Origin of the sequence: Caulobacter radicis (assembly GCF_003094615.1) — a bacterium.
GTDB lineage: Bacteria > Pseudomonadota > Alphaproteobacteria > Caulobacterales > Caulobacteraceae > Caulobacter > Caulobacter radicis.
In genome coordinates this window covers 1-51,900 of the sequence record NZ_QDKO01000006.1, presented here as the reverse complement: position 1 = coordinate 51,900, position 51,900 = coordinate 1, and the positions used below count along the sequence as shown (strand labels likewise).

General features: G+C 69.8%; 59 protein-coding genes and 1 pseudogene (1 of these 60 only partly in view). 20 read left to right on the top strand and 40 right to left on the bottom strand.

Going from position 1 to position 51,900, the window contains the following annotated elements:
* Positions 1–661: the 5' portion of a M23 family metallopeptidase gene (locus tag DDF62_RS01385; RefSeq protein ID WP_116487445.1), read on the bottom strand. Its footprint begins 89 nt before the window's first position; the window shows 661 of its 750 coding nt (coding positions 1–661); the start codon lies at positions 659–661; its stop codon lies off the left edge, out of view.
* Between the two features lie 420 nt (positions 662–1,081).
* Here DDF62_RS01385 and DDF62_RS01380 point away from each other — a divergent pair, with 420 nt between their 5' ends.
* A complete protein-coding gene (locus DDF62_RS01380) occupies positions 1,082–1,432 on the top strand; it encodes a UrcA family protein (RefSeq protein WP_116487444.1) in 351 nt (116 codons plus the stop codon).
* A 206-nt stretch (positions 1,433–1,638) separates the two neighbouring features.
* Here the strand turns inward: DDF62_RS01380 and DDF62_RS01375 are convergent, their stop codons facing one another.
* The 12 genes from DDF62_RS01375 to DDF62_RS01320 all read right to left on the bottom strand — a co-directional run bounded on the left by DDF62_RS01375 (position 1,639) and on the right by DDF62_RS01320 (position 12,677).
* Positions 1,639–3,057: an NAD(P)(+) transhydrogenase (Re/Si-specific) subunit beta gene (locus DDF62_RS01375; protein ID WP_116487443.1), complete on the bottom strand. Its 1,419-nt coding sequence runs from the start codon at positions 3,055–3,057 to the stop codon at positions 1,639–1,641.
* 60 nt (positions 3,058–3,117) lie between these two features.
* Complete coding sequence (locus DDF62_RS01370; protein ID WP_116487442.1) at positions 3,118–3,429, bottom strand: hypothetical protein; 312 nt, start codon at positions 3,427–3,429, stop codon at positions 3,118–3,120.
* On the bottom strand, positions 3,426–3,752 hold the full coding sequence (locus DDF62_RS01365) for a proton-translocating transhydrogenase family protein (protein ID WP_116487441.1): 327 nt from the start codon (positions 3,750–3,752) through the stop codon (positions 3,426–3,428). The genes DDF62_RS01370 and DDF62_RS01365 overlap by 4 nt, the downstream gene beginning before the upstream one ends.
* Before the next feature lie 23 nt (positions 3,753–3,775).
* A complete protein-coding gene (locus tag DDF62_RS01360) occupies positions 3,776–4,918 on the bottom strand; it encodes a Re/Si-specific NAD(P)(+) transhydrogenase subunit alpha (protein WP_165832146.1) in 1,143 nt (380 codons plus the stop codon).
* A 206-nt stretch (positions 4,919–5,124) separates the two neighbouring features.
* Complete coding sequence (locus DDF62_RS01355) at positions 5,125–5,364, bottom strand: aa3-type cytochrome c oxidase subunit IV (protein ID WP_116487440.1); 240 nt, start codon at positions 5,362–5,364, stop codon at positions 5,125–5,127.
* A gap of 102 nt (positions 5,365–5,466) precedes the next feature.
* Positions 5,467–6,465, bottom strand: a complete 999-nt coding sequence (locus DDF62_RS01350) for a glycosyltransferase family 9 protein (protein WP_116487439.1) — start codon at positions 6,463–6,465, stop codon at positions 5,467–5,469.
* Entirely contained in the window at positions 6,462–7,385 is a 924-nt protein-coding gene (locus DDF62_RS01345) for an alpha/beta fold hydrolase (protein WP_116487438.1), read from the bottom strand. Before DDF62_RS01345 ends, DDF62_RS01350 begins: the two co-directional genes overlap by 4 nt.
* A gap of 2 nt (positions 7,386–7,387) precedes the next feature.
* Positions 7,388–7,861 (bottom strand): PaaI family thioesterase, encoded by a 474-nt coding sequence (locus tag DDF62_RS01340; protein WP_116487437.1) that lies wholly within the window; start codon positions 7,859–7,861, stop codon positions 7,388–7,390.
* 91 nt (positions 7,862–7,952) lie between these two features.
* Positions 7,953–8,801: a pirin family protein gene (locus DDF62_RS01335; protein WP_116487436.1), complete on the bottom strand. Its 849-nt coding sequence runs from the start codon at positions 8,799–8,801 to the stop codon at positions 7,953–7,955.
* Positions 8,802–8,923: 122 nt separating this feature from the next.
* Positions 8,924–10,270, bottom strand: coding sequence for an ABC1 kinase family protein (locus DDF62_RS01330; protein ID WP_116487435.1), 1,347 nt, complete (start codon positions 10,268–10,270; stop codon positions 8,924–8,926).
* A 138-nt stretch (positions 10,271–10,408) separates the two neighbouring features.
* Entirely contained in the window at positions 10,409–12,199 is a 1,791-nt protein-coding gene (locus tag DDF62_RS01325; RefSeq protein ID WP_116487434.1) for a M3 family oligoendopeptidase, read from the bottom strand.
* 61 nt (positions 12,200–12,260) lie between these two features.
* Complete coding sequence (locus DDF62_RS01320; protein WP_116487433.1) at positions 12,261–12,677, bottom strand: MerR family transcriptional regulator; 417 nt, start codon at positions 12,675–12,677, stop codon at positions 12,261–12,263.
* A 68-nt stretch (positions 12,678–12,745) separates the two neighbouring features.
* On the opposite strand from DDF62_RS01320, the gene DDF62_RS01315 reads away from it, so the two are divergent.
* A complete protein-coding gene (locus DDF62_RS01315) occupies positions 12,746–13,504 on the top strand; it encodes a glutaredoxin (protein ID WP_244286665.1) in 759 nt (252 codons plus the stop codon).
* A gap of 147 nt (positions 13,505–13,651) precedes the next feature.
* On the opposite strand, the gene DDF62_RS01310 is transcribed toward DDF62_RS01315, so the two are convergent.
* On the bottom strand, positions 13,652–15,400 hold the full coding sequence (locus tag DDF62_RS01310) for an acyl-CoA dehydrogenase family protein (RefSeq protein ID WP_116487432.1): 1,749 nt from the start codon (positions 15,398–15,400) through the stop codon (positions 13,652–13,654).
* A gap of 196 nt (positions 15,401–15,596) precedes the next feature.
* On the opposite strand from DDF62_RS01310, the gene DDF62_RS01305 reads away from it, so the two are divergent.
* The 5 genes from DDF62_RS01305 to DDF62_RS01285 all read left to right on the top strand — a co-directional run bounded on the left by DDF62_RS01305 (position 15,597) and on the right by DDF62_RS01285 (position 19,773).
* Entirely contained in the window at positions 15,597–16,220 is a 624-nt protein-coding gene (locus DDF62_RS01305) for a YceI family protein (RefSeq protein WP_116487431.1), read from the top strand.
* Between the two features lie 23 nt (positions 16,221–16,243).
* The gene (locus DDF62_RS01300; RefSeq protein WP_116487430.1) at positions 16,244–17,599 is read left to right on the top strand and encodes a YceI family protein; all 1,356 of its coding nucleotides are present in this window, start codon (positions 16,244–16,246) and stop codon (positions 17,597–17,599) included.
* Positions 17,518–18,507, top strand: a complete 990-nt coding sequence (locus DDF62_RS01295; RefSeq protein ID WP_116487429.1) for an L-threonylcarbamoyladenylate synthase — start codon at positions 17,518–17,520, stop codon at positions 18,505–18,507. The genes DDF62_RS01300 and DDF62_RS01295 overlap by 82 nt, the downstream gene beginning before the upstream one ends.
* A gap of 63 nt (positions 18,508–18,570) precedes the next feature.
* Positions 18,571–19,083 carry a hypothetical protein gene (locus DDF62_RS01290; protein WP_116487428.1) on the top strand — a complete coding sequence of 171 codons (513 nt, stop codon included), beginning with the start codon at positions 18,571–18,573 and terminating at the stop codon, positions 19,081–19,083.
* Positions 19,084–19,194: 111 nt separating this feature from the next.
* Entirely contained in the window at positions 19,195–19,773 is a 579-nt protein-coding gene (locus DDF62_RS01285) for a TetR/AcrR family transcriptional regulator (protein WP_116487427.1), read from the top strand.
* Between the two features lie 3 nt (positions 19,774–19,776).
* Here the strand turns inward: DDF62_RS01285 and DDF62_RS01280 are convergent, their stop codons facing one another.
* The 7 genes from DDF62_RS01280 to DDF62_RS01250 form a co-directional block, all read right to left on the bottom strand.
* A complete protein-coding gene (locus DDF62_RS01280) occupies positions 19,777–20,538 on the bottom strand; it encodes an ABC transporter permease (RefSeq protein ID WP_101717188.1) in 762 nt (253 codons plus the stop codon).
* Positions 20,535–21,461: an ABC transporter ATP-binding protein gene (locus DDF62_RS01275; protein ID WP_116487426.1), complete on the bottom strand. Its 927-nt coding sequence runs from the start codon at positions 21,459–21,461 to the stop codon at positions 20,535–20,537. Before DDF62_RS01275 ends, DDF62_RS01280 begins: the two co-directional genes overlap by 4 nt.
* Before the next feature lie 79 nt (positions 21,462–21,540).
* Complete coding sequence (locus DDF62_RS01270) at positions 21,541–21,900, bottom strand: hypothetical protein (RefSeq protein ID WP_116487425.1); 360 nt, start codon at positions 21,898–21,900, stop codon at positions 21,541–21,543.
* Between the two features lie 73 nt (positions 21,901–21,973).
* On the bottom strand, positions 21,974–23,830 hold the full coding sequence (locus DDF62_RS01265) for an ATP-binding protein (protein WP_116487424.1): 1,857 nt from the start codon (positions 23,828–23,830) through the stop codon (positions 21,974–21,976).
* A gap of 153 nt (positions 23,831–23,983) precedes the next feature.
* Positions 23,984–24,448: an NfeD family protein gene (locus DDF62_RS01260; RefSeq protein WP_116487423.1), complete on the bottom strand. Its 465-nt coding sequence runs from the start codon at positions 24,446–24,448 to the stop codon at positions 23,984–23,986.
* A gap of 4 nt (positions 24,449–24,452) precedes the next feature.
* Positions 24,453–25,412: an SPFH domain-containing protein gene (locus DDF62_RS01255; protein ID WP_165828982.1), complete on the bottom strand. Its 960-nt coding sequence runs from the start codon at positions 25,410–25,412 to the stop codon at positions 24,453–24,455.
* 80 nt (positions 25,413–25,492) lie between these two features.
* Complete coding sequence (locus DDF62_RS01250; RefSeq protein ID WP_116487422.1) at positions 25,493–25,939, bottom strand: TIGR02301 family protein; 447 nt, start codon at positions 25,937–25,939, stop codon at positions 25,493–25,495.
* Between the two features lie 211 nt (positions 25,940–26,150).
* On the opposite strand from DDF62_RS01250, the gene DDF62_RS01245 reads away from it, so the two are divergent.
* The 5 genes from DDF62_RS01245 to DDF62_RS01225 all read left to right on the top strand — a co-directional run bounded on the left by DDF62_RS01245 (position 26,151) and on the right by DDF62_RS01225 (position 30,143).
* Positions 26,151–26,360, top strand: coding sequence for a hypothetical protein (locus DDF62_RS01245; protein ID WP_116487421.1), 210 nt, complete (start codon positions 26,151–26,153; stop codon positions 26,358–26,360).
* A 70-nt stretch (positions 26,361–26,430) separates the two neighbouring features.
* On the top strand, positions 26,431–27,192 hold the full coding sequence (locus DDF62_RS01240; protein WP_116487462.1) for a Crp/Fnr family transcriptional regulator: 762 nt from the start codon (positions 26,431–26,433) through the stop codon (positions 27,190–27,192).
* Positions 27,193–27,270: 78 nt separating this feature from the next.
* Complete coding sequence (locus tag DDF62_RS01235; RefSeq protein WP_116487420.1) at positions 27,271–28,407, top strand: helix-turn-helix domain-containing protein; 1,137 nt, start codon at positions 27,271–27,273, stop codon at positions 28,405–28,407.
* 129 nt (positions 28,408–28,536) lie between these two features.
* Positions 28,537–29,337, top strand: coding sequence for a MipA/OmpV family protein (locus DDF62_RS01230; RefSeq protein WP_116487419.1), 801 nt, complete (start codon positions 28,537–28,539; stop codon positions 29,335–29,337).
* 2 nt (positions 29,338–29,339) lie between these two features.
* Positions 29,340–30,143, top strand: coding sequence for a CPBP family intramembrane glutamic endopeptidase (locus DDF62_RS01225; RefSeq protein WP_165832144.1), 804 nt, complete (start codon positions 29,340–29,342; stop codon positions 30,141–30,143).
* A 65-nt stretch (positions 30,144–30,208) separates the two neighbouring features.
* Here DDF62_RS01225 and DDF62_RS01220 read toward each other — a convergent pair whose 3' ends face one another.
* The 5 genes from DDF62_RS01220 to DDF62_RS01200 form a co-directional block, all read right to left on the bottom strand.
* Positions 30,209–30,736: a hypothetical protein gene (locus DDF62_RS01220; protein WP_116487418.1), complete on the bottom strand. Its 528-nt coding sequence runs from the start codon at positions 30,734–30,736 to the stop codon at positions 30,209–30,211.
* A gap of 18 nt (positions 30,737–30,754) precedes the next feature.
* Positions 30,755–31,285: a hypothetical protein gene (locus tag DDF62_RS01215; protein WP_116487417.1), complete on the bottom strand. Its 531-nt coding sequence runs from the start codon at positions 31,283–31,285 to the stop codon at positions 30,755–30,757.
* A gap of 23 nt (positions 31,286–31,308) precedes the next feature.
* Entirely contained in the window at positions 31,309–31,971 is a 663-nt protein-coding gene (locus DDF62_RS25920; protein ID WP_116487416.1) for an RcnB family protein, read from the bottom strand.
* 152 nt (positions 31,972–32,123) lie between these two features.
* Positions 32,124–32,933, bottom strand: a complete 810-nt coding sequence (locus DDF62_RS01205; RefSeq protein WP_116487415.1) for a bestrophin-like domain — start codon at positions 32,931–32,933, stop codon at positions 32,124–32,126.
* A 6-nt stretch (positions 32,934–32,939) separates the two neighbouring features.
* Positions 32,940–33,956, bottom strand: a complete 1,017-nt coding sequence (locus DDF62_RS01200; RefSeq protein WP_116487414.1) for a 2-hydroxyacid dehydrogenase — start codon at positions 33,954–33,956, stop codon at positions 32,940–32,942.
* A 112-nt stretch (positions 33,957–34,068) separates the two neighbouring features.
* Between DDF62_RS01200 and DDF62_RS01195 the strand changes: the two genes are divergently transcribed.
* Together DDF62_RS01195 and DDF62_RS01190 are read left to right on the top strand one after the other, a co-directional pair.
* Entirely contained in the window at positions 34,069–34,464 is a 396-nt protein-coding gene (locus tag DDF62_RS01195; protein ID WP_116487460.1) for a DNA breaking-rejoining protein, read from the top strand.
* On the top strand, positions 34,461–35,465 hold the full coding sequence (locus tag DDF62_RS01190; RefSeq protein ID WP_116487413.1) for a L,D-transpeptidase: 1,005 nt from the start codon (positions 34,461–34,463) through the stop codon (positions 35,463–35,465). The genes DDF62_RS01195 and DDF62_RS01190 overlap by 4 nt, the downstream gene beginning before the upstream one ends.
* 211 nt (positions 35,466–35,676) lie before the next feature.
* Here DDF62_RS01190 and DDF62_RS01185 read toward each other — a convergent pair whose 3' ends face one another.
* Entirely contained in the window at positions 35,677–36,642 is a 966-nt protein-coding gene (locus DDF62_RS01185; protein ID WP_116487412.1) for an NAD(P)H-dependent flavin oxidoreductase, read from the bottom strand.
* A 184-nt stretch (positions 36,643–36,826) separates the two neighbouring features.
* Between DDF62_RS01185 and DDF62_RS01180 the strand changes: the two genes are divergently transcribed.
* Positions 36,827–37,900: a hypothetical protein gene (locus tag DDF62_RS01180; protein ID WP_133244864.1), complete on the top strand. Its 1,074-nt coding sequence runs from the start codon at positions 36,827–36,829 to the stop codon at positions 37,898–37,900.
* Positions 37,901–37,905: 5 nt separating this feature from the next.
* On the opposite strand, the gene DDF62_RS25460 is transcribed toward DDF62_RS01180, so the two are convergent.
* From DDF62_RS25460 to DDF62_RS01140, 10 genes and pseudogenes are all read right to left on the bottom strand, one after another.
* On the bottom strand, positions 37,906–38,046 hold the full coding sequence (locus tag DDF62_RS25460; RefSeq protein WP_165832142.1) for a hypothetical protein: 141 nt from the start codon (positions 38,044–38,046) through the stop codon (positions 37,906–37,908).
* Positions 38,047–38,156: 110 nt separating this feature from the next.
* A complete protein-coding gene (locus tag DDF62_RS01175) occupies positions 38,157–40,130 on the bottom strand; it encodes an alkaline phosphatase family protein (protein WP_208866801.1) in 1,974 nt (657 codons plus the stop codon).
* 136 nt (positions 40,131–40,266) lie between these two features.
* On the bottom strand, positions 40,267–40,698 hold the full coding sequence (locus DDF62_RS01170) for an NUDIX hydrolase (RefSeq protein WP_101717207.1): 432 nt from the start codon (positions 40,696–40,698) through the stop codon (positions 40,267–40,269).
* Positions 40,695–41,756 carry a patatin-like phospholipase family protein gene (locus DDF62_RS01165; RefSeq protein WP_116487410.1) on the bottom strand — a complete coding sequence of 354 codons (1,062 nt, stop codon included), beginning with the start codon at positions 41,754–41,756 and terminating at the stop codon, positions 40,695–40,697. Before DDF62_RS01165 ends, DDF62_RS01170 begins: the two co-directional genes overlap by 4 nt.
* Positions 41,757–41,776: 20 nt before the next feature.
* Positions 41,777–41,874, bottom strand: a pseudogene (locus DDF62_RS26560) (hypothetical protein); the annotation flags it as partial.
* 45 nt (positions 41,875–41,919) lie between these two features.
* Entirely contained in the window at positions 41,920–42,717 is a 798-nt protein-coding gene (locus DDF62_RS01160; RefSeq protein WP_116487409.1) for a 3-hydroxybutyrate dehydrogenase, read from the bottom strand.
* A 96-nt stretch (positions 42,718–42,813) separates the two neighbouring features.
* Entirely contained in the window at positions 42,814–43,581 is a 768-nt protein-coding gene (yaaA, locus tag DDF62_RS01155) for a peroxide stress protein YaaA (RefSeq protein ID WP_116487408.1), read from the bottom strand.
* A 229-nt stretch (positions 43,582–43,810) separates the two neighbouring features.
* The gene (map, locus tag DDF62_RS01150; protein WP_116487407.1) at positions 43,811–44,557 is read right to left on the bottom strand and encodes a type I methionyl aminopeptidase; all 747 of its coding nucleotides are present in this window, start codon (positions 44,555–44,557) and stop codon (positions 43,811–43,813) included.
* Positions 44,554–44,769 carry a ParD-like family protein gene (locus DDF62_RS01145; protein WP_116487406.1) on the bottom strand — a complete coding sequence of 72 codons (216 nt, stop codon included), beginning with the start codon at positions 44,767–44,769 and terminating at the stop codon, positions 44,554–44,556. The genes map and DDF62_RS01145 overlap by 4 nt, the downstream gene beginning before the upstream one ends.
* 68 nt (positions 44,770–44,837) lie before the next feature.
* Positions 44,838–45,995 (bottom strand): lipase family protein, encoded by a 1,158-nt coding sequence (locus DDF62_RS01140; protein WP_116487405.1) that lies wholly within the window; start codon positions 45,993–45,995, stop codon positions 44,838–44,840.
* A gap of 189 nt (positions 45,996–46,184) precedes the next feature.
* Between DDF62_RS01140 and DDF62_RS01135 the strand changes: the two genes are divergently transcribed.
* Genes DDF62_RS01135 through DDF62_RS01120 form a run of 4 tightly spaced genes read left to right on the top strand, consistent with a single transcriptional unit; the run spans position 46,185 to position 47,859 of the window.
* Positions 46,185–46,652 (top strand): hypothetical protein, encoded by a 468-nt coding sequence (locus tag DDF62_RS01135; protein ID WP_244286664.1) that lies wholly within the window; start codon positions 46,185–46,187, stop codon positions 46,650–46,652.
* Entirely contained in the window at positions 46,649–46,948 is a 300-nt protein-coding gene (locus tag DDF62_RS01130) for a transcriptional regulator (protein ID WP_101717216.1), read from the top strand. Before DDF62_RS01135 ends, DDF62_RS01130 begins: the two co-directional genes overlap by 4 nt.
* Before the next feature lie 55 nt (positions 46,949–47,003).
* The gene (locus tag DDF62_RS01125; protein WP_116487403.1) at positions 47,004–47,495 is read left to right on the top strand and encodes a hypothetical protein; all 492 of its coding nucleotides are present in this window, start codon (positions 47,004–47,006) and stop codon (positions 47,493–47,495) included.
* 46 nt (positions 47,496–47,541) lie between these two features.
* A complete protein-coding gene (locus tag DDF62_RS01120; protein WP_116487402.1) occupies positions 47,542–47,859 on the top strand; it encodes a hypothetical protein in 318 nt (105 codons plus the stop codon).
* On the opposite strand, the gene DDF62_RS01115 is transcribed toward DDF62_RS01120, so the two are convergent.
* The 3 genes from DDF62_RS01115 to DDF62_RS01105 all read right to left on the bottom strand — a co-directional run bounded on the left by DDF62_RS01115 (position 47,856) and on the right by DDF62_RS01105 (position 51,094).
* Complete coding sequence (locus tag DDF62_RS01115) at positions 47,856–49,265, bottom strand: FAD-binding oxidoreductase (RefSeq protein ID WP_116487401.1); 1,410 nt, start codon at positions 49,263–49,265, stop codon at positions 47,856–47,858. The two genes, DDF62_RS01120 and DDF62_RS01115, sit on opposite strands and share 4 nt — an antisense overlap.
* A 237-nt stretch (positions 49,266–49,502) precedes the next feature.
* A complete protein-coding gene (locus DDF62_RS01110) occupies positions 49,503–50,351 on the bottom strand; it encodes a prephenate dehydratase (RefSeq protein ID WP_116487400.1) in 849 nt (282 codons plus the stop codon).
* Between the two features lie 8 nt (positions 50,352–50,359).
* Positions 50,360–51,094 (bottom strand): 3-deoxy-manno-octulosonate cytidylyltransferase, encoded by a 735-nt coding sequence (locus DDF62_RS01105; protein ID WP_116487399.1) that lies wholly within the window; start codon positions 51,092–51,094, stop codon positions 50,360–50,362.
* A gap of 169 nt (positions 51,095–51,263) precedes the next feature.
* On the opposite strand from DDF62_RS01105, the gene DDF62_RS01100 reads away from it, so the two are divergent.
* The coding region (locus DDF62_RS01100) for a c-type cytochrome (protein ID WP_133244863.1) at positions 51,264–51,900 on the top strand (637 nt) is incomplete at its 3' end.

Sequence of the window (51,900 nt, the reverse complement as noted above, 5' to 3'; positions counted from 1 at the left end):
GGCGGGCCGCGACCTTTTCCTTCATGCCCTCGGGCCAGCGCGAGACGTGGGCCAGGCGCACCTTGCGCGGCACGCGAGCGGCGGCCTTCAGCGGCAGGTCGTCGGCGCTGGCGAAGGTCTTGTCCAGGAAGTGGGCGGGATTGAGCGGCCGGCCCTTGCGGCTGATCTCGAAATGCAGGTGCGAGCCGGTCGAGCGGCCGCTGTCGCCGACGACGGCGATCGGCGTGCCGCGCTTGACGTAGACGCCCTTCTTCATGCCGAGGTTGCGGCCCAGGTGGGCATAGAGCGTGGAGAAGCCGTCCTTGTGCCGGACCTCGACGAAGCGGCCATAGCCAGGGTCGGTCCCGGTGCGGGCGACGATGCCGTCGGCGGCGACCTTCACCGCCGTGCCGGAGGGGGCGGCGATGTCGACGCCCTCGTGCAGGCGGCCGCCTTCCTCCCATGGCAGTTGGCGCAGGCCGAAGGGCGAGGCGATCTCGCGGCCGGGCAGGGGGGCGTCGAAGGCGTAGGCGGGCGGAGGCGGCGGGGCCGGCTGCGGCGTCGCGGGCGAGGCGGCCATTGGCTCGGCGATCGGCGCCGGCGCGATCAGGTCGGCCAGGGCGCGGGCGGCCGGCACGGACGCGGCGGCGAGCGCCACGGCGAAGCCGAGCGTTAGCGCCATGGCGTAGTTGCGAGCGTACGGGGCCGGAGTGTCTGGCGCCAAGGAGCGGAACCTCGTGGGTCGGTCGGATGCTGGGGCGCCTCGTGGCGCAGCCCCGGCATAGGGTGTTGGGCCTGCCGGTCGGCAGGCTGCGCGACCGGCGACGTCCTTACAGACTTGGCCTTTCGCGATCGTGAACGCGGCTCTTTGCCAGACCGATCGGGCGGAAAGGCGGCAGCTGCACCGTGGCGTCGTCGAGAGCTCGGCTTTGCGATGTCGCGAATTTGTCAAACATTACGCGAATTTTAGAATATTAAATGCAAGCAATACTATGAATATGGAGTCATGAACGACACTTAACGGGACTCTTCAAGTATCATTCAGTACACCTTTGTTCATGGAGGCGCGGCGGACGCGCCCGGGAACAGAGGGAAGACCCAGATGCGCAAGTTCATGATCAGCCTCACCACGATCGCGACCCTGACCCTGGCGGCGGTGCCGCTGATCGGCATCACCCAGGCCGCCCACGCCGGCGAGCGCCAGGTGACCGTGCGGGTCGGCGACCTGAACCTGGCCGACCCGGCCGACGCCGCCGAGTTCGACGCCCGCGCCACCGACGCCACCAAGCGCTTCTGCCGCGCCCGCGCCATGAAGGAACGCCTGGACCTGCTGTCGCGCCGCGCCTGCTCGCTCGAGGTTCGCGCCGAGATCAACGACAAGCTCTCGGTCAAGCAGCGCAAGGCCCTGGCCTCGGCCGGCCGCGCGACCCCGGTGGCGGTGGCGGCTTTCTGAAGCGCCATCCATGCCGATCGATCCGCCGCGGAGGCCCCGGTGAAAACCGGGGCCTTTGCTTTTGGATCCTCTCCCTGTGGGAGAGGCGCCGGCAAAGTCGACGGAGAGGGGAGCGGCTGAAGGGGTTCAGCGTCCTGGAAGCTAGAAGGAACGAAAAAGCCCCGGCCTTGCGACCGGGGCTTTCGTTCGTCGGGAGCGTGGCGGGCTCAGAGGCCCTTGACGATGCCTTCGACCATCTTCTTGGCGTCGGCGAACAGCATCATCGTGTTGTCCTTGAAGAACAGCTCGTTCTCCACGCCGGCATAGCCCGAGGACATGCCGCGCTTGACGAAGAGGACGGTGCGGGCCTTCTCGACGTCCAGGATCGGCATGCCGAAGATGGCGCTGGTCGGGTCGGTCTTGGCGGCCGGGTTGGTGACGTCGTTGGCGCCGATCACGAAGGCGACATCCGCCGTCGAGAATTCCGAGTTGATGTCCTCCAGCTCGAACACCTCGTCGTAGGGGACGTTCGCTTCCGCCAGCAGCACGTTCATGTGGCCCGGCATGCGGCCGGCGACGGGGTGGATGGCGTACTTCACCTCCACGCCCTCTTCCTTCAGCTTGTCGGCCATTTCGCGCAGGGCGTGCTGGGCCTGGGAGACGGCCATGCCGTAGCCCGGGACGATGATCACCTTGCTGGCGTTCTTCATGATGAAGGCCGCGTCGTCGGCCGAGCCCTGTTTGACGGGGCGCGTCTCGACCTTGCCGCCGGCGCCGGCCGCCGCGGCGTCGGCGCCGAAGCCGCCCAGGATCACCGAGACGAAACTGCGGTTCATGCCCTTGCACATGATGTAGGACAGGATCGCGCCCGAGCTGCCGACCAGGGCGCCGGTGATGATCAGGGTGGTGTTCTCGAGCGTGAAGCCCAGCGCCGCCGCGGCCCAGCCCGAATAGCTGTTCAGCATCGACACCACGACCGGCATGTCGGCTCCGCCGATCGGGATGATCAGGGTGACGCCGATCAGCAGGGACAGGGCGAAGATGCCCCAGAAGGCCCACTTGGCCTGGCCGCCGGTGACGACCAGCGCCACGATCAGGGCGACGATGGCCAGGGCGATCACGATGTTCAGCAGGTGGCGGGCCGGCAGCAGGATCGGCGCGCCGCCCATGTTGCCGTTCAGCTTGGCGAAGGCGATGACCGAGCCGGTGAAGGTGATGGCGCCGATGGCCAGGCCCAGCGACAGCTCGATCAGGCTGTTGAGGTGGATATGCCCGTCCTCGCCGACGATGCCGTAGGCGGCCGGCGTGTAGATGGCGGCCACGGCCACGAGGCAGGCGGCCATGCCGACCAGCGAGTGGAAGGCGGCCACGAGCTGCGGCATCGAGGTCATCGGCACCTTGCGGGCGATCACCGCGCCCACGCCGCCGCCGACGGCGACGCCGCCGACGATCAGGCCCAGGGTCACGGCGTCCAGCGCGCCCTGGCTCCACAGCGTGGCCAGGGTGGTGACCACGGCGATGGCCATGCCGACCATGCCGTAGGTGTTGCCCTTGCGGCTGGTCTCGGGGCTGGACAGCCCCCGCAGCGCCAGGATGAACAGCACCCCCGAGACGAGATAGAGGATGGCGGCGAGATTGGCGTTCATGTCAGGCCTTGCCCCCTGAGAGCGTTATTATGGTTTGCGGCCGCGCCGCGTTGTTGTCGGTCATCGAGCGAGTCCGGCGTCGGCGTCGTCGCCGCGCCGGAGCGCCTTGAAGAAGCGGAAGGTCGTCACGGCCGAGGTGAGCAGCACGGCCAGCGTGGCCAGGCGCCAGAGGTCGGACTGTTCGCCTTCGCGGGCGTTCCAGGCCTGGGTGGCGATCCCGGCGAGATAGAGTAGAGAAACCACCATTTCGCCGCAGCGCTGGACGAAGGGGCTCTTGCCGCTGGCCCAGAGGGCGAACAGCAGGAAGAAGAACCCCAGCCCGAAGGCGGCGCCCATGAGCGCCGCCGTCAGAAGCGGCGAGGCCTCGCTCATTTGGCCTTGTCCTTCTTCTTGTACATGGCCAGCATCCGCTGGGTGACGAGGAAGCCGCCGAAGATGTTGACCGCCGCGAAGGCCGCGGCGATCGCGCCGGCCCCCTTGGAGATCCACACCGAACCGGCGTCGGGCGCACCCGACGCGCCATGCGCGGCGGCCGCCAGCAAGGCGCCGACGATGATCACCGACGAGATGGCGTTGGTCACGGCCATCAGCGGGGTGTGCAGCGCGGGCGTCACGCTCCAGACCACGTAGTAGCCGACGAAGATGGCGAGCACGAAGATCGCCAGGCGGAACACGGTGGGGTCGACGGCTTCCATGGGAGCCTCCCTTTCTATGCCGGTTAGGCGGTCTTCAGGTTCGGGTGGACGATCTCGCCGCCGCGGGTGACGACGGCGGCCTGCAGGATCTCGTCCTCGAAATTGGGCTCGAACGCGCCTTCCTTGTTCAGGAACAGGGACGAGAGCGCGAACAGGTTGCGCGAATAGAGCGCCGAGGCGTCGGCGGCGATGCGGCCGGGCAGGTTGGCGTGGCCGAGGATCTTGGCGCCGTTGGCGGTCACCACGGTCTCGTTCAGCTTGGCGCCCTCGACATTGCCGCCCTGCTCGATGGCCAGATCGACCAGGATCGAGCCGGCCTTCATCGACGCCACCTGGGCGGCGCTGACCAGCTTGGGCGCCGGGCGGCCCGGGATCAGGGCGGTGGTGATGACGATGTCCTGCTTGGCGATGTGGCTGGAGACCAGTTCGGCCTGCTTGGCCTGGTACTCGGCCGACATCTCCTTGGCGTAGCCGCCGGCGGTCTGGGCGTTCTTGAACTCCTCGTCCTCGACGGCCAGGAACTTGGCGCCCAGGCTCTCGACCTGCTCCTTGGTGGCGGGGCGCACGTCGGTGGCGGTCACCACGGCGCCCAGGCGGCGGGCGGTGGCGATGGCCTGCAGGCCGGCCACGCCCACGCCCATGATGAACACCTTGGCCGCGGCGACGGTGCCGGCGGCGGTCATCATCATCGGCAGGGCCTTGCCATAGGCCTCGGCGCCCTCGATCACGGCGCGATAGCCGGCGAGGTTGGCCTGGGACGACAGCATGTCCATCACCTGGGCCCGCGTGATGCGCGGGATGAATTCCATGGCGACGGCGCTGGCGCCGGCCTTGGCCAGGGCGTTCAGCGTGTCCTTGTCCTGGTAGGGATTGAGGGCGGCCGCGACGATCGCGCCGCTTTTCAGGGCCGCGATCTCGGCGGCCTCGGGCGCGCGGACCTTGAACAGGACGTCGGCGTCCTTGATCGCGTCCTTGGCGGTCTTGGCGAGCTTGGCCCCGGCCGCCTCGTAGTCGGCGTCGAGGTAGGAGGCGGCGGTTCCGGCGCCGGCCTCTACCACCACCGAGAAGCCGGCGGCGGTCAGTTTCTTGACGGTCTCGGGCGTCGCGGCGACCCGCGTCTCGCTTGCGCGGGTCTCTTTCGTGACGGCGATGACGGCCATCGGCATACCTCCCCCGGAGCGTTGTTCGCTCTCCGAACCGGCGCGTTTCGCAGCGGCCCAAGATCCCAAAGTTGAAACGACGTTCGACGAAAAGCTAACACTTTCGTCGAACGTCGCTCCAGCAGCTTGGAGCGCTCTTTAGGGGAGGTTCTTGCCCTTTGTCGAGGATTGTCCACGCATCGGGCGCAAAAAATTGCCGATGTCTACCGGTGTCAGTGAGCCGGGGCGGCCTTTTCCCGAAGGAACACAATGCCCAGGGCGGTCATCACGACGGCCACGCCGGCCGAGGCGATGAAGCCGGCCGGGGTGCAGAACAGCAGGGTGAAGAAGGTGACCAGCACGGCGATGGCGAGCGAGCCCCACTTGGTCATCTTGCCGAAGGCGTCGTAGGTGGCGGCCTGTTCGTGGATGTCCATTTCACCGCGGTGGTAGTCGGACGCTTGGTTGCCCATCGGCGGGGGTCTCCTGGATTTTTCCCTGATCAACGGTATAGCAACCCCGGCGCGGGGCTCAAGCCGGGGCGTCGCCATGCCGCAAACGAGGGGCGATCGCCTTCAGCCCAGCAGCGCCCGCGCGCGGACGGCCACGCTCGCCGCGTCCAGCCGCGACAGGTCGTCGGTCGCCAGGGTGTGCAGGTGGCGTGAATAGTCCAGCAGCGGATCGGGCCCGAACAGGCCAAGGGTCGTCGTCCCCACCGCGGCCGAGAGGTTCATCGGTCCGGAATTGTTGCCGACGAAAAGGTCCGCCCGCGCCATCAGCGCCGAACCGACGTCGAACTTGAGGTCGCAGACATTGAGTTCGGTGACGCCGTCGGGCGAGCCGGCCGCCAGCAGGGCGTCGACCCTGGCCTTGTCCTCGAAGCCGCCCAGCCAGAAGCGCGTGCCGCCCTTGTCGGCGAGCGCGGCGCTGAGGGCGGCGAAGCCGTCCAGCGGCCACATGCGGCGCGCCTCGCTGGCGCCGACGCCATAGACGACCCATGGCCGGGGCAGGGCCCCGAAGCGGGCGTCCACCGTTTCCAGCGCCGTCCGGGTGGGGTTCATGGCCGGCTCGCGGCTGGTCACCGCCAGGCCGTGGGCGGCCTCGAAGGCGGCCAGCTTGTCGATGCGATGGGCCGGGCGCATGGCCTTGGGCAGGTAGGGGCCGTGGGTCAGCCAGCGCTGCTGGGCGTGTCCCATGCCAAAGCCCCGCCGGTCGGGCACGCCGGCCAGGGCCGCGCCGATGGCGGGGCGGTCGATCTTCTCGAGGATCCACACCGCCCGCGGCCGGCGGGCGCGGCAGAGGGCATGGAAATCGCGGATCTCCTGCAGGTTCCTCCAGGTCCCCGAGCGGTATTCCAGATAGTCGATGGCCGTGATGCAGGTCTCCGCGCCCAGGAGGTCGCGGGCGCGGCTCGACGGGCGGGCGGCCAGCAGCACGGTCTTTTCCGGCGTCTGGGCGGCGATGGCGCGCAGGGTGGGCAGGTGCCAGGTCAGGTCCCCCACGCCCCGGTCGGGCATGTAGACCATGACGAGGCCCCGGCCCGCCTCGGCCGGAACGGCGGGATCCAGGGTCATGCCCAGGCGGCCAGAAGTCCGCGGAGCCCGGCGACGAAGGCCAGGGGCTGGTCGAGCATCACGTGGTGGTCGGCGTCGGGAATGGGCAAGCGCAGCACGTCCTTGGGCATTTGGGCGATCATATAGTCCAAGGTCTCGGCGTGCATAAGCCCGGACCGCTCGCCCCACATCAGCGCGGCGGGGCAGGCGATCTCGCTCAGAAGCTGGCCCAGGTCGGGCATCGAGAACCGCTGCCAGATGGCCGGGTCGAACTTCCAGGTCCAGCCGCCCTCGACCTGTTTCAGCGAGCGGCGGGCGATGTAGTCGGCGATGTAGAGGTTCTCGCAGGGCTGCGGCGGCGCCAGGCGAAAACGCGTCAGGGCCTCCTCCAGGGTCGGATAGACCTTGGTCCCGAAGCCCGAACGCGGCGGGGGACCCTTCCAGCGCTTTTCCGGCGGCTGGATCGAGGTGTCGACCAGGATCGCCCCGCGCAGGCGCTCGGGGTGGCGGGCGGCGCAGAACAGGGTCGGAAAGCCGCCGAACGAGTGGCCCACGAAGATCGGCTTCACCCCGCCGGCCTCCAGCCCAGCGGCCTGCACGGCGGCGAAGGCCTCGGCCGCGAAGGTGTCGGCGCTGTAGGCCTGCCGCCAGCCGCTGCCGCCCATGCCGGCCCAGGAGATCGCCGCCACCCGCCAGTCCTTGGCGAAGAACGGCGCGATGAAGCTCCACCAGTCGGCGTGGGCGCCGTTGCCGTGCAGGAACAGCAGGCCCGGCTTGCCGACCTCGCCCCAGGTCAAAAGCTCGATGGGCGTTCCCTCGACCTCGATGGTCGAACGCTCGGGTTCGACAGCCATGGTCGCTTCGAACCAGGCCGGGGCGGGCGGGGGCTCGCCGTTGAACGGGCCGAGCAGCGAGGCGGTCAGGGTCTGGTCGTCGGCCATGCTCAGGCCTCCTCGCGGAAGGCGATCTCGCCGGGGCGAGGCTTGCGGGGGCCGAGCGCCTTGAAGACGCCCGTGCCGGTCATCAGGGTGCGTTCGCCGGTCCAGATGCGGCCGCGCACGGTGAAGATCCCGTCCTCTTCAGCCAGCAATTCGCCCCGGCCCTCGACGAATTCGCCCAACTGCGCGCCCGACAGGAAATCGGTCATCAGCCGCACCGTGACCCAGGAATAGGACTTCTTGAGCGAGATCAGCCGGCCCCAGGCCATGTCGGCGAAGCTCATCAGCATGCCGCCGTGGCAATTGCCCAGGCCGTTGGTGTGGTGCTCTTCGACCCGGAAACCCAGCGTGGCCTCGCCGAGCCCGTCGGCGCGCTCGTACAGTGGTCCGATCTGTCGGCCAAAGCCCCGCGTCCAGTTCAGCTGGGCGTAGCCGGGCGGGATGGCGGCGCTCTGGGCCTCGGTCAGGTCATCGGACATGGGATGAAGTCTAACGGCCGTTTGAATGAGGCCGCAAGACCCTCTTCCCATGGGAGAGGTGTCGGCGAAGTCGACGGAGAGGGGAGGGAGCCTACGCCCTCACCTCGCCGAACTTGCCCGCCTGGTAGTCCTGGATCGCCTGGACGATTTCTTCGCGCGTCGTCATCACGAACGGTCCGTGCGAGACGACCGGCTCGCGGATCGGGTCGGCGTGGCCCAGCAGCAGCACCGCGCCGTCGGCCGAGGCCAGGTCCAGCCCGTCGCCGTCGGTCAGCTCCACCAGGTTGAAGGCGCCCGCCGTCTTGTCGCCGATCATGACCGCGCCGCGCACCACATAGAGGAACACCGCACGCCCGGATGGGATCGGCAGCGACAGGGTCGCGCCGGGCTCCAGCCGCACGACGCTCATGGCCACGCCGGTCAGCGACGCGATCGGGCCCGTCACGCCGTCCGCCTCGCCCGAGATCAGTTCGATGGTCGCGCCGTCCTTCTCGATCTTGGGGATGTCGGGCGCCTGCAGGCCGATATAGCGCGGAGCGGTCATCTTCAGGCGGCTGGGCAGGTTGACCCACAGCTGCAGGATCTCCAGCGGCCCGCCGCTTTTCTTGAAAGCCTCGGGCGACAGCTCGGCGTGCACCAGGCCGCTGCCGGCCGTCATCCACTGCACGCCGCCCGCATCGATGACGCTCTCGTGGCCGCCGCTGTCCAGGTGCGACAGCTGGCCCTCGAGGATGAAGGTCACGGTCTCGAAGCCGCGATGCGGGTGGGGGCCGAACGGCAGGCCGTGATTGCCGGGGCGGTAGACCTGCGGGCCGTGATGGTTGAGGAACAGGAACGGATCCAGCTGGCCGATCGCCGGACCGGGCAGGGGGCGGCGGGTGGTCAGATCGCCGATGTCGTCGCGATAGGCGCCGTGCAGGCGGGCGATGGTGCGGGTCATGGTCACTCCTTGGCCCGAAAACCTCGTCCTTCGACAGGCTCAGGAAGAGGTTTTCTACTCGGCGGTCTGCAATAGCCCTCATCCTGAGCTTGTCGAAGGACGAGGGCGGTTCCGCGTTCGACTCAGCTAAGCCCAGCCGCTCCCAGCACGGCCTTCTGCCGCTCCGCCAGCCCTTCCTCCGAGAAGCCCTCCAGCGAGGCCTCGAACAGGGCGCGCCAGTTGTGGCGGGCGCCCAGGTGCAGGAAGGCCGCGCCCAGGCCGATGGCGGCGCGGTCCATGAACACGAACTCGCGCGGGATGACGATGCCGCCGACCGATTTGAGCGCCTGGCGCACCTTGAAGGCCTCGCGTCGGCCGTACTCGCCGGGCGGCACGTCGTCGGCCACGGTGCGCACGCGATCGTCGAGCAGCGGGCCGTAGATGAACCGCGCCCAGACGTTCAGCACGTCCACGAGTTCGTCGGTGAGGTTGGTGAAGCCCCAGCTGCGATAGGCCTCGACCTGGCCTGTCCGGTCGTCTTCGGACAGGGCGCGGTAGAGCCGCACCACCCCGCCCACGAAGCGCGGCGGGAACACCCGGATGCAGCCGAAGTCGAGCAGGTTGAGGTGCGCCGCGCCTTCCCCGCCGAAGGTGTAGTTGCCCAGGTGCGGGTCGCCGTGGATGACGCCGATATGGGTCATCGGACCCCACCAGGCCTCGAAAAGCAGGGCGGCGATGCGGTCGCGGGTTTCCTGGGGGGCGGTCTTGAAGGCCATCAGCCCTTGGCCGTCGAGCCAGGTCATGGACAGCAGGCGTTTGGTGGAAAGCTCGCGGACCGGCTGCGGCGTGCGGATGTCGTCGCGGCCGGCGAAGAAGCCGCCATAGACCGCCATCATCCGGGCCTCGCGGTCGTAGTCCAGCTCCTCGCGCAGGCGGTCGCCGACCTCCTCGATCATCTGCGTGGGGTCGATCGAGCCGTCCATCTTCCTGAACAGGCCGACCAGGGCGCGCAGCTGGCCAAGGTCGCTTTCGACGGCGCTCTGCATATCGGGATACTGGAGCTTCACCGCCAGCCGTCGGCCGTCGGGCGCGACGGCGCGGTGCACCTGGCCCAGCGACGCGGCCGCGGCGGCTTCGTGCTCGAAGCTCTGGAACTTGCTGGCCCAGTCGGCGCCCAGCTCGGCGGCCATCCGCCGGCGGACGAACGGCCAGCCCATGGCCGGGGCGTTGGTCTGAAGCTCGGCCAGCTCCTTGGCGAACTCCGGCGGCAACAGGTCGGGCACCGTGGCGAACATCTGGGCCGCCTTCATCAGCGGGCCCTTCAGGTTCCCCAGCGCCGCCTTCAGGGCCTTGGCGTTGCGGGCGTCGGCGTCGTCGCCGGCGAAGACGCGATTGGCGCCGTAGCTGACGGCCGCACCCGACAGGCCCGCCCCGACCTTGGCGAAGCGGGCCAGGCGGCCCGAGAGGCGGTCGCGTTCGGGGTCAGACATCTAGATCCTCCCCCTGAAGGGCGAGGTGGCGCGAAGCGCCGGAGGGGGGAGTGATTTCCCCGCCGGCCGAACTTCCCCCTCCGTCGGCTGCGCCGACACCTCCCCCTTCGGGGGGGAGGATCTCTAGGGCGACTTCGCTCACACCAGCGCCTCGAACTCGTCGATCAGCCGCTCCAGCTGCCGGCAGCCCGCCGCCCAGAAGGCCTTGTCGCGGGGATTGAGGCCGAAGGGCTTCAGCGCCTCGACATAGGTCCGGGTGCCGCCGGCGGCGAGCAGCTCCTCGTAGAGCGGCGCGAAGCTTTCCGGATCCTCGCGGCGCTTCTCCATCAGGCCGCGCACCAGGAGGTCGCCGAACGCGTAGGCGTAGACGTAGAACGGCGCGTGCACGAAGTGGCTGACATAGGCCCAGTAGTGCTCGTAGCCCTCGTTGAGCACGACGGCGGGGCCCAGGCTCTCGGCCATGGTCTCCATCCACAGCGCGCCGATCTGGTCGGGCGACAGCTCGCCGTCCTGGCGAGCGGCGTGGAACCTGCGCTCGAAGCGGTGGAAGGCGATCTGGCGGACCACGGTGTTGAGCCCGTCCTCGATCTTGCCGGCCAGGAGCCCCTTGCGGTCGGCGGGCGTGGCTTCGGCCAGCAGGCGGTCGAACACCAGGCCCTCGCCGAAGATCGAGGCCGTCTCGGCCAGGGTCAGCGGCGTGTCGGCTAGCAGGGTGCCCAGCGGCGCGCACAGGGTCTGGTGCACGGCGTGGCCCAGCTCGTGAGCCAGGGTCAGCACGTCGCGCCGCTCGCCCATGTAGTTCATGAAGACGTACGGATGGCGGTCGGCCGTCACCGGGTGCGAATAGGCGCCCGACTGCTTGCCGGCCCGCGGGCGGGCGTCGATCCAGGGCTGGGCGAAGAAGGTTTCGGCCGTGTCGGCGAACTTCGGGGCCAGGGCCTGGAAGCTTTCCAGCACAACGTCCTTGGCCTCCGACCAGGGATAGGTGCGCGGCTGGGTGGCGTCGAGCGGGGCGTTGCGGTCCCAGTAGTCCAGGGTCTTGCGGCCCATGGCCTTGGCCTTCAGCGCATAATAGCGGTGCGACAGGCGCGGATAGGCCTCGACCACGGCCGCTTCCAGGGCGTCGACGGCGTCGGCGTCGACCTCGTTGGCAAGGTGGCGCGAGTGGGCCGGGTCGTCATAGCGCCGCCAGCGGTCCTCGACCTGCTTTTCGAAGGCCAGGGTATTCATCACCAGGGCCTGGGTGGAGGCGCGCTCGGAAAGGGCCTGGGCCAGGCCGTCGGCGGCGGCCTTGCGGCGGCGCACGTCGGGGTCGGACAGGCGGTTCAGCGCCTCGGGCAGGGTCAGCTGTTCCTTGCCGACCTTCGCGCTCAGTTTGGCCAGGGTCTCGTCATAGAGCCGCACCCAGTTGGCCACGGCCGGGCCGCGGTCGACGATGTAGCGTTCCAGCTCGGCCGACAGTTCGTGCGGGCGCGACAGGCGCAGGCGGCGCAGCCATGGCGTCCAGCGGCGGGTCGGCTCGTGGGCCTCCAGCGCCGCGTTCAGTTCGGCGTCCTCCAGCTGGTTCAGCTCCAGCGAGAAGAACAGGCTTTCGGCGGCGATCTGCGAGGAGCGGGCGCGCAGGTCGGCCTCGAACTTGGCCCAGGCCGGGTCGTCGCGGGCGGTCGAGGCGGCCAGGCCGGCATACGCGCCTACGCCCCACAGGCCGTTGACGGCCTCCTCGTAGAGCAGGATGCCGCGATCTAGCAGCTTGCCCAGGCGCGCCGGCTCGCCGCGCGCTTCCAGGAACATGCCCTCCAGCGAGGCCAGTTCGTCGTTGGCGGCCTTGGCGGCGGCCAGGTCGGTTTCGATCTTGGGGTCCTCGCGGCCGGCATAGAGGTCGGCGAGGTTCCACTCGGGGAGGGCGTCGGGCTTGAAGGGCGCGTTCATGACAGCAAGGGATATGGCGTCTGGAGGGCGGGAGGCAATCGGGGGCGGCGGGTTTCTCCGCTCAGGTCTCGAACGCGGCGATGATGGGACAGGGTCCATGGTCGTCGGCGCCGCAAGCGTGGAGCAGGCGCGAGAGGCCCGCGCGGGCGGCCTGCAGCTCCTCGATCTTGCGGTCGAGGTCGGTGATGCGCTCGCGGGCCAGCTGCCGCGCCCGCACCCGGTCCTCGCCGGCGTCGAGCGCCAGAAGCTCGCCGATCTGCTCGAGGGTGAAGCCGGCGGCCTGGGCCGAACGGATGAAGCGCAGCCGCCTCACCGCCTCGTCGCCATAGCGCCGCACGCCGCCCGAAAGCCCGGAACCCTCGCCGCGCTCCGGCGTCTCCAGAAGGCCCCGGCGCTGGTAGTAGCGCACCGTTTCAACGCCCACGCCGCCGGCCCGGGCCAGGCCGGCGATCGTCGTCGCGCCGTTTGTCGTCGCCATCGCTTGACTCCGTACCATGGTACGGAACTCATATGAGCCCGGTCCCGCTCGCGTACAAGGAGACCGCCGTGACGTCCGCCGCTTCCACCGCCCCCAAGAAGGCCGTCCTCTACCGCATGGTGATGGACAAGCACGTCTGTCCGTACGGGCTGAAGGCCAGGCATCTGCTGCGGTCCAAGGGCTACGAGGTCGAGGACCATCACCTGACCACGCGCGAGGCCACCGACGCCTTCAAGGCCGAGCATGGCGTGAAGACCACGCCGCAGGTCTTCGTCGGCGGCGAGCGGATCGGCGGGTTCGACGACCTGCGTCGCTGGTTCGGCGCCAAGCCCCGCGATCCCAAGGCCAAGACCTATACGCCGGTGATCGCCCTCTTCGCCATGACCGCCCTGATGGCCCTGGCGGCGACCTACGCCGTGGACGGGACGCCCTTCACGGGCCGGGCGGTGGAGTGGTTCATCAGCTTCTCGATGGTGGTGCTGGCCATCCAGAAGCTGCGCGACGTCGAGAGCTTCTCGTCGATGTTTTTGGGCTACGACCTGCTGGCCAAGCGCTGGGTTCCGTACGGCTACGTCTATCCGTTCGCCGAAGGCCTGGCGGGCGTGCTGATGACGGCCGGGGCGCTGACCTGGTTCTCCGCGCCGCTGGCCCTGGTGATCGGCGGCATCGGCGCGGTGTCGGTGTTCAAGGCCGTCTATATCGACAAGCGCGACCTGAAATGCGCCTGCGTCGGCGGCGACAGCAACGTGCCGCTGGGCTTCATCTCGCTGACCGAGAACGTGATGATGGTTGCGATGGCCGTGTGGATGCTGGCGAGGGGGCATTAGATCCAAGCCTTCGGAACCTCCCCCGATGGGGGAGGCGGCCGAAGGCCGGAGGGGGGACGTTTTCAGCCGACCATGCGCTGGCCGATTTCGTAGCCACTCCCCCCACCGATCGCTGCGCGATCGCCTCCCCCAGAGGGGGAGGATCTTTTAGTGAACCCCCAGCGCTTCGGGCGTCACCGCCACGATATCGGCGTCGCCCAGGGTCACCGCGGCCAGCTGGCCAGGGACCTGGGCCAGGACGCTTTCGGCATAGACCCGCAGCAGCTGGCCGCGCAGGGCCTCGGCTTCCGGGGCCAGGGCGCCCTTGGCCAGCATCCAGCCGCCGACCGTGTCGCCCAGCAGCTTGAGGTAGGCCGTGGCGCCCGAGAGGGCGTCGGGCATGGCGCGGGCGCGGCGCTCGACCAGCCAGGCGGTGGCCGAGGCGGCGGCGTTCAGCGCGGCTTCCAGGCGGCCGGCGACCGGGGTCAGCGAAGCGTCGGCGGCCTTCAGGGCCTCGATGGTGTCGCGGATGTCGTCCATCAGGTCGGCCACGGCCTGGCCGTCGGCCAAACCGAGCTTGCGGCCGATCAGGTCGATGGCCTGGATGCCGTTGGTGCCCTCGTAGATCGGGGTGATGCGGGCGTCGCGATAGTGCTGGGCCGCGCCGGTTTCCTCGATGAAGCCCATGCCGCCGTGGATCTGCACGCCCAGCGAGGCGACCTCGACGCCGACGTCGGTCGACCAGGCCTTGGCGATCGGGGTCAGCAGTTCCTCACGCAGCTTGGCGGCCGCGCGGGTCTCCTCGTCGGCGGCCGCGTGGGCCAGGTCGGCGGCGACGGCGGTCGACAGGCAGATGCCGCGGGCGGCCTCGATCTTGGCCTTCATCAGCAGCAGAGTGCGGCGCACGTCCGGATGGTCGAACAGACGCGAGGGATAGGCGCCCGTCCAGGCCGAGCGGCCCTGCACGCGCTCGAGGGAAAAGTTCAGGGCCTGCTGGTAGGCGCGCTCGGCGATGGCGGTGCCTTGCGCCCCGACCTGCAGGCGGGCGGCGTTCATCATCGTGAACATGTGGGCCACGCCCTGGTGCAGCTTGCCGACCAGCTCGGCCTTGGCGCCTTCGAACAGCATCACGCAGGTGGGCGAGCCGTGGATGCCCAACTTATGTTCGAGACCGCCGACGCGAACGTCGTTGCCGGCGCCCATCTTGCCGTCGTCGTCGACCAGCACCTTGGAGGCCAGGAACAGCGAGATCCCCTTCACGCCGGGAGGGGCGTCGGGCGTGCGGGCCAGCACCAGGTGGACGATGTTGTCCGTCGCGTCGTGGTCGCCCCAGGTGATGAAGATCTTCTGGCCCGACAGGGTGTAGCCGCCCTGGCCGTCCGGCGTGGCCATGGTGGTCAGGGCCGCCAGGTCCGAGCCGGCCTGCGGCTCGGTCAGGTTCATGGTGCCGGTCCATTCGCCCGAGACCAGCTTGGGCAGGAACACGTTCTTGTGGCGCTCGGTCCCGTGCAGGGCCAGGGCCTCGATCGCGCCCAGGCTCAGCATCGGGCACAGGCCGAAGGCCATGTTGGCGGCCTGCACCATCTCCAGCGTGGCGATTTCCAGCGCCTTGGGCAGGCCTTGGCCGCCATGCTCGGGCGCGGCCGCCAGGCTGGTCCAGCCGGCCTCGGCGAAGGCCTTGTAGGCGTCGGCGAAGCCAGGCGCGCTGCGCACCACGCCGTTTTCCAGCTTGGCGCCCACCAGGTCGCCCTGGCGGTTGATCGGGGCCAGCACTTCCGAGGCGAACACGCCCGAGGCCTCCAGCACGGCGTCGACCGTGTCGGCGTCGGCCTCGGGATAGGCGTCGGCCAGCCGGCCGAAGTCGGCCACATGGCGCAAGGCGAAGGCGAGGTCGCGGACGGGGGCGCGGAAAGTCATGCGGGGGCCGATCTGTTCAAGCGTCGGGTTGGGGTATGTGATCCCTGTTTAGATCGCGCGGCCAATCGCGCCAAGGACCGCCTGTCGATCACGGCTTCGTGAGGAGACGCCCCTTCAACTGGACGGTGAAGTTCCTAAGTCGGGGTAATCAGCAACCGTCACTATGACAGTTTTGTCAGTTTGGAGATCTGAGACCATGGCTCGCCCCTTCGCCTACGCCATTCTGGCCGGCGCCCTTCTCGCCGCTCCCCTCGCGGCCCCGGTCGCCGCCCTGGCGCAACCGGCGACGGATCCCGCCGCCGCTCCGGCCGGGACCTGGGCCCTGGACAAGCGCCACGCCAGCCTGACCCTGCGCGTGAAGCACTTCGGCACCTCGAACTACACCTTCCGCCTGTCGGGCCTCGACGGCTCGTACGCCTACGACCCGGCCAACCCGACCGCCTCGAAGGTGTCGATCACCGTCGATCCGAAGTCGGTCGACACCGGCCTGCCCAACTTCAACAAGGAAATCTCGGACGATCCGAAGTTCTTCGACTCGGCCAAGTATCCGACGATCACCTTCGTCTCGACCAAGATCGAGCAGACCTCGCCCGGCAAGGGCAAGCTGACCGGCGACCTGACCTTCCGCGGCGTGACCAAGCCGGTGACCCTGGACGTCACCTACAACGGCTTCGCCAAGACCCCGTTCGGCTCGCAGATCATGGGCTTCTCGGCCGCCGGCAAGATCAAGCGCTCGGAGTTCGGCTTCACCCACCTGGTGCCGATGGTCTCGGACGACGTCGACCTGGCGATCGAAGCCGAATTCAATCCGAAGAAGTAAGATCCTGAGCTAAGGGACGGCCTATGACCGCCGAGACGCTTTCCAAGCCCGCCTCGGCGGCGGGCCCATCCCGTTATTCGACGGTGGCGATCATCCTGCACTGGCTGATCGCCGCCGCTCTGATCTTCCAGGTGATCCTGGGCTGGCGGGCCGACGACGGCCCCAAGGGCGCGGAGACCTTCGCCCTCTTCCAGCTGCACAAGTCGATCGGCATCACCATCCTGGTGCTCAGCGTCGCGCGCCTGCTGTGGAAATTCACCCACAAGTCGCCGCCGGCCCCGGCCGGCCAGCCGACCTGGGAAAAGCTGGCCGCCAGCGCCGTGCACGTCGGCTTCTACGTGATCATGATCGGCCTGCCCCTGACCGGCTGGATCATCGCCTCGACCAGCCGCATCAACATCCCGACCGTCCTCTACGGCGCCATTCCCTGGCCGCACATTCCGGGCCTGCCGGAGCTGGCCGCCGGGGCCAAGGACGCCTGGAACGACTTTGGCCACATCGGCCACAGCGTGCTGGTCAAGTTCACCTACGTGCTGCTGGCCCTGCACCTTGGCGCGGTGGCCAAGCACCAGATCCTCGACCGCGACGAGGTGTTCGGCCACATGGCCGCCGGCGCCAAGCCGGGCCTGAAGGAGCCGCGCCTGTGGCTGGCCGCCGCCGGTTTCGCGGCCGTGGTCGCCGCCGGCTATCTCTACACCCCCGCCAAGGCCAAGGCGCCGCAGCCCGCGCCGGCCGAAAGCAGCGCCGACGACCTGGCCCTGCCGGACGAGGCGCCGGCGGCCGCCGCGCCGGTCGCGCCGACGGCCGGTCCCGCGCCGCAGGCCACGCCGGCTGAAACCACCGAGCCGCCCGCCGACAGCGCCCTGAAGGACCCGGTCGCCTGGACCGTGCAGAAGGGCTCGCACCTCGACTTCGACCTGGCCTGGGCCGACACCCCGATCCACGGGACGTTCAGCCGCTGGACCGCCGATATCCTGTTCTCGCCGGAGGCGCTGGACCGTTCGAAGCTGACCGTCAGCGTCGACCTGGCCTCGGCCGGCACGGGCGACGGCCAGCGCGACGAGAGCCTGCAGGGCCCCGACTTCTTCAACACCTCGGCCTCGCCCAAGGCGACCTTCACCGCGACCAAGTTCCGCAAGACCGCCGAGGGCCGCTTCGTGGCCGACGGGACGCTGAACCTGCGCGGCGTGAAAAAGCCTCTCAGCCTGCCCTTCAGCCTGAAGATCGACGGCGACACGGCCAAGGCTCGCGGTGTAACCACCCTCGACCGGACCGCGTTCGGGGTTGGACAGGGCGAATGGGCGTCGACGGATCAGATACCGGCCAAGATCAAGGTGAGCTTCGCGCTCACCGCGAAAATGGCGGCCAAGAAGAAGTAGCCCGCGCGGCGCAGGCCCTCGCCAGCGGGGGCCTCGTCCTGCTGCCCACCGAAACCGTCTATGGCCTCGGGGCGGATGCGTCCGACCCCGCGGCCGTGGCGGCGATCTTCGAGGCCAAGGGGCGTCCGCGCTTCAACCCGCTGATCGCCCACGTCGCCGACCTGGACACCGCAGCGAGCATCGCCGCCTTCGACGATCGTGCGCGAGCCCTGGCGCAAGCCTTCTGGCCCGGCCCCCTGACCATCGTCGCCCCGATCGCCGATCCTTCGGCCGTCTGCGACCTGGCCCGCGCGGGGCTGGAGACCGTGGCCATCCGCGTGCCCGGTCACCCGCTGGCCCGCGCCGTGCTGGCCACGTTCGGCGGACCGGTGGTGGCCCCCTCGGCCAATCGATCGGGCCGTCCCAGCCCCACCACCTTCGACGACGCTTTCGCCGAGACGGGCGACAAGTGCGCGGCCGTGCTCGACGGCGGGCCCTGCCAGGTCGGCCTGGAGTCCACTGTCGTCGCCGTGCTCGACGGCCCCGTGCGCCTGCTGCGCCCCGGCGCCGTCACCCGCGCCCAGCTGGAAGCGGTGGTCGGGCCGCTCGCCGAGGCCGACGACGACGCCAAGCGCTCGCCCGGGCGCCTGGCCCTGCACTACGCCCCCGACGCCCCGGTGCGGATCAACGCCCAGGCGCCGGACGCCGGCGAGGCTTTCCTGGCCTTTGGGCCGTGGCCGGAGGGGGAGGGGGTGTTCAACCTCAGCCCCACGGGCGATCTGGCGCAGGCCGCCGCCAATCTCTTTTCCTACCTGCGGGCGGCCGACCGCACCGCGCCGGCGGCCATAGCCGTGGCGCCGATCCCCGACGAGGGCCTGGGCGAGGCCATCAACGATCGCCTGCGCCGCGCGGCCGGGTTCGTGGGGTAGGCAAGACCACGCGGCCCCGGCTAGGGTCGGCGCGAATCTCTAGTCTGGGTTGATGGGGCGCGTATGGAGGCGAAGGAACCGGTCGAGACGGCCACCGCGCGGGAGCCGGCGTTCTGGGACCTGTGGCGCAGGCTCAAGAGCGACTTCTCCTGCTGGACCTTCATTCCATCGTGGTTCTACACGCCCGGCGCCTGGGGCTATCTGGGTGTCGACTTCGTCAGCGGCTTCCGCAGGAATCCCTCGACCCTGCGCGCGCTCGACCTGTTCAAGGGCGTCGACGACAAGACCTTCGACGCGGTGGCGGCCCTGGCGGCGCTGAACGCCCGGCGGCAGGAGCAGATGCTGCGGGCCGTGGTCATCACCTACCTGACCGTGCCGGTGTCGGTGACGGCCCTGGTGGCCGAGATCGTCGGCGACGACCTGGGCACCTTCGTGCGCGAGAACATGACCAACGTCGTCGCGGTGGTCGTGACCCTGGCGATCGGCCCGCTGTCCTTCCTGTTCAGCAACTGGCGGGCCCGCCAGATCGTCGGGGTGCTGGACCTGGTCAGGATCGAGCGCGGCGCCGCCGACTGATCCCGACACACGCCGGGCGCAACGCATTTCACCCGCTGTCGAACGCTTGTAGGATCGGCTCGCGCCCGGCCCGGCCGGCGCGTGTGTGGATCGGCGTAGGGGAGGGGCGAGGTGGAGCGAGAGCGCAAGGCTTCCGCGCAGCGGCGCGACATCCTCATCGCCGCCACCGAGCGCGCCCAGACGTCGGGCTTCCACTCCACCACCATGGACCAGATCGCCCGTGGCGCGGGCTTGAGCGTCGGGCAGGTCTATCGCCACTTCGAGAACAAGGACGCCATCATCGGCGCGGTCGCCGAGGCCCGGGCCCGCAAGGTGCTCGATCCGTTCGAGAACCACACCCAGGGCGAACCGGTGCTGGAGACCCTGCTGCGCGACGCGCCCTCCGCGCTGAGGCAGGCCCGCGACAGCAAGGTGGCGGCCCTGGATCTCGAGATCCTGGCCGAGGCCGAGCGCAACGCGGTGGTCGCGCAGGTGGTCCACCTCGTCGAGACGGCCCAACTGGAGCGCGGCGTGCAGGCCCTGGCGCCGTTCCGCAAGCCGGGCTGGACCGACGATGACCTGGTCGCCCGCATCGCCTTCCTCGGCCTGATCCTCGACGGTCTGCAACTGCGCGGGGCGCGCGGCTCCACCGCCGCGCCGGCGGCGATGGAGCGGGCCTATCGAGACATCATCGCCGCGCTGTTCGGCTAGCCGTCAGTTCTTCAGGCGGTAGCCGGTCTTGAAGACCCAGGCGATGATCGCCAGGCACAGCACCAGCACGCCGCAGGTGGCCGCCAGGCTGACGCCGACGCCGACGTCCGAGGTGCCGAAGAAGCTCCAGCGGAAGCCGCTGACCAGGTAGACCACCGGGTTGAACAGCGAGATCGTCCGCCACACGCCCGGCAGCATGTCGATCGAATAGAAGCTGCCGCCCAGGAAGGTCAGGGGCGTGATCACCAGCAGCGGCACGATCTGCAGCTTCTCGAAGCTGTCGGCCCAGATGCCCAGGATGAAGCCGAACAGGCTGAACGTCACCGCGGTCAGCACCAGGAAGGCGGCCATGAACAGCGGGTGCTGGATCTCGAACGGCACGAACAGGCGCGCCGTGGCCAGGATGATGACGCCCAGCATCAGGGACTTGCTGGCCGCCGCGCCGACATAGCCCAGCACGATCTCGAACGGCGAGACGGGGGCCGACAGCACCTCGTAGATCGTCCCCGACCACTTGGGCATGTAGATGCCGAACGAGGCGTTCGACAGGCTCTCGGTCAGGATCGACAGCATGATCAGGCCCGGCACGATGAACGCGCCGTAGGGCACGCCGTCGACGGCGGTCATGCGCGAGCCGATGGCCGCGCCGAAGACGACGAAATAGAGCGAGGTCGACAGCACCGGCGAAGCGATGCTCTGCAACAGGGTGCGGAAGGTCCGCGCCATCTCGAAGCGATAGATGGCGGCGACGGCGTGGATGTTCATGGCCGGTCCTTCACCAGGCTGACGAAGATCTCCTCGAGGGAGCTCTGGCGGGTGTTGAGGTCGGTGAAGTCGACGCCTTCGGCCGACAGGCGGCGCAGCAGCGGTGCGATGCCGGTCTCGGCGGCCTGGGCGTCGAAGCTGTAGACCAGCTCGGTCCCGTCGGCGGTCAGTTCCAGGGCGTAGTCGGACAGGCCGGCGGGCACGGCTTCCAGCGGCGCCTGCAGGTGCAGGGTCAGCTGCTTCTTGCCCAGCTTCTGCATAAGGGCGGCCTTGTCCTCGACCAGGATGATCTCGCCCTTGCGGATCACGCCCACCCGGTCGGCCATCTCCTCGGCCTCCTCGATGTAGTGGGTGGTCAGGATGATGGTCACGCCCGTCTCGCGCAGCTTGCGGACCATCTCCCACATGTCGCGGCGCAGTTCGACGTCGACGCCGGCGGTGGGCTCGTCGAGGAACAGGATCGAGGGCTCGTGCGACAGGGCCTTGGCGATCATCACCCGCCGCTTCATGCCCCCCGACAGGGTCATGATCTTGGCGTCCTTCTTGTCCCACAGCGACAGGTCGCGAAGGATCTTCTCGATCAGCGCCGGGTTGGCCGGCTTGCCGAACAGGCCGCGGCTGAAGGTGACCGTGGCGATCACCGTCTCGAAGGCGTCGGTGGTCAGCTCCTGCGGCACCAGGCCGATCTTGGTGCGGGCCGGGCGGTACTCGCGGGCGATGTCGTGACCGTCGGCGACGATCGTGCCGGTGCTGGGCCGCACGATGCCGCAGATGATGCTGATCAGCGTGGTCTTGCCCGCGCCGTTGGGGCCGAGCAGGGCGAAGATCTCGCCGCGATTGATGGTCAGGTCGACCTGCTTGAGGGCCTGGTGGCCCGAGGCGTAGGTCTTGGTCAGACCCGACACCGTGATGATGGGTTCCACCCGTCTGTTCCCTCTCGTCCGTGCGGTCCGCGCCCAGATGGGGGCGCGCGGCGTAAAGCGCCAGTGGCGAGCGATGCGCCTAGTTCGATCCCAGGGCGTCGGCCAGGTGACACGACTTGCCCGCCTTCAGCCCCTCCAGGGCGATGACGTCCAGGGCGTTACCGTCTTCGCCCTCGATCTCGACATACTGGCCGATCACCTCGACATAGACCGGCGCCTTCAAGGTCTTGAGGCTCTCGCGCAGCTTGGCGACCGGCTTTTCCTGCTCGCCGTCGCGGTCGCGCAGGACGTAGCGGTTGGCGGCGAGATCGCAGCGGGTGAGGATTACCTGGTCCTTCTGGACGTCCACCGTGCCGATATAGAGGTCCTGGGCGAGCGCCGCGCCGGCGTTCATGCCCAGCAGGGCCGCGCCGGCCAGCGCGCAAAGCGATCTCTTCATCGGGACTCCGTCGGACTGGCTCTGGACAGCGGCCGGACTAGCCTGCCGCCGCGCCCGGATCTGTCAGCAGTCGTCAGCTGGAACGGCGGGCCGAACGGAGCATGCGTCCCAGCTCGCCGATCGCATAGGGCTTTTGCAGCACTGGGAAGCCGTGGTGGGCGTCGTCGGCCAGCACCTGGCTGTAGCCGCTGGTCAGCACCACCGGCAGGCCGGGCCAGCGGCTGCGGATGCGCCGGGCCAGCTCCAGGCCGCTGATGCCGGGCATGACAACGTCGGTGAAGACGTAGTCGAAGGCGTCGCCGCGTTCCTCCAGCACGGCGATGGCGCGCTGGCCGTTGGCGACGAGGCAGGTCTCGTAGCCCAGGTCCTCCAGCAGCTGGCGCGCGAAGTCGCCGACTTCGGCGTTGTCCTCGACGATGAGGATGGCGCCGTGTTCGTCGGCGGCCGTCTCCACGGCGTCGGCGGCGGCCGCCTCGGCCGGGGCGTCGACCTGCGGCAGGTACAGCGTGAAGGTCGAGCCTTCGCCCTCCAGGCTTTCGACGTCTACGTCGCCGCCCGACTGCTTGGCGAAGCCGAACACCTGCGACAGGCCAAGGCCGGTGCCCTTGCCGACGTCCTTGGTGGTGAAGAACGGCTCGAAGATCTGATCCAGCACCCGGGGCGACATGCCAGAGCCGGTGTCGGTGATCGAGACGGCGACGAACGGCCCTTCGTGGCCGCCTTGCCCGCGCAGCGCCGGCAGCGACGCGGCCTCGTAGGCGCGGATGACGAGGTCGCCGTCGCCGTCCATGGCGTCGCGCGCGTTCACCGCCATGTTGACCAGGGCGGTCTCGAACTGACTGGCGTCGGCCTCCACGAAACACGGGGCCAGGCTGGGCTCGACGGTCAGGCGGATGCGGCCGCCGACGATGGCGCCCAGCATGTCGGCGACGCTGGCGATCCGCGCGCCGACGTCGAAGGTGGTCGGCTTCAGGGTCTGGCGGCGGGCGAAGGCCAGCAGCTGCGCGGTGAGCTTGGCGGCGCGGTCGGCGGTCTCGGCGATCGCATCCAGGTAGCGCTCGCGCTTGGCCTCGGGCAGCGAGGGGCGGCGCAGCAGTTCGGCCGACGAACGGATGACGGTCAGCAGGTTGTTGAAGTCGTGCGCCACTCCGCCGGTCAGCTGGCCGATGGCTTCCAGCTTCTGCATCTGGCGGACCTGGCCCTCGGCGGCCAGCAGCGCGTTGGTGCGCTCCTGGACATGGGTTTCCAGCGTCTCGTTGAGTTGGCGCAGCTCGCCCTCGGCGGCGCGCAGGGCGGTGACGGTGCTGGCCAGTTCCCGTTCGCGCGCACGCAGAGCCTCTTCGGCGATGGTCCGCTCCAGCAGGTCGGCGGCCTGCCGCGCCAGGATGTCGAGCAGGCGAAGATCCCGTTCGGAGGGGTTGTGGGCCTGGCTCCAATGGGTCGAGATCATGCCCAGCAGGCTGCCGTCGCGAGACCGCAGCGGCGTCGTCTGGGCCGCGCGGATGCCGGTGCGGCGGAAGGCCTGCAGGTCCTCGGTGCCGGCGATCTCGTCCCAGTCCTCATAGTCGGGGATGACCGCGCGCCGGCCCGAGCGCAGCGCCAGGGTGCAGCTGCTGTGGGCCGAAGGGGTCACCCAGCCCCAGAACGCGACGGCTTCCGGCGGCAGTCCGCGATAGGCCAGAAGCTGTAGTTCCCCGCCATGGCCCGACGGGTCGCCCTGCGGGCACAGCAGCTGCATGGTCCCGAACTGCGAGCGGGTGATCGACACGGCCGCGTCGACGATCTTGCCGTACAGCTCCAGGCGATCGTGCTCGCCGATCAGCTCGACGCTGATGCCGTGCAGGAATTCGATGTCGGCGAGGTCGTCGTCCGAGGTGGTCGCGCGGCCGGAGACGCGCTTTGACGGATCGGCGTAGAAGGCGTCGAGCATGGCCGTTCCTATGGGCGCCCTTGAGATACAGCACAGTCTGGCCGCCTCCGCCGTCCGCTGGACGACATAGCGACCCACGAGTGCAAGCCGACGTGAAGCTTCAGCTTACGCCGACCCACAACGCGCGAAACGCAAAAAGGCGCCGCCGGTTCTTCAGCGAACCGTCAGCACCGCGCCGTGCACGCCCACCACCGAGACCCGCGTCCCGGCCTCTGGGGCGGTCTCGCCCTCGGCCTCGCCCTCCGTCTGGGCGGCCCATTCCTTGCCGTCGACGAACACCCGGCCGCGGCCGTTCTCGAAGGCGGCGACCACCTCGGCCGGGCGGCCGAGCAGGCGCAGGGTGGGATCGTTGAGGTCGGGATCGGGTCCGGCCAGGGCCGGCCGCAGGAAGCGGCGGGCGAAGTAGGTGCTGGCGATGGTCAGCACGGCGAAGAGGGCGATCTCCACCGGCAGGTTGGTCGGCAGCAGCAGGGCCACGACCCCCACGGCGGCCGCCGAGGCGGCCGGCCATAGCAGCCAGCCGGTGCCCGTGCCCACCTCGATCGCCAGGAACACGGCCGCCGCCGACAGCCACAGCCAGAAGGGATGGTTGACGTAGAAGTCGATCAGGCCGGTCATGGCCTCAGCCTCCCTTGCGCGGCGTGCTGGTCGGCACGGCCGCGGAGCGCACGGGCGGGGTGGCGTCCGGTCCGCCCAGCGAGCGGATCAGTTCGCCGACCCCGGCCACCGTGCCGGTGATGCCGGCGAAGTCGGCCGGCACGATCACGGTCTTGGCGTTGGGCGAGCGGGCCAGGTCGCCGAACGCCTCGACGTATTTCTGGGCCACGAAGTAGTTGATGGCGTTGACGTCGCCGCGGGCGATGGCCTCCGACACGAAGGCGGTGGCCTTGGCCTCGGCCTCGGCTTCGCGCTCGCGGGCCTCGGCGTCGCGGTAGGCGGCCTCGCGGCGGCCCTCGGCCTGCAGGATGGCCGACTGCTTGGCGCCCTCGGCGCGGGCGATCTGGGCCTGCTTCTCGCCCTCGGCCTCGGTGATCACGGCGCGGCGCTCGCGCTCGGCCTTCATCTGGCGGGCCATGGCGTTGGTGATGTCGGCCGGCGGCGTCAGGTCCTTGATCTCGATGCGGGCGACCTTGACGCCCCAGGGGCCGGTGGCGTCGTCGATCGTGGCCAGCAGGCGCGAGTTGATGTGGTCGCGCTGGGAGAGCACCTCGTCCAGCTCCATCGAGCCGACCACGGTGCGCAGGTTGGTCTGGGCCAGCTGGGTGATGGCGTAGATCAGGTTGTCGACCCGATAGGCCGCGGCCGAGGCGTCCATCACCTGGATGAAGACGATGGCGTCGACGGTCACCGATACGTTGTCCTTGGTGATGACCTCCTGCTTGGGGACGTCGAGCACCTGCTCCATCATGTTCACCCGTCGGCCGATGGTCTCGACGAAGGGGGTCAGGATGCTGATGCCGGGCTTGAGCGTGCGGGTGTAGCGGCCGAAACGCTCGACGGTGAACTCGCGGCCCTGCGGCACGATCTTGATGACGTTGACGACCAGCAGGATCGCCAGCACGAGCAGGACCAGGGGAACCAGATAAGCGGCCAAGTCTACGCCTCCCGAACGGGCCGGCCCCGCGGCCCTCGCCGCCGGTCGCCTGCGCCCATGAGGCGAGGTTAGCGCGCCCCTCGCCCGTCCGCCACGGAATCCGGCGAAGCTTGCACGGGCTCGTTGAACACCACTGTCTGCGACAGCTTGGAGGCGAGGGCGCGGCCGCGCTGGGCGGCCTGGCGTTCGGCCCGGCGGCTCTCGGGGGAGCAGCCTTCCGGATGGCCGGCCTGGCTGGCCGCGAAGCCGCCGTTGAAGCGGTCGCGCAGCCTGTCGTTGAAGGTCGTATCGGCCGCCTCGACATCGATCAGGCGCATCATCCGCGCGCGCCAGAACTGGTCGCCCGCGCCTTCGCAGGCCTGGCGCAGGGCGTGGCTCTGGCCCAGCGCATAGGCCAGGTCGAGCAGGCGCTGGCGGTCGGCCGGCTCGCGTTCCTGGGCGTGCGCCGACAAAGCCGCCGGAGCGGTCAGCAGCAGGGCCGCCAGGGCCGGGACGAGGGCGCGCGCGCGAAGCATGCGCCATTATCGCCGCAAGGGCGCGGCCTGTCATCGCCACGCCCGCACGGGGCGAGCGGCGCCGTATTCATCCACAGCCGCGCTTGCCCTTTTGGAGTCGAAACTTCGACTCTTCAGGGCCTTGCTATCAACAAGGATCGGCGTCAGGCTGTGGATAAGTCAGGGGCGGCGAGAAACGACCACTCCGACAGCGCAGAAGGGAGGACGTGTCATGGCCGAAGTGCATTACGGCGTCGTCCAGGTGGGCGACCGGTGGACCATCATCGGCGACCAGCTCCGGTTCGGGGCCTACCGCAACCGCCACGAAGCCGAACGCGCGGCCGTCCGGCTGGCCGAGCAGGCGACGGGCCTTGGCCTGCCGGTGCGCATGCACTTGCAGGACGAAACCGGGCAGCTGCACAGGCCCACCCTGCTGAGCTGAAGGCTTCACGCAACGAAAGGCGGCCTCCGCGCGCTTTAACGGTGAGCAAGCGCCGCCGTTGGATGCCGCCATGGCCGACTCCGCAGAACTGAACGAACGAGACGCCCGCGCCGAGCGGGTCACCCAGGCCTATGCCGGCAATCGCCTGCTGCTGGCCCTGTCAGACGAGGCGCGCGCCGCGCTGAAGACCGGCCTGTCCCTGACCGCCCTGGCGCGGGGACAGGTGCTGTTCGATGTCGGCGAGGACGTGCGCAACACCTATTTGCCGTGCCGGCCGACCATGGTCGCCCTCCTGGTGGTCACCGCCGAGGGCCGCGAGGTCGAGGCCGCCACCGTCGGCTGGGAAGGCGCGCTGGGCGGCATCGTCAGCGGCGGGCTGAAGCCCGCCTACGGCCGCGCGGTAGTGCAGGTCCCTGGACCGGCCTTCGTGGTGCCGACCGCGCGCCTGGACGAGATGCGCCAGCGCTTTCCGGGCATGGGCGACCTCTTCACCCGCTACGCCGACGCCATGATCGCCCAGATGATGCAGTCGGTGGCCTGCAACGCCCTGCACACCATCGAGCAGCGCTGCTGCCGCTGGCTGCTGTCGGCGCACGACCGCTCGGGCGAGGACGTGGTGCGCCTGACCCAGGAGGCGCTGGCCGACATGATGGGCGTGCAGCGCACCACCGTCACCGCCGCGGCCAAGGTGCTGCAGGCCGACGGGATCATCCAGACCCGCCGCGGCCGGGTGGAGATCCTCGATCGCCGCAAGCTCGAACGCCGCGCCTGCGAGTGCTACGGCCAGGTCGAGGCGCACTTCGAGCGGCTGCTGCCCGAGATCAAGGACTAGCCTCCACTCTCCCGGCGATTGCGTCTACCGGCGTTACGCGACACTCTCCGCGCCGTTTTCATCCGGGCGAGGGGGAGCATGGCCGACACTGTGGTGCTGATCCTGGCCTCGGCGGCGGCCGGCGTGGGGTTGTTCGCGGCCGCGCAGCTCGGCCTGCGCCGCGACTGGCGCACGGCCCCCTCCACCGCGCTTGCGGTTTTCCTGCTGCTCAGCGCCCTGTCGGGCCTGGACCTGATGCTCGACCGCGCCGGCGCCTATGCGGCCGCCCCCTGGGCGACGGGGATCCTGTGGACCACCTCGCTGGGCCTGGGGCCGGCGATCCTGGCCTATGTGCTGGCCATGACCGGCGATCCGGAGCGGGGCTGGACCGTGGGCCGCGTCGCGCGCATCGGCTGGCCGGCGGGCGTCGCCATGCTGCTGGTCCTGCCGTTCTTCCTGCTGCCGGTCTCGACGCGGCTGGCGGTCTATACCGGCGCGGGCGCGCAGGCCGACCCTCTGGCCGGACCGCTGCAGCTGGCCTTCGTGGCGTTGTTCCTGGCCGTGACCCTGGGTTATCTCGCCGCCGCCTTCGCCGTGATGAGCCGCCATGTTCGCCGGGTGCGCGACCTCTTTTCCAACCTGGAGGACCGCACGCTGAGCTGGCTGCGGGCGCTGCTGCTGGTGATGCTGGCCGCCTGGATCTGGGGAGCGGTGAAGTCGGCCCTGGCCGCCGGCGCCGCGCACGAGGGCTGGCTGGACGCCGCCGCCGCCGCGGTCGAACTGGCCTGGACCGTCGCCATCGGCCTGTTTGGCCTGTCGCAGAAGCCGATCTACACGCCCCAGACCGAGACGCCGCAGACGCTGCCGGCCGCCGGCAAGTACGCTCGCTCGGCCCTGCCCGATGCGCGCCAGGTCGAGATCGCCGCCCGCCTGGAGCAGGTCATGCGCACCGGCGCCCTCTATCGCGATCCGCTGCTGTCGCTCAGTGGGCTTGCGGGCCGCATCGGCGTCACGCCCAACCACCTGTCGCAGGTGCTGAACGAGCACCTGGGCCAGAGCTTCTTCGACTACGTCAATCGCTGGCGGGTCGAGGAGGCGGTGACGCGCATCGGCGCCTCCGACGAGCCGATCCTGGCCATCGCCTACGAGGTCGGCTTCAACTCGCGCTCGACCTTCAACGCCGCCGTCAAGAAGCACGCCGGCCGGCCGCCCAGCGCCTTCCGCCCGGCCGCCTGACCCCGCCATCCATGTCCTGACCGGCAGGGTCGGACGCCTCGCGGCTCCGGGCCTGCCCGTTCGGACGACGCCCGCCGCTGCTCGGGCCAGGGTCGAGACGTCCTCCCCACGTTCCGAAAGAGAACCGTCATGATCGATCGCCTGTGCGGCGCCGCCCTGCTGGCCGGCTGCCTGCTGGTCGCCTTCGCCCCTTCCGCTCGCGCCCAGGCCGCCCGCGCCGAGGAGAAGCCCGAGCGGCTGTTCCTGCTGGGGGCTGGCGCCTACGCCGCCTCCAATCCTTATGAGAGCGCCAAGGACAAGACCGGGACCGGCGTGCTGCCGCTGTTCTTCTACCAGGACAGTCGCATCACCGCCGACCTGAACGGCCTGGCGGTCAAGGCCTACGGGACCGACCGCTTCACGCTGGAGGGTCGGATCTCGCCGCGCTTCCAGCTGGTCGATCCGAAGGAGACCCGTGACTACGCCTTCCTCGAGCGCGACGTCGGCGTCGATGTCGGCGGCCGGGCCAGCGCCGCCTTCGGCCCGGCCACGGTCAGCCTGGAATACCTGGCCGATGTCTCCGGCGAGACCAGGGGCCAGGAGGTCAATCTCGACCTGACCCTGGCGGCCGCGCCGACCGAGCGGCTGACGCTGGAGGCCATGGCCGGCCTGTCGTGGAAGGACAAGAAGCTCGCTACCTGGCTCTATGGCCTGAAGGCCGACGAGGTCGGGGCGGCCCGCGCCTACGAGTTCGGCCGCACGCGCGGCGCGCCGTCGGGCGGGGTGGTCGTGCCGTCGCTGGGCGCGCAGGCCCGCTACCGGATCGGCGAGCGGGTCTATGTCATCGCCGCCGCCGAGGTCGAGCTGTTCGACGACGACATCACCAAGAGCCCCCTGGTGGCCAAGAAGAGCGCCGCGGCCGGCTTCGTCGGCCTGGTCCGCCGGTTCTAGGCATGATCCCCGTGCACGCGACCCTGATCTCGCCCGGCGTGCCGGCGCGGCTGGTCGCCGTCGGCCGGACGGCGGCGATCCTGCTGATCTGGCTGGCGGCCACGGCGCCGATGGCGGTTCTGGCCTGGATCGTCGCGCCCCGGCTGATGGCGCCCGGCGATCCGCTGCCGGGCCTGGTCTTCTGGCGCATGATGGTGCTGGGCATGGCCTGGCAGCTCGTCTTGTCGCTGGTGGTGCTGAAGCTGGAAGGCGTGCGCCTGGCCTGGTCCGAGCTTCGCCGGCGGCTGTGGCTGACGCCGCCGGTCTGGCGCTCGACGGGGAGGCCGTTTCTGGGCGCCTTCCTGCTGGTCCCGCTGTTCGTCGCCCTGGGCTTCCTGGGCGACGAGGCCGCCACCCTGCTGTTCCAGGCCACGCCACTGGGCGAGCGACTGGCCGCCCTTGCGCCGCCTTTCGCGATGATCGAGCACCTGATCACGCCGCAGGCGCGAGGGCGGTGGGATATCCTGGGACTCGCCCTCATCTCCAGCCTGTTCAACTACGGCCTGGGCGAGGCGCTGCTGTTCCATGGCGTGCTGCTGCCGCGCATGGAACGGGCCTGGGGGCGGTGGGCGTGGCTGGGCAACGGCCTGCTGTTTTCCGCCTATCACGTGCACAAGTTCTGGCTGATGCCGGGCCTGGTGATCAGCTGCCTCTGCTACGCCCTGCCGGCCCAGGCCTTCCGCTCCAACTGGCTGGCGGTGGTCATCCATGGGGTGGAGGGGCTGGTGCTGATCGCCGCCGTGCTGGTGGTGATCCTGCAGCCGTGAGGCATCCACACCCGCAAAGTCGTCATCCCGGCCGTAGGCCCGGGATGACGAGCGAGTTTGGTTCTTTACGGCTTGGCCGGGGTTTCCGGCACCGGCGCGGTCGACGGATCGCTCGGCTTTCCGGCGGCGAACAGGTGGGTCTCGGGGGCGCCGCCCTTCACCTTGGCCGCGTCCTCGCAGAACTGGGTCTTGTCGTCGGCGTGCGAGCCGATCATCGCCCCGCTGGCCATACCGAGGAACATGATCACCGCGTCGCGCTGGTGGGCCTTTTCGGCGTCGGTCTGTTCGGGCGGGCCCAGGGTCAGGACGGCGTCGACGGCCCGGCCCATCTTCAGCGGATCGACCTCAAGGTCGGGGCACAGCGACGAGGCGGCCATGAAGTAGCCCATGTTGAGGATCCGGCCCTGCTGCTCGACCGTGAAGGTCGGCGTCATCAGGTCGGCCAGCAGCGCGCCGGTCTCCTGGCGGGCGGCGTCCTTGCCCACGGGCGCGGGCGCGGCGGCGGCGTCGGTCTTGGCGTCGGGCTTGGGCGCGCAGCCGGCGACCAGGGCGGTCGCGGCCAGGGCGAAGGTCAGGGTGCGGAGGGTGTGCATGATCTCGTCCTCCGGGCTCTAGTAGCGGTAGCCGAATTCGCGCGACGTCCACGACGGCGAATAGCCGCGTCCGCGCTCGTAGCAGGCCCGTTGCGAGGGATAGCAGTCGACGCCACGGGCCGGGGAGTAGGGCGGATCGCGGCGGCGGTCGTCGTCGTCCCGGTAGCGGTCGTCTTCGTGCTTCTTCTTCGACGAGGCGGCGGCCGCGGCCAGGATGCCGATGGCCAGGGCCCCGGCGACGATGGCCCCGGTATTGTCCTTCTTGCCGCCCTTGCCCGCGTTGCATTCCGCGGAAGGCCGTCGGTCGATGGTGTCGTAGCGGCCGTCGTCGACGAACAGGTTGATGCATTCGCGGTTGCCCGGGTGCCACCAATACTGCACGCCGCCGTCGGTGTGATCGAGCTGGTAGCCGCGCGAGCGCAGGCTGTTCTCGCCCTGGCCGGCGCGGGCGCCGATCAGGTCGCGGGGCTGGGCGGCGGCGGCCAGCGAGGTCGCCAGCACGCTGAGGCCCGCGACGGCCGCCACGGCGGCCCTCGTCGTCCTGTTCATCGAGGTCTCCCGGTTGGAGGCGATCAGTAGAAGGCGCCGTAGATCACGTCGACGACGCGGCCGGTGCGCCACTCGACCAGCAACAGGTCGGGTCCGTACCGCACCCAGTGATAGCCGTAGGGCGGGCCGCCCAGGCCCAGGCGCCAGTAGTCGTCGAAGATGTAGCCCGACGACAGGAACAGGCCCGGCAGGATCCCGCCGATGGCCCAGCGGCGATAGCGCTGGCCCGGCGGATAGCGCCAGCGGCCGCCCTGGATCGGACGGAAGCCGGAGGGGCGGCCCGCGCCGGGACGGTGGGGCCCCATCGGCGGGTTGGGGCCGGGGCGACCCGGCGGGCGGTGTCCGGATGGCGGACGGGTGGTCGGGGGGCGGGTGGTCGGCGGGCGCGACGGCGAGCCGCCGCCGGGACGGCCGGGCTGCGAGCCTCCGCCGCCGGGGTGTCCGGGCCCATGGCCGGGACCCTGCCCCTGTCCGGGACCCTGGCCGGAGCCTTGTCCCGGAGGACGGCCGCCGCCCGATCCGGGACCCGAGCCTTGGCCGGGACGTTGTCCGCCAGGTCCCTGGCCGCCGGGGGCGCCTTGTCCGGGACCTTGACCGCCGGGGCCATGGTTGCCGTGGCCCTGGGCGTGGGCCAGGCCGGGCAGGACGGCCAGCAGGCCGAAGGTGAGAAGCTTGCGGCGGTCCATTGGCGACTCCTGCGGAAAGGGAGGAAGGACGTCTCGCGCCGGTCGATGCCGGGTACGGTCGCCAGAAAAGACCCAATCTGGCCCAGCTTCAACCCATGGCTTCAGTGTCGCCGCACGTTTTTGCGCGAAACGCTCAAGAGCGGCCGGGCGGTTCAATGCGGCTGGGTCACCACGCGCTGGGCGGGCGGCGGGGCGTGCTCCAGCGACCGCACCAGGCGCTGCATCGGTCCCTGGTCGATGCGGATCGAGCCGCTGCGGGCCCGGTCCAGATCCAGGATCAGCGTCATGGCCAGGGTCAGCAGCAGGAACAGCAGGCCCGACACCAGCCGGTGCTGATGGTGCGGGGCCGGGAGGGTGTAGCCGAGCACGGCGGCCACCACGACGGCATAGACCACCAGCACCATGATCACCGTGGTCGGCAGCGGGGCGTTGTGGGCCGCCTCGCGCTCGACGCCGACGGCCAGGGCGTCGTTGACGCCCTGCACCACCAGCGGCGCGAAGGGCCGGTCGCGCACGTTGCGGGCCGCGCGCAGGGTCTCGGCCTGGATCTCCTTGCGCAGCCGCGCCGACTGCTCGGCGAAGGGGTTCTTGTGGGCGGCGTCGGCCTCGCCATAGGCCAGGCGCGCCTCGGCATAGGCGCGGACCAGTTCGACCAGACGCCCCGACGCCGGCTGGTCCAGCAGCCGCACCCGCATGTCGGCGGTGTTCAGGGCGGCGGCTTCGGCCACCAGCAGGTTGTAGCGGGTCTCGTAGCGGTCCAGCGCCAGGCCGAAGGTGAAGGCGATCAGCAGCGCCAGCAGGCCCAGCACCCCTGACAGCACATAGCCGGGCTCGCTGACCACGTGGCGCTCGCCCGCCAGCCGCCGCGCCAGCCAGGAGGCGCCCTCGCGCGCGGCGACCAGCAGCGCGAACAGGGCCACGGCGATGACGATCAGGGATTCCTGGTTGAAGAACCGGTCCATCGCCGATCAGCCCGCCGGCCGGACCAGCTGCGCCGTCACCTGGTTGGCCGGCGCCTGGCCGGCTTCGATCTCGGAGAGGCTGGCGAGCGTGGTCTGCGCGATGGCCGACAGGGCCTCCTCGGTGAGGAAGGCCTGGTGGCCGGTGATCAGCACGTTGGGAAAGGTCAGCAGGCGCTGGAAGACGTCGTCCTGGACGATTTCGTTCGACAGGTCCTCGAAGAACAGGTCGGCCTCCTGCTCGTAGACGTCCAGCGCCACCCCGCCGATCTTGCGGCTCTTGAGGCCGTCGATCAGGGCGGCGGTGTCGATCAGCGCGCCGCGGCTGGTGTTGACGATGGTCAGGCCGTCGCGGGCCGCGGCGATGGCGGCCGCGTCGATCAGGTAGCGTGTCTGCGGCGTCAGCGGGCAGTGCAGGGTGACGATGTCGGCCTGGCGCAGCAGGGCTTCGCGAGCCACGTATTCCACGCCGATGGCGACCAGCTCGGGGTCCTGCGCCACGTCGCTGGCCAGCACGCGGCAGTTGAAGCCCAGTCGCAGGGTCCTGGCCACCAGGGCGCCGATCCTGCCCGTGCCGATCACCCCGACTGCGCGGCTCGACAGGTTGCGGCCCATCAGGCCGTCGAGGGCGAAGTTGTTCTCGCGCACCCGGCCCCAGGCGCGGGCGATGTTGCGGTCGAGCGCCAGCAGCAGGCCGACGGTGAACTCGGCCACGGCCTCGGGCGAATAGGCCGGCACCCGCACGACCGTGATTCCAAGGCGCTCGGCCTGCGCCAGGTCGACATTGTTGTAGCCGGCGCAGCGAAGGGCCACCGCCCGCGTGCCGCCCGCCGCCAGGATCCTCAGCGCCGCCGCGTCCAGCCGATCGTTGACGAACACGCAGACCGCCGGGTAGCCGGCCGCCAGGGCGGCGGTGGTCACGTCCAGCCGGGCCTCGAAATAGTCGATGGCGTGAGCGCCGGCGGCATTGGCCCGATCCAGGAAGCGACGGTCATAGGCCTTGGTCGAAAACACGGCGACGCGCACGGGCAAGCTCCAGACTGTGGAATGCGCCGACTATCGGTGGTTCGTGCGATTGCGCCTAGCCCGGGGCTCAACCTATCCTCGCTTTGAGGCCTTCGCCGCCCAGGAGATCGACATGCTCGCCCGCACGCTCGCCGCCCTCTGCCTGCTCGCCGCCGTTCCCGCCATGGCGCAGGACGCTCCCCGCACCGAGACGGTGCATTTCGCCAAGGGAACCTCGTCCAAGACCATCAAGGGCTCGATCAAGGGCTATGCGTCCGTGAACTACAAGGTCGGGGTCGCCGCCGGCCAGACCCTGAAGGTCGACTTCAAGCCGACCAACGCCTCGGCCTATTTCAACATCACCGCCCCCGGCGCGGACGCGGCGCTGTTCGTCGGCTCGACCTCGGGCGCCAGCGCCACGGTGAAGATCCCGTCCAGCGGCGACTACACCGTGCAGGTCTACCTGATGCGCAACGCCGCGCGCCGCAACGAGACCGCCGCCTACACCCTGACCATCGCCGCCAGATGAGCCTTTCGAGACGCGAACTCGGCTTCGTCCTGGCCGCCGGCGTGCTGGCGCCCGGCGCGGCCCTGGCCCAGGGCGCCAAGGCCAGCTCGGCGGTGGAACTGGCCCGCACGGGCGAGAGCCTCAAGCCCGGCCAATGGGTGTGGGCCCCGCAGATCGCGCCCAAGGGGCCGGTCGTGGTGCATGTCGACCTGTCGCGGCAGCTGGCCACGGTCTATCGCAACGGCGTGCGCATCGCCGTCTCGACGGTGTCCAGCGGCAAGGAGGGCCACGAGACGCCGACCGGGGTGTTCACGATCCTGCAGAAGGACGCCGACCACCGGTCCAGCCTCTATAACAGCGCCCCCATGCCCTATCAGCAGCGGCTGACCTGGGACGGGGTGGCGCTGCACGCCGGCGGCCTGCCGGGCTATCCGGAAAGCCATGGCTGCGTGCACCTGCCGATGGGCTTCGCCAAGCTGCTGTTCGGGATCACGCCGATGGGCGGCACGGTGATCGTGGTCGGCAAGGCCGGCGACCCGCCCGCCGACATGCCCAGCGCCGCCGGAGTTCTGGGCATGCCGATGAACGCCGGCTTCGATCTGGGGGCCGAGCCGCCGCCCTATGGCGAGGACTGGCGCTGGACGCCGGAGGCCTCGCCGGCCGGGCCGGTCACGATCATCGCCTCGCGCAGCGACCACCGGGCGGTGGTGCTGCGCAACGGCGTCGAGATCGGCCGCGCCGGCGTCGTCTTCCCTGACGAGGACTTCCAGACCCACGTCCTGGTCTGCACCGGCGTCAAGGACGGGGTGCCGCGCTGGGCCTATGTCGGCGCGCCCGGCCACGAGGAAGAAGCCGACCGGCCGCTCGACCCCGACCTGATGGCCAAGACCAGGATGCCCGACGGCTTCCGCACGGCGGTGCGCACGGTGATCGTCCCCGGCACGACGATCCTGGCCACCCAGTCGCCGGTGCTGCCCGACACGACCGGCAAGCATCTGACGGTGCTGTCGTCGGGGCGGTGAGGCTCGTCCCCACTACACTCCATCGTCATCCCGGGCGAAGGCGCAAAGCGCCGTAGACCCAGGACCCAGGGGACTGGGCGCGGCGCCCAGATCACCCAGCCAGACAGCGGCTGGCGCACTGCGGCGGCCCCTGGGTCCCGGCTCTCCGCGCTGCGCGCTCCGGCCGGGATGACGACTTGAGGGTGTTGGACGGCGTCGCGCTCAGCTCCCCTCAGGCCACCAGCGCCGCGCTGCGGCGGATGGCCGCTTCGGCCTCGGCGACCAGGTCGGCGACGATCCGCCCAGCCGGCAGAACCTGGCGGATGCCGCCGGCGCTCTGGCCCATGGCCAGGCACGAGCGGTCGGGATCCAGGCCCTCGGTCTGGCCGCCGATGCCGCCCAGCACACCGGCCTGGACGCTGGCCATGGCCTGCAAGGGGAAGGGCTGGATCTCGCCCGGCCGGGTCTCCCAGTCGTCGACGTAAGGGTTGGCGCGCACCCGCATGGGCTTGCCCGAGTAGCAGCGGGTGCGGACGGTGTCCTCGTCGCGGGCGGCCAGCACGGCGTCGCGATAGACCTCGCCGGCATGGGCCTCGACGCTGGCGATGAAGCGGGTGCCCATCCAGACGCCCTGGGCGCCCAGGGCCAGGGCGGCGGCCAGGCCCCGGCCGTCATGCAGGCCGCCGGCCGCGATCACCGGGATGTCGACCGCCTCGACCGCCTGGGCCACCAGCGGCAGGGTCCCGACCAGGCCCGTGTGGCCGCCGCCTTCGCCGCCCTGGCAGATCACCGCGTCGCAGCCGGCGTCGCGCGCCTTCTGGGCATGGCGCACCGTGCCGCAGACCACCATCACCTTCAGGCCCGCCGCGTGCAGCCGCGCGATGATCGGCGAGGGCACGCCCAGGCCGGCGACGAAGGCGCTGGCGCCCTCCTCGATGATGACGTCGACACTGGCGGTCAGGGCGTCGGGCGTGGCGGCCAGCAGGTCGACGCCGAACGGCCTGTCGGTGAGCGCGCGCACCTGGCGCATCTGCTGGCGGATGAAGTTCGGCGAGGTCCCGGCCATGCCCAGCACGCCATAGCCGCCGGCGCTGGAGACCGCCGCCGCCAGTGGGGCGTAGGACACCCCGCCCATGCCGGCCAGCAGGATCGGATGCTCGACGTGCAGCAGGTCGCACAGCGGCGTGCGCAGGGCCATGGCGGGTCTCCCTATCGTTGCGGCCCTTCGGCGGGGCCTTGGCGGCGAGTGTGCGCCCGACGCCGGCCGCCGCAATCCTTCCGCGACGGCGCCTCACAGATCGAGTGTGATTGTTCACTCACTTTTCGGTGGCGGGCGAGCCTTGGCCGTGTTTTCCTCCCAGGGTTGGATCTGGGAGGCTGGCATGAGCAGGCGGATCGGATTGTCGGCGCTGCTGGCCGGACTGTTGGCTCTTGCGGTCGGGCCGTCGCAGGCCGCGGCCGGCGAGGCGGCGGTCGGCGACCTGATCGGGCTGTCCCCCGTCGAGGTGCGGGCCCGCCTGACCGGCGCGCCGGCGCAGACGCCCCTGACGCGCGGCTTCGAGGTCGCGGGCAGCGACGGAACGGACGTCTATTTCACGCTCGACCAGTTGGTCGCCGATCCCAGGCGGCTGCGCCAGCAGGCCGTCTGGCGCACCTATGGCGACGGGCCCCTCGACCCGGAAGCCCCGATCTGTCGCTCGCGGCTGGCTTCGGGTTCCGGTGAACCGGGAAAGGGCGATCCGGTCCTGGTGTTCCACGACGGACGGCTGGCGGCGGTGCTGAGGCCGGTGCGGACGCCGGCGGGGCCCCGCTCGCCCGCCCCGCCGATCGAGGATCGCAAGGCCCATGAGCGGTGGGTCCGCCAGAGCCGGCCCTCGCCGTTCGCGCCGGCCTTCGGCCAGTTGCCGCTGGAGGACGGGCGGGGCTTTCTCGGACGCTGGTCGAAGGACGCGGCGGATCCGGCCGACCGGCTGTCGGCGGCCTGCGCGCCGGGGCCGCGGCCGCTGGCCATCGCGCCTGCCGCTAGGCGTCCGGGGCTGAGCAACAGCGACATGCAGGGCCTGGCCCTGCTGCCGTTCGCGGTGAAGCTGCCGGCCATGAACCGCGATCGGGAACGGGCGCGCGAGCGAGGGGCGGCGACCTTGGCGGGGATGAGCGTGGGCCAGCGCCTGCCGCGGGACCCCAAGGCCTTCGCGCGCGACCAGGACGGCCTGCGCTGGCACGGTTCGACGCGACCGGATTATGGCGTGCTGACCGTCGACCTGGGCGGCTGGAAGAGCCGCAATCTCTCCGACAAGCGCGACGTGGCCCTGGTCGGGGTGGAGGACGGGGTGGTGACCTGGATCTCGCCGCCAGGCGGCGTGGGGCCGGGCGCGGGCCTGCTGTGCGTCGACGGCGAAGGGCTGGCCGGCGCGCCGCGCCCCGGCTGCTGGGGCTGGGGGAACTACAAGCCTTAAGCGCCTCAGCGGCGCTCGTCGTCGAGAATGCGTTCGGGGTCCAGCTCCGGGGTCCAGAAGCAGGCGGCCATGGCCGACAGCATCAGCGCGATCATCGCCAGAAGTCCGCGCGGCGGGGCCAGGCCCACGATGTCTTGCGGGGTCATCTCTCTCGTTTCCTCGTGAGCCGGCGCCGCGCTCTGACGTCGAGGCTGCCGGTCACGAGGAAAGCGTCTCACCGAAGCTCTGGTTCGACAAGCGTATAAATTTCAATGTCTTATTCTGGACTTTCGGGTCCAGAAATCACCTCCGGCGGCTTGGGCGAGGCGAAGGCCGCGGCGGCGGCTTTCGTCTTTTCGACGCCGGCCCGCGCGGCGGCGGCCTTGGCGGCCACCTCGGCGGCGTAAGCCTCGGCCTCGCCCCGGGTCTTGATCGCCGCCACCCGGGCCTGGATCGCCGCGCCCGCGGCCGGGTCGCCATTGGCCAGGGCCAGGTCGGTCTTGGCCATGATGTGCAGGAAGCCGATGGTGTTGCCGGCGCCAGGCAGGGGCTGAGCCGCGACCTCGGCCGACATCGGCGCGGGGCTCGCCGAAGCGGCCACCGCCTCGGGCGCCGGATCGTTCAGCGTCACCGGGCAGTCGGTGCGCGCGGTGGCCAGCGACAGCAGCGGCAGCACGGTGCTGGCGTGCTGGTCGCGGGACGTCATGTACGGCAGGCCCCACAGGGCCTCCAGCGTGGCCGGCACCGAGGCGTGATCGTACTGGGTATGGCTCACCGAGGCCTTCGGGATCAGCGGCGAGACGATCACGGCCGGCACCCGCACGCCGTATCGGTCGAACAGGAAGCCGCCCGAGTTGATCGCCACGTCCTGGGGCGAGCCGTCGTTCGGCGGCGTTGCGCCGTAGGGGGTGACGGCGTCGTGAAAGCCGCCGTGTTCGTCATAGGTGACGATCAGCAGGCTGCGCGCCCAGCCCGGCGAATTGCGGATCGCCTCGTAGGTCGCCTTGATCAGGGCCTCGCCCTTGGCCATCGAGTCCATGGGGTGCTGCGAGGAGCCGCCCACATAGGTGCCGCCATAGATGTCGCCGTAGTTCGGCTCGATGAAGGTGTAGGGGTAGGGGTAGGGGCCCAGCAGGTCGTCGGCGAAGCTGGAGAAGGCTTCGGTGTCGATCTTGTAGGTCACCCCCTTCAGCGACGACACCTGGGGAATGCCGCCCAGGGTGTTGCCTTCCTCGTCGACATAGATCCGCCAGTTCATGTGGGCGGTGTTCAGCCGGTCGTAGATCGAGGCGCCGCTGGGATAGGTGAAGCCGCTGACGGTCTCCCACTTGGCGATATAGCTTTCGCCCGGCGAGTCCGACCAGCCGGCCGAAGAGGCGCCGTGCACGAAGAAGCGGTTGGGCCAGGTGGGGCCGGGAAGCGACGACCACCAGCGGTCGCAGACCGCGAACTCGGTGGCCAGCTGGTAGATCACCGGCAGCTGATTGGGCGTGTCGAAGCACAGCATGATGTCGCCGTACTCGGCCTGGGTCGGCAGGTAGGCGGGGTTGTGATCCTTGAGCTCGCTGGTGCTGGTGGCGTAGTTGGCCACGAAGCCTGTCGCCGTGGGCGATCCGTAGCTCGACCAGGGGCTATGCACGGCGCCCTCGCCGCACAGCTGCTCGTAGACGTCGGCGAACTCGTGCCCGGGATCGGTGGGCATGGCGGTCGGGGCCGGCGCGGCGCAGAAATATTGGACGCCTTTGTATTCGTTCATGTTCTGGCTCGACGAGCCGACGATCCCCGGGATGCCGGAAAAGGCGAAGATGTTGTCGAACGAGTGGTTCTCGAGCATCAGCACGAAGACGTTGTCGACCTGGGCCAGCGGCGAGGTCATCTGCATCTGCGCGGACGTGCCGCCCGAGGGCAGGGGGATCTTCAGGACGCCGGTGTCGACGGTCAGGGTGATCGACTGCCCGGCGTCGGGGGACTGCAGCTGGCACTCGGTCCAGTTGTCCGAGCCGACGCTGTGGAACACGCCATGGGCCGTGCCGCTCTCGACCACCAGCTTGACGGCCCAGTAGTCCTTCACGGTCAGCGAGCCGAGGCCGGTGTTGAAGAACACGGTCATCGGACCGACCTTGCCGTTGGGCGGGATCGTCCAGGTCTGGCTGGATATGCCGTAGTCGGAATTCTTGTGCCACAGCGTGACGATGGTCGGATCGCCGACGTTGCTCTGGAGATAGATCTGGCAGGAGTGCTTGGTGGACATCGACGCCTCCCCTTGGGCCGGTCGCCGTCAGGGCGCGGCCAGGCAAGGGGAAGCATCACGTCCAGAGAGTGGCGATCGCAACCTTAAATAGAATATTTCTTTGTGCGATTATTACTTGCGCCCGGGCGCGATCGCCTTATCGCCGAAACAGGTCGTAGGTCTGGGCGATGACCTGGCGGGTCAGGTCCCATTCCACCGCCGCCATGGCCTCCTCCCGCGTGAAGAACCGGGCGTCGGCGGCGTCGTCGCCGGCGTGGGGCTCGCCGCCGGTCCATTCGGCGGCGTAGTCGAACATCACGAAGTGACGGGTGGTCTCGCCGGTCTCGCGCGAGGTGAAGACGCCGTCGACGACATCAATGAGGCCCAGAAGCCGGGCTTCCACGCCGGTCTCCTCGCGCAGTTCGCGCAGGGCGGCGGCCTCGGCCGTCTCGCCGAACTCGATGCGCCCGCCCGGCAGGCTCCATTGGCCCAGACGCGGCGGCGTGCCGCGCTTGATCAGCAGCACCTCATGCCCCCGCAGGCAGATCACGCCGGCGGTGGGGGAGGGGGTCGGGGCGGGGGTAATCATGCGAAACCAGACTTCAGATCTACCGTCGAGCGCTCGCCCACCTGGGACATGCACTCGCCGAGCCAGTCTTCCGCCGCCTTGCGCCCGCGGGCCTTGAGGTCGGTCAGAAAGCTCCACTCGGTATTGAACTTGGACGCCAGCGACAGGTCGGCCAGCGGCTCGTCGGCCTTGATGGCGTGGACGAGCATGCGCCGATAGCGCCCCCGGGCATTGTCTTTCAAGAGGCCTTCGTCGAGCAGCTTCTGCACGAAGCCGATGGCGCGAAGCTCCGAGGACAACGCCGCGTTGAAGGTGATCTCGTTCAGGCGGTCCATGATCTCACCCGGCGACTTGGGCGTCTCGTCGCGGACGAAGGGGTTGAGGCTGACCAGCAGGATGTCGTCGGGGGTCTGGTCGTAGAACAGCGGCCACAGCGGCGGGTTGGCCAGGAAGCCGCCGTCCCAGTAGGGCTCGCCGTCGATCTCGACCGCCTGGAACACCTGCGGCAGGCAAGCGCTGGCCATCACGTGGCGGGCGGTCAGCTCGGTCTCGCGGAACACCTTGGCCTTGCTGGTCCGCACCGCCGTGGCCGAGATGTAGAGCTTGACCGGCGAGCGCTCGCGCAGGGCGGCGAAATCGATCGCCTCGTCGAGAATGTCGTGCAGCGGGTTCAGGTTGAACGGATTGAACTCGTAGGGGCTGAGCGACAGAGCCAGGGTCTCGGCCATCCGCCAGCCGGGCGTGTTCTTGATCCAGTCGGTCGCGCCCCCGAAAGCGCTTGTCCAGATGCTGGTGTCGCCGAAGACGTTGCGGCCGCCCTTGCGGTTGACCTGCTTCCAGAAGTCGTCGAGCGCGGCTTTCGCGCCGTCGCGGCCGCCGGCGATCAGGCCCGAGGTGAAGGCCACCGCGTTCATGGCCCCGGCCGAGGCGGCGGTGATGGCCTGGATCTCCAGGCCCTCCTCCTCCAGCAGGCGGTCGATGACGCCCCACTCGAAGGCGCCGTGCGCCCCGCCGCCCTGCAGCGCCAGGCTGATCGGGCGCGGACCCTTGGGCTTCTTCCTCAGCGGCGCGATGGGCATGGGGCGGCCTTCGTGCTTGGTCCTCGTCCTTCGACGCGCTCAGGATGAGGACCACTTACAGGCTCGGTGATTCAAAAACCTCATCCTGAGCCTGTCGAAGGACGAGGTTTCGTCTCAAGCGCTGCTGTCGATCCGCCCCTGAACCGACCGGCGTGAAGGCGCCTTACTGCGCGGTCCAGCCGCCGTCGACGGTGAAGGCCGCGCCGTTGGCCGAGGCGCCCAGGTCGCTGACCAGGTAAAGCAGCTGGCCGGCCAGCTGCTCGACGGTGACGAACTGCTTGGTCGGCTGGGCGGCCAGGATCACGTCCTTCATCACCGCCTCCTCGCTGATGCCGCGGGCCTTGGCCTGGTCGGCGATCTGGGCCTCGACCAGCGGGGTCTTCACGAAGCCGGGGCAGATGGCGTTGCAGGTGATGCCCTGTTGGGCGACCTCCAGCGCGATGGTCTTGGTCAGGCCCAGGATGCCATGCTTGGCGGCGACATAGGCCGACTTGTAGGGCGAGGCGACCAGACCGTGCGCCGAGGCGATGTTGACGATCCGCCCGCGGCCCTGCTCCTTCATGATCGGGAGCGCCGCCTTGGCGGCGTGGAACGCCGACGACAGGTTGATGGCGATGATCAGGTCCCACTTGTCGTCGGGGAACTCGTCGACCGGGGCCACGTGCTGGACGCCGGCGTTGTTCACGAGAATGTCCAGCTCGCCGAACTCGGCTTTCGCGGCGCGCACCATGTCGGCGATCTCGACCGGCTTGGTCATGTCGGCGCTATGGTACAGCACTTCGACGCCGTGCTTTTCGGCAATCTCGGCGCGGGTGCGCTCGATGGCGTTCATCTCGCCCAGGCCGTTGAGCACAATGTTGACGCCCTGGGCGGCCATGGCGTCGGCGAGCGCGTGCCCGATGCCGCTGGTCGAGCCCGTGACGATGGCGACTTGACCCTGCAACCCGAAATCCACGGCCATCGGCGCGCTCCTGCTGTCCTGCCCGACTTGCTGCATTGCAGCATATAGCTCGCTATCGCGAAGAGCGAGCGCTTATAAATTCATCGATAGATGAAATTATGGCTGCGGGCGAGCGAAAACCCAGTCCGCTTCCGTCGAGAGATCGGGGCGGAAGCTGTAGCCGTCCAGATCGAAGGCCTTCAGGTCCTGCGCCTTCTCGACGCGGCCCTCGATGGCGTAGCGGGCCATGCGGCCGCGCGCCTTCTTGGCGTAGAAGCCCAACACCTTCAGCGCCCCGGCCTTCTCTTCCTTGAAGTGGCAGGTGACGACCGGCAGCTTCAGGGCCTTGGCGTCGACGGCGCCGAAATACTCCTGGCTGGCCAGGTTCACCAGCGTCGGGTCGGCATGGTCGGCGGCGGCCTCGTTGAGGGTCTTGGCGATGGTCTCGCCCCAGAAGTCGTAGAGGTTGGCGCCGCGCTTGGTCTTCAGGCGCGTGCCCATCTCCAGACGGTAGGGCTGCAAGGCGTCCAGCGGCCGCAGCACGCCGTAGAGGCCCGACAGGATGCGCAAGGCCCCTTGCGCCCACTCCAGGGCCGGGCGATCCAGTTCGCGCGCGGCCAGGCCCGCATAGACGTCGCCGTTGAAGGCGATCACGGCCTGGAGCCCATCCTCGACCTCCGGGTCGAAATGCTGGAACCGCTCGCGGTTCAGGTCGGCCAGCTTCTCGGAGATGTGCATCAGCCGACGCAGGTCGGCCGCAGTCAGCTTGCGGGTGACCTTGGCCAGTTCCGCGATCTGCGGCTTCAGGGCCGGGGTGGTCAGGGGCAGCACCTGATCCGGGGCGGTGAAGTCTAGCGACTTGGCGGGAGAGATGACCATCAGCATGGGGGTGCAGATAGAGGCTTTGGTCTCGCTTCGCCAGCACCGGGGGCTGAGGAGCCGACCCTTAAGGTAGATCGCTTCTCCGCCGAGCATCCCCGCGAAGGCGGGGATCCAAGCCGAGTCCGGGGGTCTCGGCGCGGTATCTGGTCGATCCTGAAAGTCAGCTTGGGTCCCCGCCTTCGCGGGGAATTTACGGGGAGAGAGGCTATGCGGGCAATTTGTCCGCCCCCGTTCAGGCCAGCGTCAGCACCAGCGGTCCGTTCCGGGTGGCCACCAGGGTGTGCTCGTACTGCACCGTGGCCTCGCGGCCCGGCGGGCGCAGGGTCCAGCCGTCGTCAAGCTCCTCGACCCAGTCGGCGCCGAGCGACAGGAACGGTTCGATGGTGAAGACGAGGCCCTCGGTGATCACCCGCCGGTCGCGCGGCTCATGCCAGGTGGGGATCTCCTTGGGGGCGTCGTGCAGCGAACGGCCGACGCCATGGCTGGCGAGGTTGCGCACCAGGCTGTAGCCGTTCTTGTCGGCGAAAGCCTCGATCTGACGGCCGATCTCGTTTAGCCGGCCGCCGGGCCGCACCGCGCGGATGCCGGCCCACATGGCCCGCCGGCCGTCGCGGCACAGGCGCTCGATGCGCTTAGCTGTAGGCGGCACCGAGAAGCTGGCCCCGGTGTCGCCGAAATAGCCGTCCAGCTCGGCCGAGACGTCGATATTGATCAGGTCGCCGGCCTTGATCACCGTGTCGCCGGGAATGCCGTGGGCGCAGTCGGGCCCCACCGAGATGCAGGTCGCGCCGGGAAAGTCGTAGGTCAGTTCCGGGGCCGAGCGGGCGCCGTCCTTCTCCAGCAGGGCGCGGCCGATGCCGTCCAGTTCGCGGGTGGTCATGCCCGGTTCCAGCGCCGCGCCCATGGCCGTCAGGGTGCGGGCCACCAGGGCGCCGACCGCGCGCAGCTTGTCCAGCTGGTCCTCGTTGTCGATCGTCATGCGCTGGTGGTCGCCGGCAGGCCGGGGGCGTCGACGCCAGCCTCCTTCAGCTCGCGGGCCACCAGTTCCTGGAAGGTCAGGCCGGGGTTCAGCTCGCTGAGCATGCCGATCCTGATCCAGAAGGCCGCCTGGCCGTTGATCGACCGGTACGAGGCCTTGCTGGCCCGGCGCAGCTGCTCGTGCAGCTCGTCCTCGATGTTGACGATGCCCATGGCCTCGCTCTCGCATATACGTTTCGTATATGTCTTATATGGCCGAGCAATGGCCGAGGGCAAGAACCCTATTGAGCCGCCTGGGCGACCGCGCCCTGGTTCTTGGCCGCCGCCGTCAGGCGCTTGGCGTGGGTCTGGACCTGACGCAGCGTGGCGCGGGTCATGGCCGCGGTGGTGTCGGTGAGCGCGTCGTCGACGCCGACATAGGTCGGATAGGCCGCCAGGTGGTTGGCGACGATCAGGCCGAAATAGCCTTGCAGGCTGTCGTAGTCGACGTCGGGCGGATCGGCCGCGAAGGTCTGGTGGGCGATCGGCTGGTAGGTGTTGAAGCCGATCAGGCCGTGGGCCAGACCGTCCAGCGAGGCCAGCAGGGCGTCCATGGCCAGCTTGAAGGCGATGTCGCCGGTGTTGGTGAAGAAGCCCGTCAGCTTCACGTCGTTCCAGGCCGTGGGCACGATGTCGTGGGCGTTGACCAGGTCGGTGTTGAACGGGACCGGACCGCCTTGCGCCGAGTCCGGGGCCGGAGCCGGGAAGAAGTGGGTGTAGAGCGCGGCGAAGTCGGGATTGCCCGGCGTCGGGCCGGCGCTGGGCAGGGTCAGGGCGGTGGCGCCCACGAACGGGCCGCCGTTCTGGCCGATGGCGGCCATGGCCAGGCTGGGCGACAGCGCCCCGCCCAGGCTGTGACCGGTGAAGATCACCGTCCCGCCGGGGTTGGCCTTGGTCCAGCTGGTCACGAAGGCCTGGATGCCGCCGGCCTGGGGATCGCGCAGCGCCAGCAAGGCGGCGATCCCGGTCGCCGTGGCGTGCGAGATCTTCGGCGAGGGCGCGCCGTCGAAGCCGCCGTTGCCGTAGGGCCAGTCGACTTGGCGGACGATCGAGAAGTCTTCCGTCAGCCAGTCATAGGCGTCGTCCTCGTTGGTGCCGGCCATGGCCACCACCAGGCAGGGCGCGCCGGCTACCGTGGCGGCGGCCGCGTAGAGCATGTTGTCGGCGTAGTAGAGCGCGGTCGGGTCGGCGCCCTCGTGGCTCGACGCGACGGGGCCCCAGGCGATCGACCAGTCGGCGATCTTGCCGGCGTTGTCGGTCAGGAAGGCCTGGACCGACTGGCGCACATGGGCCTCCAGATTGGCCAGGGTGTCGACCTTGTCGGAGGCGGCGTTCGACAGCCACGACAGGCAGAAGGCCTGCTGCTGCAGGGTCAGGCTGGTCGCGGCGGTCTGCGGCATGGTCGCCTCCGATGGCTTGGGCGCCGGGCCCTTGGGATGTCGACGGGGATGGTATCACGCCTTCAACTTCAAGATGTGACCAGCCGCACATGCGCCTCGCGCCCGATTACTTTCCATCGTGGAAAGTTTATGCTTGCCGATATGGAAAGTGATCGATAGCTTTCCGGTATGGAAAGCAAGGAAGCGCCCGTGAGCCCCACCTCTTCGATCGATCCGGCCGAGGCCGCCCGCATGCTGGCCGAGGTCGAGGCCGCCAACGCCGACCTCGCGCGCCGCGCCCGGGCGCCGATCTGGTATCACCCGGCGCTGGGGCTGCTGGCCGGCGGCCTCGTGGCGGTCCAGGGCCAGGCGGTCCCGCTGATGCTCGGCGCCTACCTGGTGTTCGTGGTCGGCCTGCTGCTGCTGGTGCGCGCCTACAAGCGCCGCACCGGCCTGTGGATCAACGGCTATCGCGCCGGCCGCACGCGCTGGGTGTCGGTCGTCCTGGCGGTGCTGACCGCGCTGTCGGTCCTGGGCTCGGCCTGGCTGACCCGCGAGCACGGCCTGGCCGCCGGGCCGCTGGTGGTCGGCGCGACCATCGCGGTGATCGTCACCATCGGCGGTTTTGTCTGGGAGGCCGCGTTCCGCCGCGACCTGCGCGACGGCGGCTCGCTTTGAGCGCCGCCGCCCTCGATCCCGTGATCCACGCTCCCAACCGCCTGCAGATCTGCTGCATGCTGGCCGGTGTCGACACCATCGACTTTTCCACCCTGCGCGAGGCGCTGGACGTCTCGGAGTCGGTGCTTTCCAAGCACTTCAAGACGCTGGAGGAGGCCGGCTACCTCAAGGTCGCCAAGACCCCTTCCGACGGCCGGGTGCGCACCTGGGCCTCGCTGACCGTCGCCGGCCGCAAGGCGCTGAAAGGGCACCTGGCGGCGCTGAAGGCGATGATGGCGGGCGTGCCGGAGATCTGAGGTGTATTGCCAAGCTTTGCAGGCATGGGTCTTGTGGGGGCAACGGAGTTCTCGCATGCGCCTTTTCCTCGGCTTCGTCCTCGCCTTCGTCCTGGGCCTCGCGCCCGGGGCGGCCCTCGCCGGCTGGGAGGCCACCGAGTGGGGCATGACGCCCGAGCAGGCCCAGGCCGCCATGCCGGACCTGAAGCCGGTCAAGTTCGGCGAGAAAATGGACGTCGGCCAGGTCAAGAGCGCCGGGCCGTTCATGCTGGAAGGCGTGAAGGGCAAGGCGGAGCTCTACTACGGACCCGCGGGCCTCGAGCGCGTCGGGGTCAAGCTGCCCGCCCAATCCTGCAAGGTGGTCGGCGACGCCATCCTGCGCCAGCGCGGCAAGCCGCTGGTGGTCTCCGACCAGGTCCTGTTCTTTCTGTTCATCTGGCACGACGAGCCCCGCCAGACCCGCATCCGCCAGATGTTCAGCCCGCAGGCCGGCATCTGTTCGGTGTATTTCGAACGCCTGTCGACCTACCGCGACGGCGACCTCCAGGGGGCGGCCGCCAAGCCGTGACGCAGGCCGCCCTTTTCTTTCGCGCGCCGGCCGCTAGGAAGGCGGGATGAACGAGACCCTCGCCCTCGCGGCCGCCCTGGCCTGGCCGCTGCCGATGATCGTGGCCCTCTATTTCGTGGCCCGCACCCGCGCGCTGAAGCTGCGCCTCATCTGGGCCGTGCTGTGCTTCGTGGGCGTCGGCGCCTTCTGGATGCAGCCGTCCACCGGCCAGTGGGGCTTCGTGCCCTTCGCGGTCAACATCCTGGGCCCCGGCCAGGCCGGCGGCTTCCTGAAATCGACCATCCCGGCCGGCGCGGTGCTGTCGCTGATCGCCGTCTATTTCGCCCGCCGCAAGGCCAAGGCGGCCGCGGCCGACGCCGCCTAGAACAGCACCCGCGGGTTCATGATCCGCTGCGGATCCAGCGCGGCGCGGATGGCGCGCAGGGCGGCGACCTCGACGGGGTCCTTGTAGGCCAGGGCCTCGACCGACTTCATCGCGCCCAGGCCGTGCTCGGCGCTGATCGAGCCGTGGAAGCCGGCGGCGATGTCGTGGACGATGTGGGCGCCGGCCTCGCGGGCCGCGTCATGGGCGTCGTCGTCGCCGCCTTGGGGTTTCAGCACATCGTAATGGACGTTGCCGTCGCCCACGTGGCCGAAGGCGACGATGCGGGTTCCGGGGAAGGCCTTCTCGATCGCCGCGTCGGCCTGGCCGATGAAGTCGGGGATCTTGGAGACCGGCACCGAGACGTCGTGCTTCCAAACCGCGCCCTCGGGCTTCTGGCCGGCGGAGTGACCTTCGCGGATGTGCCAGAAGGCCTTCATCTGGGTTTCCGTCTGGGCCACGGCCGCGTCGGCGATCAGGCCGCTTTCCAGGGCGCCGGCCAGCAGGCGCTCCAGCGCCGCCTCGGCCGCGCCCGGCTCGCCGCTGGCGATCTCGATCAGCACGTACCAGGGATGCTCCGTGGGCAGAGGATCACGCAGGCCTGGCACGTTCCTGACGGTGAGGGCGAAGCCCAGGCGGCCCATCAGCTCGAAGGCCTCGACCGCGCCGCCGGTCTCGTCCTTGGCGCGGGCGAGCAGCTGGATGGCCTCGGCGGGCGAGGAGAGGCCGACGATCGCCACGGCCCGCGAGGCCAACGGCGCGTGCAGCTTCAGGGCCGCGGCGGTGACGACCCCCAACGTGCCCTCGGCGCCGATCAGCAGCTGCTTGAGATCATAGCCGGTGTTGTCCTTGCGCAGGCGCTTCAGCCCGTTCCAGATCTCGCCGTTGGGCAGCACGGCCTCGATGCCAAGCACCTGCTCGCGCATCATGCCGTAGCGCAGCACGGCCGTGCCGCCGGCGTTGGTCGAGATCAGGCCGCCGATGGTGCACGAGCCTTCCGAGGCCACGCCCACGGTGAAGCGGCGGCCGATGGCGGCGGCCTGTTGGTGAGCCTCGTAAAGGGTGACGCCGGCCTCCAGCACCATCACGTCGTCCAGGGCGTCGACGTCGCGAACGGCGCGCAGCTTCTCGGTCGACAGCAGGATCTCGCCCTGCGGGATCTGGCCGGCGACCAGGCCGGTGTTGCCGCCCTGCGGGGTGATCGCCACGCCCTGCGCGGCGCAGATCCCGATCACGGCGGCGACCTCGGCGGTGGTGCGCGGGGTGACCAGCAGCGGCGTCTCGCCCTTCCAGCGCCCGCGCCATTCGACCAGCTTGGGCGCCAGCCGCTCGGGATCCTGGCTCCATCCGCCCTCGCCCAGCACGGACTTCAGGCGGGAGACGACATCTGCGGGAACGGGCTTGGTCATGTCGCCAGGATAGGGCGGAACGGGGGAGGGGAGAAGGCGGGCTATGTGCTCCGCACCCCATCCTCCCGTCATTCCCGCCCCTGTGGCGGGAAGCCCTGGTTCCTCCCGCACGTGAAGCGCCAGCGGACTGCTTGGCAGTCCGCCCCTCCCGCCTTTGCGGCTGACAGAGGGGGTCCCGCCACAAGGGCGGGAATGACGGGAGTGATGGGGGCGAAAAGGAAGGGGTGGGAACCCGCGCTACTTTCCGTCGCGGAATGGATCGGCGGGATAGACGCCCAGGATCTCGAAGCGCTCGGAGAAGAACTTCAGCTCGTCGAAGGCCAAAGCGAGGCTGCGGTCCTCGGGGCGGCCGTCGACCTCGGCGTAGAAGAAGGTGGCCGTGAAGGCGCCGTTCTCCATGTAGCTTTCCAGCTTGGTCATGTTGACGCCGTTGGTGGCGAAGCCGCCCAGCGCCTTGTAGAGCGCGGCCGGCAGGTTGCGCACCCGGAACACGAAGCTGGTCACGCAGCGGTGGGTGAACGACGGGGCCGGCGGGGCCGGGTCGGCGGTCATCACCAGGAAGCGGGTGGTGTTGTGGCGTTCGTCCTCGATGTCGCGGGCCAGGATGTCGAGGTCGTAGATCTCGGCGGCCAGGGCGGGCGCGACGGCGGCGCGGGTCGGGTCGGGCTTGGCCGCCAGGGCCTTGGCCGCGCCGGCGGTGTCGCCCGCGCCCTCGGTCGAGAGGCCCAGGCGCTTGAGGCTGTGCCGGCACTGGGACAGCGCGATCGGCATCGAGACGGCGGTCTTGACGCTGTCCAGCGTGACGCCCTTGTTGACCATCAGCTGGAAGCGGATCGGCTTGAAGCGCTCGCCGATGATCTTCAGGCCCGAGGCGGGCAGCAGGTGGTGGACGTCGGCGACGCGGCCGGCGATCGAGTTCTCGATCGGGATCATGCCCAGTTGGGCCGCGCCGGTCTTGATGGCCTCGAACGCCTCCTCGAAGGTGGCGCAGGGCAGGACCTGGTAATCGGGGAAATAGGTGCGGCACGCCTCGTGGCTGTTGGCGCCGAGTTCGCCCTGGAAGGCGATGGTCTTGAGGGTGCTCATAGCGGTCTTCAGTTCTTTTCGGCGTGGTCGCGGGCGGCCTGCAGGTCGGACGGATTGTCGACGGAGATCGGAGCCTCGTCCGCCACCGCCGCGCGGATGGTCAGGCCCAGCTCCATGGCGCGCAGCTGCTCGAGCTTTTCGCGCAGCTCCAGAGGCGACGGCGCGGCGGCGTTGAAGGCCTCCAGCGCGGCGCGGCGATAGCCGTAGATGCCGATATGGCGCCAGACGGGGGCGTCGCCGTAGAGCGTCGAGCGGGTGAAATAGAGGGCGCGACCGCTTTGGCCTTCGGGATCCATGGCCAGCACGGCCTTGACCACGTCGGGGTTGGCGCGGTCGGCGCTTGTGGCTTCCGGCGCGACCACGGTGGCGATGTCGGCGTCGGCGTGGGCGGCCAGCTGGCCGGCGCAGGCGGAAAGCACGGCCGGGTCGACGAACGGCATGTCGCCCTGCAGGTTGATGACCACGTCGTGGGCGCCGGCCGGATCGAGCACCGCCAGCGCCGCCAGGATGCGGTCCGAGCCCGAGGGCAGGGCCGGGTCGGTCAGCACGGCGCGGCCGCCGGCGGCTTCCACCGCGGCCACGATCTCGGGATCGCCGGCGGCCACGGCCACCGGGCCGATGTTCGCCGCCTGCGCCTGGCGCAGCACGCGCACGATCATCGGCAGGCCGCCGATATCGGCCAGCGGCTTGTTGGGCAGGCGGGTGGCCGCCATGCGGGCGGGGATGAGGACGATCGGGTTCATGGTGTCACGTCTGGAAGGCGAAACGCGGTTCGCCCGGGTTGCGCACGGGGCGGTAGCGTGTCAGAGACCGGAGCGCAACACGCGCGTGGGGAGACCATGGGGGGACCCGCGCTCATAAATCGGCTCCGTCCACGCAAGACGGGTCAATAAAGAGGCTGACAAGGCTGAGATGAGCGACCTTACGTTCAACAAGATTTTCGGCGGCGTGCTTCTGACCGGTCTGGTCATCTTCGGTCTGCGCGAGGCCTCCGACATCGTCTTCAAGAAGCACGAAGTCGAAAAGCCCGGCTACGCGATCGCCGTCCAGGAAGACACCGGCGGCGAGGGCGCCGCGGCCGCCGAGGTTCCGCCCGACTGGGGTTCGGTCCTGCTGCTGCCGGCCAACATCGAGGCCGGCAAGGCCGTCTCGGCCAAGTGCGCCTCGTGCCACACCTTCACCTCTGGCGGCGCCAACGGCACCGGCCCCAACCTCTTCGGCACCCTGGGCAAGAAGCCGGGCACCCACCCGGGCTTTGGCTATTCGGGCTCGATGACCGACTTCGGCGGCCAGAACCCCGTTTGGGACTACGACCACGTCGACCAGTTCCTGAAGGCGCCGGGCAAGTATATCTCGGGCACCAAGATGACCTTCGCGGGCCTGAAGAAGCAGGAAGACCGCATCGCCATCATCGCCTATCTGCACAGCCTGGGATCGACCCTGCCGGTGCCGGCTCCGAAGCCCGCCGCCGCGGCCGCTCCGGCCGCCGACGCGGCCGCGGCTCCCGCCGCTGAAGGCGCCGCCCCGGCCGAAGGCGCCGCTCCGGCGC

What these genes read in the sequence shown, in the direction of transcription:
- DDF62_RS01380 (WP_116487444.1), top strand. Translation starts at nt 1,082, where the DNA reads ATGCGCAAGTTCATGATCAGCCTCACCACGATCGCGACCCTGACCCTG.
- DDF62_RS01375 (WP_116487443.1), bottom strand. Translation starts at nt 3,057, where the DNA reads ATGAACGCCAATCTCGCCGCCATCCTCTATCTCGTCTCGGGGGTGCTG.
- DDF62_RS01370 (WP_116487442.1), bottom strand. Translation starts at nt 3,429, where the DNA reads ATGAGCGAGGCCTCGCCGCTTCTGACGGCGGCGCTCATGGGCGCCGCC.
- DDF62_RS01365 (WP_116487441.1), bottom strand. Translation starts at nt 3,752, where the DNA reads ATGGAAGCCGTCGACCCCACCGTGTTCCGCCTGGCGATCTTCGTGCTC.
- DDF62_RS01360 (WP_165832146.1), bottom strand. Translation starts at nt 4,918, where the DNA reads ATGCCGATGGCCGTCATCGCCGTCACGAAAGAGACCCGCGCAAGCGAG.
- DDF62_RS01355 (WP_116487440.1), bottom strand. Translation starts at nt 5,364, where the DNA reads ATGGGCAACCAAGCGTCCGACTACCACCGCGGTGAAATGGACATCCAC.
- DDF62_RS01350 (WP_116487439.1), bottom strand. Translation starts at nt 6,465, where the DNA reads ATGACCCTGGATCCCGCCGTTCCGGCCGAGGCGGGCCGGGGCCTCGTC.
- DDF62_RS01345 (WP_116487438.1), bottom strand. Translation starts at nt 7,385, where the DNA reads ATGGCCGACGACCAGACCCTGACCGCCTCGCTGCTCGGCCCGTTCAAC.
- DDF62_RS01340 (WP_116487437.1), bottom strand. Translation starts at nt 7,861, where the DNA reads ATGTCCGATGACCTGACCGAGGCCCAGAGCGCCGCCATCCCGCCCGGC.
- DDF62_RS01335 (WP_116487436.1), bottom strand. Translation starts at nt 8,801, where the DNA reads ATGACCCGCACCATCGCCCGCCTGCACGGCGCCTATCGCGACGACATC.
- DDF62_RS01330 (WP_116487435.1), bottom strand. Translation starts at nt 10,270, where the DNA reads ATGTCTGACCCCGAACGCGACCGCCTCTCGGGCCGCCTGGCCCGCTTC.
- DDF62_RS01325 (WP_116487434.1), bottom strand. Translation starts at nt 12,199, where the DNA reads ATGAACGCGCCCTTCAAGCCCGACGCCCTCCCCGAGTGGAACCTCGCC.
- DDF62_RS01320 (WP_116487433.1), bottom strand. Translation starts at nt 12,677, where the DNA reads ATGGCGACGACAAACGGCGCGACGACGATCGCCGGCCTGGCCCGGGCC.
- DDF62_RS01310 (WP_116487432.1), bottom strand. Translation starts at nt 15,400, where the DNA reads ATGACTTTCCGCGCCCCCGTCCGCGACCTCGCCTTCGCCTTGCGCCAT.
- DDF62_RS01305 (WP_116487431.1), top strand. Translation starts at nt 15,597, where the DNA reads ATGGCTCGCCCCTTCGCCTACGCCATTCTGGCCGGCGCCCTTCTCGCC.
- DDF62_RS01300 (WP_116487430.1), top strand. Translation starts at nt 16,244, where the DNA reads ATGACCGCCGAGACGCTTTCCAAGCCCGCCTCGGCGGCGGGCCCATCC.
- DDF62_RS01295 (WP_116487429.1), top strand. Translation starts at nt 17,518, where the DNA reads ATGGGCGTCGACGGATCAGATACCGGCCAAGATCAAGGTGAGCTTCGC.
- DDF62_RS01290 (WP_116487428.1), top strand. Translation starts at nt 18,571, where the DNA reads ATGGAGGCGAAGGAACCGGTCGAGACGGCCACCGCGCGGGAGCCGGCG.
- DDF62_RS01280 (WP_101717188.1), bottom strand. Translation starts at nt 20,538, where the DNA reads ATGAACATCCACGCCGTCGCCGCCATCTATCGCTTCGAGATGGCGCGG.
- DDF62_RS01270 (WP_116487425.1), bottom strand. Translation starts at nt 21,900, where the DNA reads ATGAAGAGATCGCTTTGCGCGCTGGCCGGCGCGGCCCTGCTGGGCATG.
- DDF62_RS01265 (WP_116487424.1), bottom strand. Translation starts at nt 23,830, where the DNA reads ATGCTCGACGCCTTCTACGCCGATCCGTCAAAGCGCGTCTCCGGCCGC.
- DDF62_RS01260 (WP_116487423.1), bottom strand. Translation starts at nt 24,448, where the DNA reads ATGACCGGCCTGATCGACTTCTACGTCAACCATCCCTTCTGGCTGTGG.
- DDF62_RS01250 (WP_116487422.1), bottom strand. Translation starts at nt 25,939, where the DNA reads ATGCTTCGCGCGCGCGCCCTCGTCCCGGCCCTGGCGGCCCTGCTGCTG.
- DDF62_RS01245 (WP_116487421.1), top strand. Translation starts at nt 26,151, where the DNA reads ATGGCCGAAGTGCATTACGGCGTCGTCCAGGTGGGCGACCGGTGGACC.
- DDF62_RS01240 (WP_116487462.1), top strand. Translation starts at nt 26,431, where the DNA reads ATGGCCGACTCCGCAGAACTGAACGAACGAGACGCCCGCGCCGAGCGG.
- DDF62_RS01235 (WP_116487420.1), top strand. Translation starts at nt 27,271, where the DNA reads ATGGCCGACACTGTGGTGCTGATCCTGGCCTCGGCGGCGGCCGGCGTG.
- DDF62_RS01230 (WP_116487419.1), top strand. Translation starts at nt 28,537, where the DNA reads ATGATCGATCGCCTGTGCGGCGCCGCCCTGCTGGCCGGCTGCCTGCTG.
- DDF62_RS01225 (WP_165832144.1), top strand. Translation starts at nt 29,340, where the DNA reads ATGATCCCCGTGCACGCGACCCTGATCTCGCCCGGCGTGCCGGCGCGG.
- DDF62_RS01220 (WP_116487418.1), bottom strand. Translation starts at nt 30,736, where the DNA reads ATGCACACCCTCCGCACCCTGACCTTCGCCCTGGCCGCGACCGCCCTG.
- DDF62_RS01215 (WP_116487417.1), bottom strand. Translation starts at nt 31,285, where the DNA reads ATGAACAGGACGACGAGGGCCGCCGTGGCGGCCGTCGCGGGCCTCAGC.
- DDF62_RS25920 (WP_116487416.1), bottom strand. Translation starts at nt 31,971, where the DNA reads ATGGACCGCCGCAAGCTTCTCACCTTCGGCCTGCTGGCCGTCCTGCCC.
- DDF62_RS01205 (WP_116487415.1), bottom strand. Translation starts at nt 32,933, where the DNA reads ATGGACCGGTTCTTCAACCAGGAATCCCTGATCGTCATCGCCGTGGCC.
- DDF62_RS01195 (WP_116487460.1), top strand. Translation starts at nt 34,069, where the DNA reads ATGCTCGCCCGCACGCTCGCCGCCCTCTGCCTGCTCGCCGCCGTTCCC.
- DDF62_RS01190 (WP_116487413.1), top strand. Translation starts at nt 34,461, where the DNA reads ATGAGCCTTTCGAGACGCGAACTCGGCTTCGTCCTGGCCGCCGGCGTG.
- DDF62_RS01185 (WP_116487412.1), bottom strand. Translation starts at nt 36,642, where the DNA reads ATGGCCCTGCGCACGCCGCTGTGCGACCTGCTGCACGTCGAGCATCCG.
- DDF62_RS01180 (WP_133244864.1), top strand. Translation starts at nt 36,827, where the DNA reads ATGAGCAGGCGGATCGGATTGTCGGCGCTGCTGGCCGGACTGTTGGCT.
- DDF62_RS25460 (WP_165832142.1), bottom strand. Translation starts at nt 38,046, where the DNA reads ATGACCCCGCAAGACATCGTGGGCCTGGCCCCGCCGCGCGGACTTCTG.
- DDF62_RS01175 (WP_208866801.1), bottom strand. Translation starts at nt 40,130, where the DNA reads ATGTCCACCAAGCACTCCTGCCAGATCTATCTCCAGAGCAACGTCGGC.
- DDF62_RS01170 (WP_101717207.1), bottom strand. Translation starts at nt 40,698, where the DNA reads ATGATTACCCCCGCCCCGACCCCCTCCCCCACCGCCGGCGTGATCTGC.
- DDF62_RS01165 (WP_116487410.1), bottom strand. Translation starts at nt 41,756, where the DNA reads ATGCCCATCGCGCCGCTGAGGAAGAAGCCCAAGGGTCCGCGCCCGATC.
- DDF62_RS01160 (WP_116487409.1), bottom strand. Translation starts at nt 42,717, where the DNA reads ATGGCCGTGGATTTCGGGTTGCAGGGTCAAGTCGCCATCGTCACGGGC.
- yaaA (WP_116487408.1), bottom strand. Translation starts at nt 43,581, where the DNA reads ATGCTGATGGTCATCTCTCCCGCCAAGTCGCTAGACTTCACCGCCCCG.
- map (WP_116487407.1), bottom strand. Translation starts at nt 44,557, where the DNA reads ATGACGATCGACAACGAGGACCAGCTGGACAAGCTGCGCGCGGTCGGC.
- DDF62_RS01145 (WP_116487406.1), bottom strand. Translation starts at nt 44,769, where the DNA reads ATGGGCATCGTCAACATCGAGGACGAGCTGCACGAGCAGCTGCGCCGG.
- DDF62_RS01140 (WP_116487405.1), bottom strand. Translation starts at nt 45,995, where the DNA reads ATGCCGCAGACCGCCGCGACCAGCCTGACCCTGCAGCAGCAGGCCTTC.
- DDF62_RS01125 (WP_116487403.1), top strand. Translation starts at nt 47,004, where the DNA reads ATGCGCCTTTTCCTCGGCTTCGTCCTCGCCTTCGTCCTGGGCCTCGCG.
- DDF62_RS01120 (WP_116487402.1), top strand. Translation starts at nt 47,542, where the DNA reads ATGAACGAGACCCTCGCCCTCGCGGCCGCCCTGGCCTGGCCGCTGCCG.
- DDF62_RS01115 (WP_116487401.1), bottom strand. Translation starts at nt 49,265, where the DNA reads ATGACCAAGCCCGTTCCCGCAGATGTCGTCTCCCGCCTGAAGTCCGTG.
- DDF62_RS01110 (WP_116487400.1), bottom strand. Translation starts at nt 50,351, where the DNA reads ATGAGCACCCTCAAGACCATCGCCTTCCAGGGCGAACTCGGCGCCAAC.
- DDF62_RS01105 (WP_116487399.1), bottom strand. Translation starts at nt 51,094, where the DNA reads ATGAACCCGATCGTCCTCATCCCCGCCCGCATGGCGGCCACCCGCCTG.